Source organism: Agarivorans sp. QJM3NY_33 (assembly GCF_050870865.2).
Classification (GTDB): Bacteria; Pseudomonadota; Gammaproteobacteria; order Enterobacterales; family Celerinatantimonadaceae; genus Agarivorans.
The window spans coordinates 780515-837464 of sequence record NZ_CP194039.2; the positions used below are offsets into that span (position 1 = coordinate 780515).

Consider the following 56950-nt stretch of genomic DNA (forward strand, 5'->3'; position numbering starts at 1 on the left):
TGTTTTTACCGCCTTACAAAAAGGACTTGGGGAACTGCGTCAGCAAGGTTTAATCAGCCGGGCCTTAAAGGAATGTGGCATGATCTATCAGCGAGTTTCGAATTGGAAAGTGACTAACTAAGCAATTGGTTTTTTATACGCATTATCATGAGTGAGAGGAACCGTGAAAAAAACGACAAAGGCCCTGCTGTGGTCGGCTTTGATTTTTCCAGGTTTGGGCCATTACTACTTAAAAAAATATTTGAGTGGCAGTGTATTACTAGGGCTCGCGCTTGCTGCTTTTTATTATTTGAGCCGTCAGGCAATTCAGAGAGCAACGCAAGTGAGCGAGCAAATTCTTAATGGGAGTGTGCCTTTGGATGCAGCTACGATTGCCAAGTTGGTGACTCAAGCTCCTACGGGAAGCGATGCAGTGATGTTAAATATTGCAACGCTGCTCTTAGGGGCATGTTGGCTGGTCGCGTTACTTGATATTTATCGCCTGCGGCGAAGTTTGTAATTTAGCGATAATGCTCCAACATTTTGTAGTACAGCATACCGATGGCTAAAGCTTGATTGCCAAACCACTCGTTGAGTGGGATCCTAAATTGCTTCATGGCACTAAAGGCGTCAAATTCGCTTAAATGACCACTGATCGCGTTAGCCATGATTTCACCCATGATATGGGAGGTGGCAAGCCCATGTCCGGAGTAGCCTTGGCAATAAAATACATGAGGTGATACTTTGCCTAACTGTGGTATTCGATTGAGCACGATACCCGCAGTACCAGTCCACTCAAACTCGATATCAATGCCTTTTAAGCGGGGGAAAGTATGCTCCAAGGCTGGCCTTAGCTCAGCGGCAACACTTTTTGAGTCTCGTCCAGAATAGTTGGTTCCACCACCAAACATCAGCCGCTTATCTGCGGTTAAACGATAGTAATCAAGAACAAAACGACAATCGTATACGGCGACATCATGCGGATTTATCAACTTCGCTAACTGGTCACCGAGTGGCACGGTTGCCATATTGCCTAAGGAGGCTGGAAACAGCAATCCTCGCAGCTGTTTACGGGCTAGGTGATGATAAGCGTTACCGGCAATTAGCACCGAGTCGGCGTTGATCCGTCCCTGCTCACAGACCACCGTGCAGGGCTCTGCTTCAATAATCTCAAGTACTTTACTGTGTTCGAATATCTGTACGCCTAAGTTTGCAGCAGCATGTGCTTCGCCGATACACAGATTGAGTGAATGTAGGTGCATGTTCCGTTTGTTTAAGAGGCCGCCGTGATAAATCGACGAGCCCAAATAGTCGGGGATCTGTTCGGCATTCAATAATTGCATATCGTCGCCCATTCCGCGTTGTTCTGCCTGTTGAAACATAGCTTGCAATTCAGGGAGATGAGCGGGTTTATAAGCCGTTTGCAGGTGGCCATATTTTAGGTCGCAATCTATGCCGTATTTAGCGACCCGATCTTGAATGATTTGGTGGCCTCGCCAGCGTAAGTTCCAGACGTATTTTTCGGCTTCTTCGCCAATCTGATGACGCAATTGCTTGGTCATGGCTTGATCCCCAGACAGACTGCCGGTGACTTGACCGCCGTTACGTCCGCTGGCTCCCCAGCCAATTTTATTGGCTTCAACTAGCGCCACTTTATAGCCTTTTTCGGCAAGCTCTAGTGCTGTCGCTATCCCCGTAAAACCGCCGCCAATAATTGCAATATCTACTCTTAATTCCCCTGTCAATATGGGGTAGTTGGTTTCATGTTTGATGGTTGCCGAATAATAGGAATTACAGCGAGCTTGAGGCATGACGAAACATCCTTGTGAGTAGCTTTCTATAGTGTGTTGTGCTGTCTATCTAAGTAAAAATCTAACATTGCTTGGGGATGTAAGTAAAATGTAAATAAAAATATAGAGTTTATGCTTGCTTGTTGGTTTTTTTGACTGTGGTTTGGAGTCTTGTTGGTTTAGGCTCGGTGGAATATCTGGCTGACTTTAGCAGTCAGCAATACTGGAGATGGCGTATTCTATGTACTCTGACTAGCTTTGAGGATCCCCTCTCTCTAGGAACAGCACTGGCTTACATTTATTTATGTTTGTGATTGTTGAGGGATAAGCCGAACGGAAGCTGCTAGCATGCTTGGGAGCTCTGAATAGATTGGCGTCTTCCATTCTACTAACTTTAGCCATTAGTTCTCACCTTGCAAAGGCAGCGACTCGTGTTTGCTGCCAAATTGAAATTTATTTTTGCCACGACGTTTCGCTTGATACATGGCTTGATCGGCGATGTGTAATAATTCATCCATGTTGTTAGCATGGTCGGGGAATAGCGCAATACCTAAACTTGCGCCAATCTCGTGGGATGTGGCTGCAACTTCGATGGGCTTAGATAATTTGTTGAGAACTTTGATTGCCATTAGCTCCGCTTCTTGAGGGGGCTCGGTGCAGAGTTCTAATCCTTGTAAAATCATGACAAATTCGTCACCACCAATGCGAGCGATAAAGTCGGTTTTTCTTAAGGTATGCCGCAATCTGTTGGCGGTTGCGGTTAATACTTGGTCGCCGCGGTGATGACCATAGTTATCATTAATGTCTTTAAATTTATTTAAATCGATGAAAATCAGCGCAACGCGACTCTGTTCAGCTTTGGCTTGGTTGATGGCTTTGGCTAACTTTTCTTCTAACTCAAGTCGATTCGGTAAACCAGTTAAGGTATCGATATGCGCCAACTTCATTAACTCATTTTCGGCATTCTTCTCTTCGGTGATATCACGTACCACCCCCATCATTTTTGCTACTTTGCCATTTTTATCGTTCACCACATTGCCCGTTTCTCGGACCCAGTGAATACTGCTGTCGGGCCACACCACTCGATACTCTTCGTCGTGATTTTCGCCAGTTTCGATGCAGCGCTGTTCACCAGCTTTCACTCTTTCTCGGTCTTCGGGATGCACACTATTACAAAACAGTTGGTAACTAGGCTGTATTTCGCCGACTTTATACCCAAACATGGCATAAATTGCATCCGACCAATACAGTTGCTCGGTATTTACATCCCAGTCCCAAGTGCCGATACGGGCAAAGTATTGGCTACGTTTAAAACGTTCTACTTCTTCTGGTTGTGCTCGTCCCAATTGATCTGAGTGGAGTATATATAAGCGGTTACCGTCGGCTTGAATGATCAGTGTCAGTTCAAATTCTAAATGCTCATTTGTGGCTAACAAACCATAGCTTTGACGTGTTTGATTGGCTGCCAAGTGTTCAATGTTGGGAAGAATCGTGCTGATAGCCTGACCAATGGCCTTCGTCTTGATATTTAATAAATGAATGGATGGCTGATTCATATACAGGATCTGGCCCTGCTCACTGGTTAATATTAAACCTTCAGTTAGGCTGGCGAGAATACTTTCTTGACGCAGCTGTTGCTGTTTGAGTTTTCGGTAAGCACCGAAGCTAACAACAAGCAGCAAAGACATTAAACATAGAAATAAATAGGTCATAAACGCTTTATATTCCGTTAGTTAAGACTGCATTTATTGGAAGAGTTATGAACACATATTTTCAGTATGCTGCAGTATACCTGCTTTCTTCATTCTCGTTTTTACGGCTTGTGTGACACTTGCTAGTGAATTATTTGTCCCGTTATGCAAGCAATCTCTCCCTTGTTGAAATGATTGTGCTTATCGATGGACGTCATTTGTGAGCCTCGATTCAACAGCGTTCATGCTGTTGGAAATGACTGGTGAGTTTATCATGCATAAAGCTGCCTAATCGTTCGATGTTATTTACCGAAGGATAGTTGGGGCGCACCACAAAGGCGATTTCTCGATGGGGGCCTTTTTCATCGAGGCGCACCGAGGCCAGAGAAGGGCGATGTTGTACCAAGCTTTCTAAGGCCATTTGTGGCAACAAGGTGGTGCCCATTTTACTGACCACTAATTCGATCAGCGTATTTAGGCTAGTGCCACTGAGGCTATGGCCAGCATCTGATGAGATATTACAGGCCGACAGTACATGATCTTTTAAACAATGCCCTTCTTTGAGCAACATTAAATTAGATTGTTGCATTTCTTTGGCTCTGACCGTGGCTTGGGTGGTCATTTTATTGTCTTTATGAGCGATCCAATAAAAATCCTCTTGCCAGAATGGAAAGTGCAATAAGTTCTGACATGGATAGGGAAGCGCTAAAATCGCAGCATCGAGCTTACCGTTAGTGACTTCCGAGACCAATTGCTGAGACTGATCCTCTATTACGGTGAGTTCTAACTGTGGATAGGTTTCCAGCAACGAAGGCAATACTAAAGGGAGTAGATAAGGCGCAATGGTTGGGATCACGCCAATCGACATTGGCGTGCTTAGTGGGTTTTGAGTGGACTCGACTAGTTTGCCGATGTCGCCCATTTGCAATGAAATTGCTCGCGCTTTCTCTAGTAGTTGTTTTCCCAAGGGGGTGACCAGTACTTTTTTGTTGTCTCGCTCAAATACCTGAAAGCCAAGTTTACGTTCCATATCGGTGATGGCAGTGCTTAAGGCCGATTGAGAGACTGCGCAAGCATCGGCGGCATTCTTAAAATGCAAATGCTGTTCAATGGCTAGCGCGTAATGAATTTGCTTCAAGGAGATCATAGATATACCGCTCTCTATTTAAAATTTGAGTCACCAATACAGCGACCTTCAAGTGATTTGATGATTCACTATATTTTCAAATATTCAATATGCGTTCTAAAAAACAGAAGGTCAACTTCAATTTTTCCAACTGTAACCGAAGCTCGATCCGAGACATTATAGCTTCACTGCCAAGGCGGCAGACCAAATTAACTAATAACAACTCATTATGACTGGAGAAATTAAATGTCTGTAATTAACACTGAAATCAAACCTTTTAACGCAAGTGCTTTTAAACAAGGTGAATTCATCGAGGTAAGTGACGCGGATCTAAAAGGCAAATGGGCGGTCTTCTTCTTCTATCCAGCTGACTTTACCTTTGTTTGTCCAACTGAGCTAGGCGACGTGGCTGACTACTACGACGAATTTCAATCTCGTGGCGTAGAAATTTACTCGGTTTCAACTGATACCCACTTCACGCACAAAGCGTGGCACGATTCTTCAGAAACCATTGGTAAAATCCAATACACCATGATTGGTGACCCAAATGGCGCGATTACACGTAACTTTGAAGTCATGCGTGAAGCACAAGGCTTAGCTGACCGTGGTACCTTCATCGTTGACCCTGATGGCATCATCCAAGCGGTAGAAATCACTGCTGAAGGGATTGGCCGTAACGCTGAAGACTTACTGCGCAAAGTAAAAGCAGCCCAATATGTGGCTGCTCACCCAGGTGAAGTATGTCCAGCTAAATGGAAAGAAGGTGAAGCGACGCTTGCGCCATCTTTAGACCTAGTCGGCAAAATCTAATGAGTAATGATTCGCAGCCTTCGCGAATCAAGACGAGTCGGGGCCAGATGTTCGGCCCTGATAATTATTGAATTTGTTGCTTGAGCCAATAGGGCTTAACGACGCAAACATCAGGAGACTTATTGTGCTTACTCAACAAATCTTAGACGCTTTAAAACAATACACGGCATCCATGCAAAACAGCGTGAATCTTGTGATTCAAACTGGTCAGCATAGTAAACGACAAGAATTAGTGGACTATCTTACTGGGATCAGTGGCGTAAGCGAACAGCTTAGCATTGAACAGCGAGATACCCAGGGCGAGCTTCGCAGTCCACTTAGCTTTACCCTTGAAGCAGATGGAGAAGCCACTGGTATTCAATTTTCAGGTATTCCAGGCGGCCATGAATTTAATTCCTTGGTATTGGCTATTTTACATAGTTCTGGTACGGCGATTCGCTTAGATGAGCGTTTGAAGTCGACCATTGCCAACATCAAAGACAAATTACACTTTGAAGTTTTTGTTAGCCTAAGCTGTCATAACTGTCCTGAAGTGGTTCAGGCATTAAACCAATTTGCGCTGCTGAATCCGAACATTAGCAGTGAAATGATTGATGGTGGTTTATACCCCGATTTAATTAAGACTCGCGACATTCAAGGTGTGCCCTCGGTCTACCTAAATGGTGAATTATTTGCCAATGGTAAGGTGGATGCAGCCGAGCTAGTAGACAAGTTGTTAGCCTTATACCCAGAGGCAGCTAAAGGCAGCGCTGCTGAGGCGCTTCCTTTACAAGATGTCACGGTGATTGGCGGTGGCCCTGCGGGTGCTAGTGCCGCTATTTACAGTGCTCGCAAGGGCTTAAAAGTAACCTTAATTGCCGATCGTTTGGGCGGTCAGGTAAAAGATACTATGGGCATTGAAAACTTAATTTCGGTGTCTAAAACCACCGGCCCTGAGCTTGCAGGTGCCTTACAAGCACATATGAATGATTACGAGATCACCACCAAAGAACATATTCGAGTCACAGAGGTGATAGATCTAGGGGATCGTAAAAAGTTGCTATTGAGCACTGGTGAAGAAATTGAAACCAAAACGCTTATTTTAGCCACTGGTGCTCGCTGGCGTGAACTGGGCGTGCCGGGTGAGAAAGAAAACATTGGCAATGGCGTGGCCTACTGTCCTCACTGTGATGGCCCCTTCTTTAAGGGCAAAGATGTCGCAGTGGTTGGTGGCGGTAACTCCGGTATCGAAGCAGCACTCGATTTAGCCAATATCGTGAAATCGGTCACCGTGTTTGAATTTATGCCTGAACTGCGTGCAGACCAAGTGTTGGTAGATAAGGCAGAAGCTACCGCAAATATTCAAATTCGGCGTAATGTTGCCACCAAACAGGTGCTTGCAGAGAAGGGTAAAGTTACCGCGCTTGAGTATCAAGAACGCGACGGTGGTGAAGTACAGCAGCAGCAGTTACAGGGCATTTTTGTGCAGATTGGACTGGTACCCAACAGTCAGTTTGTCAGCTCGGTGGTCGATACCACGGCGCGCGGTGAGATTATAATTGATGAAAAATGTCAAACTTCGGTCCCCGGGATCTATGCCTGCGGTGATGTGTCTACAGTGCCTTACAAGCAAATTGTAGTGGCTATGGGCGAAGGTGCTAAAGCTTCTTTAGCGGCCTTTGAATACTTACTCACTGCACCTAGTAGTGATGAAGAACAACAAAAACAAGTTGCATAAACACTCATTTCCCTGAGTCTTGGGCTGGCTTTGCCAGTCCTTTTTTTGCGTGAGCAATGGGTAATAAGCAAATCTTTTGTTGAACATTGATTAGCAACTATTGGTGCTATGCAGCCGCGTAATTAAAAGAAACGCAATTGACCTTGGATGGAAAGCAAGCCAATGATAAGCAGATAGATAAATAGCACCACCCAGTTATATGAACGAAAGTAAGAGTGCGGATCAGTTTGATAAATTAAGGTCGAACGATAAACAGTATACCCAGCCGCAATAGAGCACCATGAAATGGCTAAATAATGCCCGGCTTCGATTGCTGTTGGCCATATTTCTAAAACTGAGTTTGCCAGGCAAATGACACCACCAAGCCATATCAGTCGCCCTAATATTTTCATTAAACTCTCCCTCCTTGCTTCGTCACACAACGAGCAACTAACTGATTATTAAACTTTTACTATGTATCAGTAGACTCGGACAATCAATAACAATGATTGACTACTGAATCATGCGAACACTTGTGTAAAGAAAGGATTCAACAAATGTGAAGAAACAATTGTTGATTAATCGGTGAAGCGTATAGAAAAAGGAGGGGAATAAGTGCTGGAGGAACAGCCAGCGAAGCGCCAAGGCCCTTCGCTGGTTTAAGTTTCGCGATGAATCGTCAAACTTAGCTGCCTAACAATAACTTGTCGTCGTCTAGCTCGGTATCATCGTTACGCGCCTTGGCAAACAGTTCTAGTAAGTCTTTTACTTCACTGTTAGCGCGGGTCTCGCCAGATAAATCAAACACAATTTTGCCTTCATGTAGCATGATGGTGCGCGAGCCATAATCCAATGCTTGACGCATCGAATGGGTCACCATCATCACCGTCAGTTGCTTTTCGGCAATAATTTGTGAAGATATATCCATGATCAAGGCCGCCGTTTTTGGATCGAGTGCCGCGGTATGTTCATCCAATAGCAGGATACTGCTGGGTTGCAAGGCCGACATCAGCAAACTTACCGATTGTCGTTGACCACCCGATAACAAACCCATTTCGGCATCTAAGCGATTTTCTAGACCTAGATTAAGACGACTCAACTGCTCGCGAAACAATTTGCGCAAGGATGAATTGAGCGCTGTACTCAGCTTGCCACGACTGCCTCGCCCGTAAGCCAAAGCCATGTTTTCTTCAACCGTGAGCGTACCACAGGTGCCGGCCAAGGGATCTTGAAATACTCGGGCAATATCTTTGGTGCGTCCAGTGGCTGGTAGGGAAGTCACATTGCGTTCATCGAAAAATATCTTGCCCTTGTGGGAAGATACGTCTCCAGCAATGGCATTGAGCAAGGTTGATTTACCTGCACCGTTAGAGCCAATCACGGTTACAAATTGACTTTGAGGAATGGTTAAATCGATGCCCCTCAATGCCAGTTTTTCGGTGGGTAAACCGCGATTAAAGGTAACGTGTAAATTTTCACAAAGGATCATTGGTTGGCCTCCTTAGCGCGTTTGGCTTTCCACTCGTTACGTAACTGCGGAAAGATTAAGGCAAGTCCAACTAACACCGCGGTAATCAGGTTTAAGTCGGAGGCGGTGAAGCCAAGGAAATCAGCGTTTAAGGCCATCGATACCGCCACCCGATAAAGTAACGAGCCAACAATACAGCTCAATATAATCACTAACATTGAGCGGCTGGCAAACAAGGATTGACCAATAATCACTGCCGCTAAACCCACCACAATGGTACCAATGCCCATGGTGGAATCAGCAAAGCCGTTGGTTTGGGCGAATAGGCCGCCCGCTAAGCCAACTAAGCCATTGGATAATGCCAAGCCCACATAGACTTTTTCTTTCACCACTATCCCATTGGCTTGTGCCATGCGGGGATTAGCTCCGACTGCACGCATGGCTAGGCCATATTGGGTATTTAAAAACCAAGCGACAGCGATGCCAGCAAGTACCGCGCATACTGCGACAAAAATCACCTTGAGATACATGTTATCCAGGCCCAAACCTTCAAAAGGTGTGAGCACCGTTGGTTCCATAATCAAGGCGACATTTGGTTTGCCCATCACCCTCAGATTAATGGTGTATAGGGCGGTCATGGTAAGAATACTGGCCAGCAAGTGTAAAATGTTAAAACGCAAGTTGAGCCATGCCGTAACTAAACCGGCACAAGCTGCCGCAAGGGTTCCAATGAGTGTGGCGAGGTAGGCATTTACCCCCATCACAATCAGTGAAGCGGTGACTGCCGCACCTAAGGTAAAACTACCGTCTACGGTGAGATCGGGAAAGTCTAAAATGCGGAAAGTCAAATAAACACCGATGGCGACCAACCCGAAGATAAAGCCGATTTCAAGGGTGCCTAAAAATGCAAACATTGACATTATATGGCCTTATTATTTGAAGATCTTATTGGCGCGCTTAAGCACACTCGCCGGAACCTCAATCCCCATGCGTTGGGCGATTTTAGGGTTCACATAAAGATCGGTGCCTTCGGCCATTTTTACATCGATGTTGCCAGGTTTTTCGCCTTGCAAGATGCGTAGTACAATTTCACCAGTTTGATGGCCTAAGTCGGCGTAGTTATAACCGACAGCTGCAACCGCACCTCGTTCTACCGAAGCTGTATCTGCGGCAAATACTGGGATTTTTGCATCGATCCCTACTTTTACTACCGATTCAAAGGCGCTAATAATGGTGTTGTCGGTGGAGCAGTAGATGGCATCAGCTTTACCCACAAGTTGTTTGCTGGCGATCATCACGTCTGAAGATTTAGGTGCAGCCGATTCGATCACTTCGATACCCATGGCAGCAGCGGCTTCGGTCATCGCTTTTACAATTGCCACAGAGTTCGCTTCGCCTGGATTGAAAGGAATGCCCAAGCGTTTGATATTAGGCATAAACTCTTTGATTAGTTCGAGCTGTTGTTGAACGTTAACCATGTCGCTTAGGCCAGTCACATTGCCACCGGGTTTGATTAGGCTAGGGACAACTTTTGCACCAATTGGGTCGGTGACTACCGAAAATACCACCGGAATGTTTTTACTGGCACTCACTGCTGCTTGCGCTGAGGGGGTGGCGATGGCCACGATGACATCGGGTTGGTCGCCTACCATTTTACGAGCAATTTGCGAAGCAATTGCTGGTTGACCTTGGGCGCTTTCATAGGTGAATTTAAGTGCATCACCGCTGTAGCCATTTTCTGCCAAGTATTCTTTCACGCCATCGCGTACGGCGTCTAAGGCTGGGTGTTCAACAATGGCGGTGGTGGCAACATATACCTGTTTCGCTTGAAGGGGGATACAGATCATTGCAGCGGAAAGCAGCATGGTTTTAAGCGCAGCATGTAGCTTCATCAATTCGTCCTTTTTAATTGTATTTGCGTTGTATTTGCATAGCTCGCTAGTGTACTCCACCGTTTAAGCGCTGCAAACCGCTAGTCTCTTTAAACTGCCAGCTAGACCGTGATTAAGCACATTTTGTGGTGATTATTCATGTTTAGTTGCGCAAATGGTGACTGTTCGAGCTTAATAAAGGGTCTCATTTTTTAGATTAAGTTGTGGTTATTTCTATTATTGTTGGTTTTATCAACTGGGTGGTGGTTTCATTGCCTTAGTTTTATGCGACATTTTGTGGAATAAACCGTATAAAATTTATATCATTTAATGATTAAATTTGGACTCATCATTGCCAATAGCTGTGGATTGTTAGCCCGCCAACTCGTGACCATAAGATAACCAAGCCTTGAATCGATATTTCTCCCTTTTTCGCCCTTTTGTATGGTGGCTGCTACTACTTGTTTCTAGCTCGGTGTTTGCCGATGGTAATCTCACCATTGAGTCATTTAGTAAGGCAAAGCGCTTATTACTTGAAAAGGTCTATGTTGAGCCTTCCGACAGGAAGACCCTGTATTGTGAAGCTCGGTTTGATAGTCAACGCAAATTGACGCTGGATCGAGGTTTCTCAAGTCCAAAATATAAAAATCGCTTGGCTAAATACGAAACTGAGCACGTGGTGCCAGCAGAAAATTTTGGCCGTAGTTTTGTGGCGTGGCGGGAAGGTCATCCTTTGTGTGTTAACTCAAAGGGCAAAGCCTATAAAGGGCGAAAATGTGCTGAAAAGGTTAATGCTGAGTACCGTTTGATGCAGGCTGATCTGTATAATTTGTTCCCAGCGATTGGTGCGGTGAATGCCAGTCGCTCTAATTATAACTTCACTCTACTTAGCAGTAATGCTTCCAGTTTTGGCTCTTGTGATATGCGGATCAAAAATCGCAAGGTTCAGCCTCCGGAGTCTGCGCGCGGACAAATTGCCAGAAGTTACTTATATATGGAAGCGAGTTACCCCAAATATAAGATGAGCGCGAGTCAACGACAGTTAATGCAAGCCTGGAATAAGCAATATCCAGTCAGTGGTTTTGAATGTAAACGCGCAGCAAGAATTCAACAAGTGCAGCACAATGTGAACCCGGTATTGCACAAGCTATGTGGTTGATTAACCAAGTGCATCACCATCAGAGTAATTCAGGCTAAAGGTTTTGCTCTGATTGCTTAAGAGTTGATGCTGACAGCAGCATGATAAGCGGATATTGATATAGCAAAGCAGTCGCATGGCTTAGTGGCAAAGCTCTGTTAATAAGCCGGGGTGTTGGTAGCTTAAGGCGTAGCCGAGCTTACCCAGATGTTTTTTCTTGCCTTTACAAAGTAATTGCTTAAAGCGTTTAGAGCTCTGTTTGTTCCAAGCTTTTTTTTGTCCCAGTTGTTGGGCGCTGTAGTGGCTTTGGGCGATGACTTTATCGGGTGCATAGGCCAGCATCTGTCTTGCAACTTGTTCTATTTTAGCGAGATAGTAGTCGCTATCGCTTAAACGAGCGGGGTCAATGGAGATGTCTTCTGCCAGCGTTTGCCCCCAATGAAATTCTAGAAAATTAATTGGAGTTGCCTGTGTTTTATCCCAGCCTATGCCATTGGCAAAATAGACTAGGGAGCGAAAAGCTTGGTTGGCTAAAAATTGCCGACCCACATGTTTTGGCATGTCTTGATAATCTATTGCTGCGCCCTTAACACTAAACTGCCAACTATTGTTACTATTAGCGAGATCTTGCCAAAATTGCGCCATTGGAGTTTCGGTTTGGATGCTTGGCTTTGACCAATTCTCTTGAATTTTTACCAGTACCGGCATGTTTGCACCTCCTCTGCGCATATCCATAAAAGTGCTAAAGGTATGGTGACCATCGGTCAGGTAAAGTTGGCCGTCGGGTGCGACGATGGCTGTTTTTACATCACTGGAGCGGCTGACTAATGCTTGTGAGCAGCTGAAGCTAGCTGGCTGCAAAGGGGAAGACTGTGCATTCCATTTTACTTTGTTGCTGCTTGCCCCATAAGACTCACAAATTTCTTGATACATCTTTTGTGGTTCGGCTTGGTAGCGCCCCAATTTGTAATTCACTTGGTCATGGCCAATTAGCGCCTGAGTGGGACGTAAATCCCCAAGCTTAATCCAGCGAAATTGGCCTTTTTCGAAGTCGAATGGTTTGGTTTGTAGATCGGTTTTAAGCGAAGCTAAATAGGGATCACTCTCGCTTATTTTTGCTTGGCAAGCGGTGCTTAATAAGGCCGCAAACAAAGCAATGGCAAGCCCCCATGGGGCGTGTGATTTTGGTGAAATCAATACCATGGTGTAATCTCCATTCCCTTTAAGCCAAGTAAGTTACCGATTTTTAGTGAGGTAAGTATTCTAAGCGCTGTTGATATTCTAATGATGTGTTATTAATCTGATTTTTTAATTGGGCGGGGCCTACCATTGCTGTCGATGGCGACATAATTGAAGGTTGCATGGCAAACTTGGAAGCGTTCACCAACATCATCTTCTTTCACTTGGCGGATCCAGACTTCAAGATCGATAGACATTGAGGTTCGGCCTATTTTACTGCACTCACCATAACAGCACACCACATCGCCCACTTTCACCGGTTTTTCAAAGGTGATACTGGAAACCGACACGGTGACTATCCGGCCATTGGAAATTTCTTTGGCTAAAATACCACCCGCTAAATCCAATTGAGACATGATCCAGCCGCCGAAAATATCGCCATTGGCATTGGTATCTGCTGGCATGGCCAAGGTTCGGAGTAATAATTGCCCTTTTGGAGCACTAACTTTCTGATTCATGTTCTAATCGCCACAATAACAAATAAGTAATTAAGCAAACTGCTGGTCTGCTGTTGAAAAATACTATTATATCAAAAATATAAGCAAACTCACGGAGTGCATAATTAGAAGATTTAGAGGCTGCAGCATGAACTAAATTGACTTAAATAAGGCTGTATACGGCTCTAAAAGTATATGTTTTCACAACTTACTCTGGTCTTTTTCAAACTTATTCTACAATCGCCTCCATGTCATGGCTATTTTAAGTATTACTTATAATGGTTGATGTTCTTGCTGTTGCTTGTTCTATGATTGGATTAATCAAAAGTAAAAGCTCTCTGATTGGCAATCCCTTCACAGCTGTCTAGACTATCAATAGGTGGCTTGGCTTGCTTGAACGCAAAATATAAGTCTACGGATCGTCGGGGGAAATATGTTTTTTAATAAGCGACTGTTGAAAGAAAACCGGAAGTTAACTGAAGAACTCCAGATGCTTAAACAAGCGCGTGCTGGTCTTGAAGAAGGAATGTTGAGAATATCACTGGATGAAAAGGGGCGTGTGACTTCGGTGAATAAAAGGTTTGAACAAGAACTTGGCTTGAGGCAAGGGGATCTTATTAATAAGCACATTACCGACCTGGTGCCAGATCAAGCGAAAAACACTGAACATTACAAGCGAATGAAGCAAGCAATTGAGCAAGCGGAGCATTGGGATGGCGCGCTGCAAGTGAACAAGGGCAATGCTGAAGAGGCTTGGCTGCGAGCTATTTTAGAACCGATTAAAAATAGCAGTAACAAGCTAACTCATTATAGCTTATTTGCTTCGGCCTTAACTCGAACTATTCAAATGTCGCGCGAACAAGAAGACATGCTGAATGCCTTAAATCGTTCCGCTGCGGTTATCGAATTTTCTATTGATGGTGTGATATTAAAGGCAAATGATAATTTTCTAAGCACTATGGGATATACCAACGCACAAATTGTGGGTAAACATCATCGTATTTTTTGTAGCTCTGAAGAATCAAATTCTCTAGAGTATCAATCGTTTTGGAGAGGCTTGGCGAGTGGCCAATTTGTATCGCAGCGCTTTAAGCGGCTTGATAGCCAAGGGCAAACCGTGTGGTTAGAGGCCTCGTATAATCCAATTCACAACGATAGAGGAGAACTTTATAAGGTTGTAAAGTTTGCCACTGTGATTACTGATCAAGTGATTCAAGAACAATCAGCAGCCGAAGCGGCTCAATTAGCCAATGAAGTGTCAGAGAAAACTGGACATCAAACATCTCAAGGACAACAGGTGATTAAGGCTACCAATCAGAGGATGCAGGAGCTTGCAGAGTACATGAGTGAAGCGAACACCGGTATTGCTGCCTTAAATGATCATTCTCAAAAAATTAGTGAATTGGTGAACAGTATCAGTGGTATCGCCGATCAAACAAACTTACTGGCACTGAATGCGGCGATTGAAGCCGCGCGCGCTGGAGAGCAGGGACGTGGGTTTGCTGTTGTTGCAGATGAAGTTCGCCAACTAGCATCGAGAACGAATACCACGACCGAAGAAATTGTGATGATGGTTTCAGAAAATCTCAAACGAACTGGCGACGCGGTTAATTTGATTTCTCAATGCGAATTGAAGGCTAGCGAAGCACTAGAGTTGTCGACTGAAGCTGGACAGATGATGGAAGATATTCAAAGTGGCGCGCAACAAGTGGTAGATGTAGTGAGTCAGTTTAACCAGAGACTCTAGGGCGTGGTTTTTGAATAGGGCCAGCGAGAATATTTACTCATTGACTAGGGACTTGTTTCAACAAACAACAAGCTAACATTGATTGTTTATAGAGCTCTGGCAGCGTGGTAACTGACCTTATCCTGCTCTAGAAATGTCAGCGACTTTTGCTGATGTATTGAGCAAATAATGCTTTTAAATTAAAACTTTACTGTTATTAAGGTTAATAACGTTTAATTTATGTTTTTGTCATTTACCCATTAAAGGGCTAAATAGTGAGTGAACAAGCGGAGATTTTTCTGAGTACGAAAAGTCGTCAGGTAAAATTGAATGACTTTGCATATGAAGCCGAATTCAATGCCTTTTTAAGTGATAACGCGCTGCAAGCTGGCAGTATTCTTCATGCAGGTTCACCTTACATTGTTCGCTCAAGCGGGAGTAGCGCACCTAGCGATTTAATGCAGCAATGCCGCCAGCTGCAAACTATCCCTTCTTGTCACCGTCGCTCGTTAGCCAATGTAAATGCTCAGTTAGGCAGCGACATAACACTTGGTTTGGCCGAGTTATTTGACCAGAAGATTACTCCTGCAGTCAGCAAGCTGAATCAATGGCTGGATGAAGAAAAGGTTAATTTTGCGAGTGCAGGTGTAGGGTTACTAGAGAATCGAGGCGCGGCTTTAGAGAACAGCTTGAAAGTTTACGAAACAAGTTAAATGGCGGTGAGAGCCGGGCACCAAGCTAAGTTACCTAAAATATAGATGATGAAATTAGAGTCTAGTGCTCGTACAGCATGGAAGTCTCTTAATGAAGTCTTTAGCACTGAACTAACTAAAGCTACAGTAGTTATGGTCTGCTGGTGCTACTTTGCTCTTATCTATAGCTACATGGTTGATATGGAGTTAGAGCGCTTATTCACTTGTTGGCAGAACGGATCTTAGTCACAATAAACTTGCTGATTCCCCTTTCATACTTTAGAGGTCGTTATGAAAATCAAACCCGAAGTCGATCTGCATTTACATACCATCGCCAGCACCCATGCTTATAGTACCCTGCACGACTATGTTCATTATGCCAAACAGAATGGCATTAAGATGTTTGCGGTAAGCGACCACGGGCCAGACATGACCGATGCCCCTCATGAGTGGCACTTTATCAATTGCGCCTTGTTTCCTCGGGTCGATCAGGGCATTGGCATTCTTCGCGGCATTGAAGCCAATATCAAATCGCCAGCGGGAGAAATTGATTGTAATGAGCGCATGCGGGCTCAATTGGACATCATTTTATGTGGTTTTCATCAGGAAGTGTTTCAACCGAAGTCCATTTATATCAACACCGAAGCCATGCTTAATACCATCAAAAATGGGCTGGTGAATGTCATCACCCACCCGGGCAACCCCAGCTTTCCTATCGATGCTGAAGCCATTGTCAAAGCGGCGGCGGAATATAACGTAGCCTTGGAAATTAATAACAGTTCGTTTATTCATTCTCGTAAGGGCAGCGAAGCCAATTGTGAACGGATCATTCAACTGGCTAAAAAACACGATGCGCCTTTAAGTATTGGTTCAGATGCGCACATCGCCTACGACATAGGCCGCTTCGATAAAGCCTTGGGGCTACTAGAGGCGAACGCCTTTCCTGCCGAGCGGATCATTAATCGCAGCATGTTGTCGCTACTGGATCATTTAGCCGATAAGGGAAAAGCGCTTCATCAAGAATTTGCCGACTTACTAAGCTAAGTGAGGATCCGCATTTGTATGAAAACACTTTGCAGTGCGATATACGCCGATGAAGCCTAACGGGCACCGTTTAGACCTGATTTATAAGCTAAACGGGGGCGTCCAATACAAAAAACCTTGCTTAAGCGAAGTAGTTTTTACCGTGGATGCCCATACTAGCTGCTCTAAGCAAGTCATTGCTAAAATAGTTTTCCCGATTGCTATTGACTTATTTGTTATTTAATTTTACCGTGTTCCTTCATTTCTGTTTTGACAGTAAAAGGAACAAACTGTGAGTGAACAAGCGGAGATTTATCTTAGTACTCGGAGCCGTCAGTTAAAGCCTGCTGATTTTGCGAGTGAAGCAGAGTTTAATACATTCTTAAATGATAATTCTTTGCAATCTGGTGGCTTTCTGCATGCAGGAACGCCTTATGTTGTTCGCTCAAGCGGAAGCAGCACTCCTACCAATTCAATGCAGCAATGCAGACAACTGCAAACTATCCCTTCTTGTCACCGTCGCTCGTTAGCCAATGTAAATGCTCAACTAGGTAGCGACATAACACTTGGATTAGCCGAGCTGTTTGACCAGCAGATTGCGCCTGCGGCCAGTAGACTCAATCAATGGGTGAATAAAGAAAAGGTTAATTTTGCGAGTGCAGGTGTAGGGTTACTAGAGAATCGAGGCGCGGCTTTAGAGAACAGCTTGAAAGTTTACGAAAGAAGTTTAATGGCGGTGAGAGCCGGGCACCAAGCTAAGTTACCTAAAATACAGATGATGAAATTAGAGTCTAGTGCTCGCACAGCATGGAAGTCTCTTAATGAAGTCTTTAGCACTGAACTAACTAAAGCTACATCGGTTGTTAAAGCGCGTAAAGGAACGGTGCTTAATAATGCTACTCGTGGAATTAATAAAGCTAAAAGTGCACGTACGGATGCGCCAATTAGAGTGACAAACGTTAAAGAGCTACAAAGCCTAAAACGGATGTCATTGGGGCTAAAAGGAGCTGGTCGTCTTCTTCTCGGTTACGATATATATAGACGAGGTAAAATCGTGCAGGCGGATTTTGAACAAGGTAAAGATTGGCAGAAAACTGCGGTAGTTCAAACTGCAGGCTTGTCTATAAGCTTTATTGCTGGAGCTTTAACAGCAAAGGCTGTGGCTGCTGCAGCTATCACTATCGGCTTAACTGCTACGCCTGTAGGGTGGGTAATTGCAATTGGTATTGGCATTGGAGCGACTTATTTGGCGGCTGTAGCCGGAGATGATTTTGGAAAAAATTTAGCCAAAGACGTTTATGAGCGAAATGGAACCTTTAACCGTATTCCAAGGTCATTGTAATGGAACATACCGCTTTAACTTTTGCAGATTGGGCTCAACTGTTCGGGGGGCTTTGCTGGGTATCAACAATGATAGCTTGGCTGGCTTTTTCTAGAAAGTGCATGGTGAGGCTTGAGCGGGAGTTTAAAACGCAAGGCATAAGTAGGGTAGATTGGGATGGACCTGGTTTTAGGGTGCTTAGCTACGCAACAGTTATTCTGTTCAAAACAGAAAGGATGAATGACTCTAATTATCAGTTTGTTCCTGTTAGAGAAACTAGAAGGTTAGCAACAAGGCTAGATTGGTACTTGGCTTTATGGTTATGGTCTTCTGGTATTGGTTTGCTTCTATCTATAGCTACATGGTCTATATGGAGTTAGAGTCACTAATTTTTATAGATATGCTTAAGTTTTTTTCATGATTGCTTTTGTGTCGTCAATGGTTGCTTGGTTGTCGAGTATTCTTTCCAGAACTTCTACAAAAATAGTCAGTGAGCAGTTGAATTAAGAATAACGATTGTTGCTGTGGCAGGCGATGATTTAGGCAAATTTAGCCAAAGACGCCCATGAGCATAATGGTATATATAGCCGTATTCCAAGGACTTTATGATGGAGCATGCCCCTTCAATCTACGCAGATTGGATACAGTTATTTTTTCTGATGCTTGGAGTATCAGCAATGATAGCTTGGCTATTAAGTGCAAAGCTCACCATGCGACGAATAGAACCTGAATTGATAAAGCAGGGCTTCAGTTGTGGAAGCTGGGATGGACCTGGTTTTCGGGTATTGAGTTATGCAACGATTATTTTGTTTCAAACAAAATTGCTTAATGACAGTAATTATCCTTTCGTTCCAGTGAGTGCTACCCGTAAGCTAGCGACGAAAAAAGACTGGTACATATCACTATGGCTGTGGTGCTCATTAGTAGGAATGGTATTCCTAGCATTCCTTTATTGAAACTTGTTGTTATGACAAAACTGCAAATAGGCAGCATTAGTGCAGGAGTTGGGTTACTAGAGAATCGAGGCGCGGCTTTAGAGAACAGCTTGAAAGTTTACGAAAGAAGTTTAATGGCGGTGAGAGCCGGGCACCAAGCTAAGTTACCTAAAATACAGATGATGAAATTAGAGTCTAGTGCTCGCACAGCATGGAAGTCTCTTAATGAAGTCTTTAGCACTGAACTAACTAAAGCTACATCGGTTGTTAAAGCGCGTAAAGGAACGGTGCTTAATAATGCTACTCGTGGAATTAATAAAGCTAAAAGTGCACGTACGGATGCGCCAATTAGAGTGACAAACGTTAAAGAGCTACAAAGCCTAAAACGGATGTCATTGGGGCTAAAAGGAGCTGGTCGTCTTCTTCTCGGTTACGATATATATAGACGAGGTAAAATCGTGCAGGCGGATTTTGAACAAGGTAAAGATTGGCAGAAAACTGCGGTAGTGCAAACAGCGGGTTTATCGATGGGATTTTTAGCAGGAGCTGCCGCTGCCAAAGCTGTGACTGCTGCAGCTATCACTATCGGCTTAACTGCTACGCCTGTGGGGTGGGTTATTGCCATCTGTATAGGTATTGGAGCGACATATTTAGCGGCACTTCAGGGTGACCAGTGGGCGCAATATGGAGTCTCAAAACTTTATGATAGGGAAGGCGTGTTTAATTATGTGCCGAGGTCGCTTTAATGATAGCTGTATCTGATTGGCTACTTTTAGCTTTTTTTATTTTTGCTATTTCGATGATGATAGCGTGGTTAGTTTTCTCAAATATGACTATGAAAAGGATAGAACGAGAATTTAATCAATTAGGTATTGAAAGGGTTGACTGGGATGGGCTTGGATTCCGCGTGCTGAGTTATGCCACGATTATTTTATTTAAAACAGAAAGAATGAATGATCAAAACTATCAATTTGTCCCAGTAAGCGCTACACGTAAATTAGCCACAAAAAGAGATTGGTACTTGGCTTTATGGCTTTGGGGATCTGCAATAGCAATGTTAGGTATATTACTAGTTTTATCCATCTTTTTCTCTGAGTTAGTGGCTGACATATAGCACTTTGTTATAGCTGATGATGTACTTATTGGGTGTTTCTTCATTTATTGGCTGTGGTGTATTTATGCTTTCAATTATGTTGGCATGGTTGTGCTTTGCGCGAATAAGTATGCCTAGAATAGAGAAGAGTTTAAAAGAGCAAGGTATTGAAAGGGTAGATTGGGATGGGCCTAGTTTTCGTGTTCTTAGCTACACCATAATTTTTTTGTTTAAAACAAAATTGCTTAATGACAGCAATTATCCCTTTGTTCCAGTGGATGCCACCCGTAAGCTAGCGACGAAAAAAGATTGGTACCTATCACTATGGCTGTGGTGCTCATTAGTAGGAATGGTATTCCTAGCATTTATCTATTGACCTTATGATTACTCTACCCCAAAAGCAGATGAAGCGGCTTAAACGCGAGGTTAAAAACTTGTATGAGCGAAATGGTATTTTCAACCGTATACCAAGGTCATTGTAATGGAGCATCCTCCTTTAAGTTATGAGGACTGGCGTTCACTTTTTTTCATGATTACTTTTGTGTCGTCAATGGTAGCTTGGCTATTAAGTGCAAAGTTCACCATGAGACGAATAGAGCCCGAGCTGATAAAGCAGGGCTTCAGTTGTGGAAGCTGGGATGGACCGGGTTTTCGGGTATTGAGTTATGCAACGATTATTTTGTTTCAAACCAAGTTGCTTAATGACAGTAACTATCCTTTCGTTCCAGTAGATGCTACCCGTAAGCTAGCGACGAAAAAAGATTGGTTCATATCACTATGGCTTTGGTGCTCATTAGTAGGAATGGTAATCTTGGCATTCCTTTATTGAAACTTGTTGTTATGACAAAACTACAAATTGTCTGCATTAGTGTGGGAGTAATACTTAGTACCTTTTGTTTTGCAAATGGTGAAGTTGTCGTTTCTTCAACGTCTAATAGCAAAAGCTATTATCACATGAAGCTTTCATTAAATGACCAAAGCATTAGTTCAATAAAAGAGTTTAGCGTAGCCAAAGAAGACACCCATTCCAACAGTCAAAGAGGACACCCATTCCAACTAACTAAATACTGATAGCAGTCTAAACAGGAGTCAGTATATGGGACATAAACGAACGACCAGTTTAAGTTGCGAACGCAAATAACCATGACACCCATCCGAACAAGCGAAACTTCATTAATAACTTCAATTATCAATAGTGATTTATTTGGGGGAACTATCGTTATACCTCAGTCAAGAAGCTCACAAGTGAGCTGATCGGATACACCTTACTATCATTGTGTTCGACGGCTTTTTTGTGTGGCAAAGGCCTGCAAATGGGCCAAAGCTATGAGCATCGTCGGCAGTGTTTTTATCATGGATGTCTACTTAAAGAAGTACATTAATAAACTTGCTGGATCTAACTTGACCCAGCGGGGGTGACCATATAAGTTCAAATACCTCGTGACTACTGATTAAAATAATTATATACATAATGCTCAATAGTAATTGATGGGTTAATAATGAATCCTTTTATAAAAAAATTGCAGCATAGAGCATCCCATAATGACAACGTGGTGCTAGTCGACATTGCTAGCGCTAAGCAAATTCTAGCATCAGAGCTACTACAATCAGCCTATGATGTAGCGGGAAAACTATTGTCTTTAGGCGCCAAAAGAGGCGATTTCATCGTTGTAACTATGTCTGCATCATATGAATATTACAGCCTTCTGTATGGCTGTTTTATTTCAGGAATTATCCCCAGTTTAATCGATCCCAAGCAAAGCAAAAAAAATTTAGTTACTTGTATCGATGAGTTAAAACCAGTGCTGTGGATTAGCAACCAAGACATCCCCGAATTTAAAACAACCACTATGAATGAGCTATATAAGGCACCAGCAAGCCCCGTTTTTAACGATAAACCAGCCTTAGATTCGGCTTGCATGTTGCTATACACAACAGGAACAACCGGTATACCTAAAGGAGTACCGTGGACACTAGAGCAACTAGAATCCCAAGCAATGGAACTCAAACACTTTCATAAGCAAGTCAACTGCGAGTTCGTGTTATTCCCGTATTTAGCGTTGGCTTGTATTTATAATGACAAGAAAGCCATCATTCCAAATACAAGGACCACTCAGCCAAACTTGATGTCTATAGAAAGCATATTCTTTCAAATGAAAACATATGGGAGTGACTATATATTTGCCTCACCTGCATTTTGGATTAGGCTTACACAATACTGTCAAAGAACACAGCATCAGCTTGACTTCATCAAGATAATTTCAACAGCAGGCGCATCTTTAAACTTAGTCATGCTACAGAGGCTTTCAGATACCATGACCTGCGGCGAGATCTACATCCCCTATGCGAGCACAGAAGCCTTACTTCCTGTCACTCAAATAGAATTCAAAGACTTTAAAGCCTTATCTTTAGAAAAAACCTTATATAACAAAGGAATACCTTTGGGTAAACCATGCCAAGGCATAAATGTTGCTGTAATCGAAAGTAACAACGATTCAGCATATCCCAAGCGCCTAAACAGCAATACAATAGGCGAGCTAATCGTTTCAGGCCAACGAATAACCAAAAAATATTTCAGAAGAAAAGATATAACGCAGTCATCAAAAGTAAACTTAGAAAATAGCACCGAAATTTGGCATAAAATGGGAGATTTAGGGTATATAGATGACACGGGTATGGTTTGGCTCATGAGCAGAAAAAAATATTCCTTTGAATCAATACACGGCCTATTTTGTCCAGACGCCATAGAACAATGCCTGAATATCCATGGCAATTGTCTATCTAGTGCGGTGGTTTATCATAAAGAGCGAGATATAGTCAGCCTCATCATTCCTCAACAAGAACATCAGCAAGTTAAACAAGAGTCTCTTAAGCTAAAGCTTAAAGAAATCGGATACCCCAATAGTCAGATACTATTTTACCCTTCACTATTACCTAGCGACTCTCGCCATAACAGTAAAGTTAACCGAGAGGCTTTAGAACAGTGGATCGAAGATAACGAGCTATACGAAAAATATAAGGATTTAGCATGAAGCCACTAAGCTTTCCTGCTCAACTGGACTATTACTTAAGCGCTGTTTCATGCCGAGACTCTTTAGTTAATTCACTTAAGGACATTATTAGGCCATACAAACATGGCAATATCTTAGATTGTTCTGTGGGTACAGGCTTTGGGATCATCGACTTAATAGATTCAGGATACAAAATAACATGCTCTGATGCTTGTGAAAACATGATATCCCGCTTCAATAAAAATGCTCAAACAACGAGTGTAAAGACATCTCCCTTAAAAATAAAATGGCAAGAATTAGGGGATAAGCTACCAGAGCTATTCGAACTGATTTTATGCAGAGGCAACTCCATCGTCTATTCAGATATGTGGGACAAAGATAACCAAAGCGCCAACGTAAAAGAAATGAAAGATTCTATCAAAGGCATTTTCAAGTCCATTAAAAGTGGGGGTGCTTGTATATTGACATACCTTCAGATAAAGACCTTAACTATGAACACCCAATAAGCATTAGTCATGATGAAACCGAAGTGAACTGCCTTCCGGTTAATGTAAGGGAGACCATCATCCATGATAAAAGCACCAAAAAAAGAAAATGGGAGGTAGAAATGACTATTGCAGGTGATATCTATAGCTTTACTCGATACTCGCATTTGATAGCAGAAGAGGAATTTAAGCAAATGCTAGTGGAAGCCGGTTTTAAAAGAATAGCTAGAATTGATGCCAGTAAATACAGAGAGCATTATTGTGAGTTTATTGCCTATAAATAAGGCTAATGGTTTTTAGCGATCCAAGAAGAAACCCGATTCAACGATTCAAGAACGATTTAAGAATACACCCATCCCAACTAACCAAATGTCGATAACAGTCTAAACTGTCAATAGTGATTTATTTGAGGAGTTATCATTATGCCTCGGTCAAGACGCTCGCAAGTGAGCTTATCGGATACACCCTACTATCATTGTGTTTCCCGTTGTGTTCGGCGGGCTTTTTTATGTGGCGAAGACCAACAAACCGGCAAGAGCTATGAGCATCGTCGCCAGTGGGTCGAGGATTATTTGCTCAAATTAGCGTCGGTGTTCGCGATTGATGTTTGTGCTTATGCTGTCATGAGTAATCATACCCACCTCGTGCTACATGTTAATCAGCCGCAAGCAGAAGCTTGGTCAATGGATGAAGTCTTAGAACGCTGGCATAGCTTGCATCAGGGGACCTTACTGACTCAGGTGTATCTCAATCTTGAGCTACGTCCGCAGTTAAGTGAGGTGCAACTGCAGGCCATTCGCGCCACCGCCGAAGTGTATCGGACTCGCCTGTATGACTTAAGCTGGTTTATGCGCCATTTAAACGAACACATTGCGCGAGCCGCCAATCAAGAAGACCAATGTACCGGTCGATTTTGGGAAGGACGCTTTAAATCCCAAGCGCTTTTGGATGAAGCCGCACTCATGGCGTGTATGGCTTACGTAGACTTAAACCCCATCAGAGCCAAGATGGCAAGTACACCAGAGGGCTCCGCTCATACCAGCGTACAGCGACGAGCAAAAGCAGCTCAGCTAAAACAAGCCCAGGCAACAAACCTGTTTCCCTTTGTGGGTAACCCAAGAGAGCCGATGCCCCAAGGCTTACCCTTTGAGCTGAAAGACTATCTTGAGTTGGTTGATATGACTGGACGCATGGTAAGAGAGGATAAACGGGGTGACATCGACAGTAGCGAAAGTTCCATCATCCAACGCTTAGGGATAAATGAAGCGCAGTGGCTGATTTTAAGTAGCGAGTTTGAACGGCACTTTTCTGGCGCAGTCGGTAAAGAGCGCTTGCTCAGACAATATCATCAGCATATGGGGCATAAACGAACGGCCGGTTTAAGTTGCTGTAAACGTTTGTTAAATCGCGCTTAAGCGCGAGCTTACTTTCGAACCACCCTCAATAATCAGCTTTGCTGAGGCGTGTATTGTTTCAAAAATCAACGAAATGAGCCATTTTGGCAAGTTTACCCGTTAATTGGCATGACAATAGCCTGAGGACTAAATGATTGCAGTGTTCAGTTAACTAACGTTGTTATTGTCTTTGTGTTTTTTATCATGGATGTCTACTTTAACTTTTCTTTAACTCTTGGTTAAGCTATTTTGAAGTTGTCATTAATAGGTTACTCGTTAGGCGAGTAGTAAGTCATTAGCGCTTTTTCGATATCGATACCAATAGTCACCCCGCCAATCGGATTATCATTTGCTGCGGAGCTTATGGTCAGACTAACTTGTACCAGAAAGTTGCGTGTGGAGGCATCATAGTTAATATCATCGATAAACATAGCACCGTTACCCTGTAAGTAGGTTTGGCTGTATTTGGCTTCATCTCCTTGCCAATAGTCGGACGTTGGTTGGCTTTGCCCTACATTCACTCCTCGCGCGTCAAACACGATTATCTCTAAGTAAAGCCCTGCCGAGTTAGCGGCGATCTCTTCGAGGTAGTCGGATAACTCACTATTGATTATTGAGTCAACTTTAGCTTGTAACCTTGTTGGTATCTTTTGCAGGCCGCTATTTTAGTCAGCGAGGTTGGCGTCTGTTAATGAAGATGTGCGCTGATTACTTTGCTCAACAGCACGGATCACCTGCGGGTTGTTGACCCATTCACTGATTTTCTCTGTGGCAATTCGCTCCATCAGGACTCGCTCAGTATTGGACAGGGTGGGCAGTGAGCTGACGCACCTCGGCAACGCCTGATTAAACGCGTCGAGAAAGTCTGGGTGATTGGCTAAGTAGGCTTTAGAAAAGTAGAAACCCAACGGACTATATTTTTCGAATTGCGAGTTAATTTCCTTTCCTAGTGTTTGCTTTTGCACGTTCTCAAAGGTTTGCTTATCCATCAAAATGCTATTAACCCGACCTTTGATCAGTAGTTTGACCAGCTGGTCTAGGGTATTCACTCGTTGCACTTTAATCGTCGGATAGGCAGCTTGCAGCCACAGATCGACAGTGGCGCCACGCACAATGCCAACCTTATCCTTCACAAGCTCTGGAGACGTATAGAACCAGTACCATTTCTCTAAGGCAGCCGGGGAGGACAATGCAGCAAAGTCATTGGCTTGAGGGAAAGGGAGGGAAGTGAAAAAACCATCTGCTTCACCCGCTCTAACCCGGGAGTAAACCCGTTTCCAGGGCGCTGTTTGAACCGCATAGGGCCAATCGAGTGTTTCCATCAAACACGCTAAAATTTCAACCGAACTGCCTGCCAGTTGGTTGTTTTGTATTTCTTGATAGGGAGGCGATATATTGGTGTACAGGCGCAATGTAGCAGGATTGCTGTTTGCATGCAGACTACCGAAAAGCAGCCACGCCATTAGCGTGAATTTCACCATGATGTTGAGGTGCCCTCGGTTGTAAGTGATTGCGCTTAATCGGAGGCGTTTCAGTATGTTCATCGTTTTGCTTAGTCAGTGTTGATTATACTAAAGCATAGTGCATGCGAGGACTCGGCAGGGGGGAAATAGCATTCCCATGACCACGACAGAACCACAGTATGGTTACAATCTAGTCTGCGTTCATCTTGGCCGCAGATTTCTATTGTCGAGGGGCACATAGTGTTCCAAATTGTTATCTAAGGATAGATCCGTTGGGTCATCAAAATCTCCGTAGTATGCTTTGTGGGCAATGCCATTTTCAAAACCGCTATGCCTAAAAATGTCACGCATATACGTGGTTGCCTGCGTTACATTTGTTCGAAGCAGGAGAGCAAATTTAGTGATCCAGAAGTTACAGCGCTTACCGCTAAGCTTGAGGAATTGAAGCTTAAAAGAGGTTTCCAAACGTCACTTAAGCACAAAGCTAATGTTCGTGAATTAGTTGCTGAAAAAGCCGTCAGAGGCAATCAGGCGAGACTTGTCCAAAATGTGGGGCACAGTTGGTCGAGTGATTGGCAAAGCGTGATAAGAATGCTGATAACAGTCTAAACTATCAATATTTGTGTTTTTTATCATGGATGTCCATTTTACCGTTGATGCCACTTTCAAAACCGCTATGCCTAAAAATGTTACGCATATACGTGGTTGCCTGCGTTACATTCGTTCGAAGTAGGAGAGCAAATTTAGTGAGCCAGAAGTTACAGCGCTCACCGCTAAGCTTGAGGTATTGAAGCTGAAAAGAGGTTTTCAAACATCACTTAAGCACAAAGCTAATGTTCGTGAATTAGTTGCTGAAAAAGCTGTCAGAGACAATCTGGTGAGCTTTGCCCTAAACGTGGGGCACAGTTGGTCGAGTGATTGGCAAAGCGTGATAAGAATGCTGATAACAGTCTAAACTAACAATGTTTGTGTTTTTTATCATGGATGTCCACTTTAACTCTCCCAATGAGTCTGAACGACTGTATTGGAAAAACTATAAACGGTGGCCAATTTTAGTTGACCACTAGATCAATCGACTCTCAATTTATCGGGCGACCTGAAATTGCTGATGTTGTAAGTATGAATGCACTTTCAAATTACTTGTGCTGCGAATTGAAAATTAATTATAAACGAGGTGCTTTGCTGGTTCCGCAAAGCACCTATCAATAAGATGTCTAGAACTTAGTTTGTTAAATGGTTAGCAAGAGCTTGTGCAGCTTGCGTCAATGAGTCTTGAACTTCGGGGGTAGTTGATAGCGCGTTTAACATACCAAAGTCGTGAATCATACCGTTGTAGCGAACGGAAGTGACATTAACACCAGCTTGCTGAAGCTTGATGCCATAAGCTTCACCTTCATCTCGTAGTACATCTTTTTCTGCGGTCTGAATCAATGTATCCGGCAAACCGGAAAGTTGCTCAAGAGATGCACGTAAAGGTGATGCGTAAATCTCATTTCGCTCAACCGGACTCGTTGTGTAGTTATCCCAAAACCACTTCATCATTCCACGCGTTAAGAAATGACCATTGCTGAATTGATCATAGGAAGAAGTTTGAAACGAGGCGTTCGTGACTGGCCATAGTAACAATTGGAATCGGAGTTTAGGCGTTCCGGCTTCTTTGGCTTTCAGAGCAACAACTGCCGCCATATTCCCGCCAACACTGTTGCCCGCTACAGCCAAACGACTACCATCAATGTTGATTTGATCACCATGTTCCGCCACCCACTTCGTTGCCTCGTAAGCTTGGTTGATTGCTACTGGGTACTTCGCTTCAGGCGACGGTGTGTAATCAACATATACTGCAGCTGTACCAGAGCGAACCACTAGATCTCGAATCAGTCTCTCGTGTGTAGGAAAGTCACCGAGCACCCATCCACCTCCATGGAAAAACATGAAAGCAGGAAGTTTGCCTTCCGCTTCTAAGGGTCTGACCACTTTAATAGCTATTTTTTGACCATCAACGTTAATGGTATAACTTTTAACTGACGCAGGTGCCAAAGCCGCTCCTTTTTGCGCACCGGTCAATACTGCTCTGGCTTCTGTTGGTGTCATCGTTTCAATTGGCTGGCCTCCTTCCAAAGCTTGTAAGAAGCTTTGAGTATGAGGTTCAACTCCGTATGAACCTGAATGAGCAAAAGCCCCGAAACTACTCGCACACAATGCCATTACCAAAATAGATTTTGTCAATTTCATTTTCCTTTACCTTTTAGTCTAAATGCCTTTTCAACAATGAATTCTAATTTGCAACAATTAGTTCAACTTGGATGTTTCCACGAGTCGCATTTGAATATGGGCATACTTGATGCGCTTTTTCGACCAGTGCCAATGCGGTTTCATACTCTAATCCAGGTAGAGAAATATGAAGTTCTACAGCAATTGCAAAACCGATACCTTGTGGATTTTCGCCTATACCGACTTTCGCAGTCACGGTAGGCTCATTCAGTAATCGGATCTTGTCTTGCATCGCAACAAACTTCATCGCGCCGATAAAGCAAGCCGAATAGCCGGCGGCGAAGAGTTGTTCTGGATTGGTACCGTCGCCTCCAAGTCCACCAAGTTCTTGGGGCGTACTAAGTTTTACGAGCAGTTTGCCATCTTCCGATTTGGATTGTCCGTCACGACCACCAGTCGAAGTTGCTTGTGTGGTATAAATTGATTTCATTTAAATTGCCCTCAATTGATTATTGCGATAACTATTTGCGTTAAAGAGAACCCACATATGGGTGCTCCGTTGGGACTAACGTTATCGCAATAACTATTATCGCACAACTATTATTTTATTTGATTTGATATATTTTTTCTAAGAAGGATAATTTTATCTTTTAAATCAATGAGTTCTTCCGATTCCAGACCACAAGCATCAGCAATACATGTGTTGATATTTCGAGCATCTTTCTCTAAAGAACGTCCCTTTAACGTTAATCGGACACTTAACGATCGTTCATCATGAGGCAATCTAACTCGCTGTACTAGGCCATCCGTTTCCATTCGCTTTATCACTGGTGTTAAAGCTCCTGACTTTTGGCCTAACTTTGAACCAATATCTTTAAGGCCAATACCGTCTTCTTCCCACAATGTAAGCAAAATCAGATACTGAGTATATGTCAGCCCCAAAGGTTCCAGCATTGGTTTGTAAAGTTGTGTCATTGCGAGTGAAGCGGAGTAAAGTGCGAAACACACTTGATTGTCCAGCGATAGCTGATTATCAGGCATATTGTTCTTCTTAATCTAAAGTCGTTGTGAGGGTATTCTCTCCTCAAGCCTTCGCAGTTTCAATACAGTCTTGGATGAATAACCATTACGACTATTCTTATCGGGCTTTTCAGCGTGTTTCTGATAACCGAGGTGGTCATCAAGCTCAGCATTTAACGCTGTCTCAACAGTCACCTTGGTTAACATTTTACGAAAGTCATCTAGATCTGAAGGGGTCTTGATTGACTTAGCGGCTTCACGAGCAAATGCTTCGAGAGCTTTCTTATCCATGTTGCTTATCCTTAGCCTGTTCAGGCCTAATTATAAGCAATTACACAATTTAATTTACAGGCTCGTGGGGCACAGTTGGTCGAGTGATTGGCAAAGCGTGATAAGAATGCTGATAACAGTCTAAATTATCAATATTTGTGTTTTTTATCATGGATGTCCATTTTACCGTTCCTGAGGAGATGATATCACCTCTAATCAGGTGGCCAAATCTAGTGTGCCACTACATACGTTGGTGGCTTCCTCTAGTTGCCTCGCTGATTGTTGTTGTTGGGGTTGTCGGTAATAGATTACTTTAGCCGATACTATCGTGATGGTTTAGTTTATTGAGCTATTCACTCTGATTTAGTGCTTAAACAGCTAGTATGTACGCTGGTGGTTATAGCAACCAAATGTGTAGAACGTTTAATGCTTTATTTGTTATTAGTGTTTTTTGTCATTAGTCTTTAAGTTACTATATAGCTTTAAACTATCAAGTAGTTACAAGAATGAGCAAAGCAAGAGTGTTTAGAACGCAGGTTATAAAGCCTGTTCTTTTAAAGATAAGTGGTCCTAATTTGGCGGCCGAAGAGCTCCTATTGGGTACTGCGGTACAAGAAAGTCTAAACTTTATGTATCGAAGTCAGGTTGGAGGCGGTCCAGCTAAAGGTTATTTTCAAATGGAGCCAGCTACACATGATGATATTTGGGATAATTTTTTGAAGTACCGTAAAGGACTCGCAAAAGACGTTATCTCATTTCTTAGTTCTCCGAATGCGAACAAAATCACTGAACTAGAAAACAACGATAAATACGCTGCTGCTATGGCGAGAGTTCTCTATATGCGTGTTCCTGCAGCACTGCCAAAAGCTGGTGATATTAAAGCCCAAGCTAGGTACTGGAAGCAATATTACAACACGCCTTTAGGCAAAGGGCTTCCGCATGAGTACATAGACAAGTGGAGCAAATACGTTGCTCCTGTAACTCCATAGAATGTAGAGCTGATAGATAATTATGAATATAAGAAAAACGTTAGCCATAGCATGCGTTGGTGCAGGTGTAATGCTCAGCAACGTTAGCTGCGCGAGTAGTGAAGATGTCGTTACTTCAACGTCTAATGGCAAAAGCTATTATCACCTGAAGCTTTCATTGAATGATCAAAGCATTAGTTCAATAAAAGAGTTTAGCGCAGATCAGTTTGCTATGAACGGCGGGCAATTCGAGGTGAGGGTTCAACAAAACTCTTTCCCGATAAAAGCGCCTAACTGTAAAGGTGATTTGATCCTCAGAATGCCTTGGACAAACTCAAACTTAGATACTGCTGAAGATTTCATTGATGAAAAATACAATGTTTACAAAGCGATTGTAGGCACGTCAAAAAGTGAAGTTGGTAATGTTGATGTATACATTGAGCTAAACCCTTATGTTCAACTGGTAGCTAATGATTTTGAACTAACAGAGTGCAATGTGTTTTTCAGACATGCTAATGGTCAGTATATTCCTAAAACTGGGGCGCTAAATTAAGTTAAAGGTCGGTTTACTGTTCTTAGGAGGAATCTTCTGGTTATCAGGTTGCTATGAAGATAAACCTAAAGAACGTAACTTTATTGAGTACTCTCGTAGTGTTGAGAAATTAGCGCAATTTGTAAATCTCGATGGATTAGATGTCGAATCGGTTTATTGGACTTCTGGGCCAATCATCCGTGAAAATGAACATGATAGCTTTTTGCCTTCTAGCAATGATTGGTGGCTTACTGCGGTAATAAATATCTCCGGTGAGCAAGAAGTCGAAAAGATAACGCAAGGCTGTAAGTTTTTATACTTCATTACTAACGGAGATATGGATTCTGATTTTGTAGATGATACTATTAGAAAGCTAACCAGTAACCCTAAATTTGTTAGTACTCCTATAGATGTTTTTGATGCGTGTAGGTTTAGATCTAGTGCTTTACCAGACGGAGTATTGGTTAAAGATGCCAAAAGCAATCAAGTTTTGGTAAGACTTTTTGTTAATTGATTTAGCCAAGCTAAAATGCGCTTCATGAGGAATAACATGAAACGAATCTTACCTATTGTTGTTGCTAGTATTCTCCTCAACTCCGGATGCAATCAGTCTTCGATAGAAGATAAGACTCTAGTATTACCCTACAAGGCTTTTGGGCCACCTTCTATGAGTGGTCATTTATTGGGTGTGGAGTGGTTTCAGTGGCAGTCGCATGGTGACTCAAGACCTCACGAATACCCTGTTAAGGTGGTTGTTTACAAGGATGCATTTTTAGAAGAGTTAGAAGCAGCTTATCCAATTGATGAAGCTTTAGAGCAAGATTTTAGGTATGTGGAATATACAGCAGCGATAAGCTACTTCGACAAGAATGTTCACGAAGTTGAGGAAATGGTTAAAGAAGGTTATCCAATGGGAAACCTCTCTAACGAATTAGAAGAAACCAAATCCCTAATTGTAAAGGTGCTAGGCGAATAAGATTAAAGTCTTTTGGGCCGACTAGTTGTTTAGGGATAATAAGCCTTAAGCTACAGCTGTAAATTTACTTCAAAAACGTATTGGGATAATCACCTGTTGTAATCCATATTCTATTTCGACAAGTTATTAATGTTTTCCCTATTAAGGATTGATTTTGTCACAAGATGTAAATGTTAACCTCAAAGAAGATAAAGGCAGAGACTGGGGGGGCTGGGTTAAGTTTGGCCTATCTGCTGTTTTTATTCCGCTCTTTATGCTTTGTCTCAATGATAAATATGCAACAGCCCAGAAAGATAGAGAACTTGCTGTAAACGCAGCACAAAAGGAAAAAGAGCTGTCATTGAAGTACTTTGAGTTAGCTGTTGACATACTTAATACGGATGCAGACAAAACTATTCCGGCAGTACGGAAGTGGGCCTATAATTACTTCTTAGAAAATAGCGGGTCTAACGAAGATTTAAAAAATGCAGAGGAAGAGTTACTAAATAAGCCAATTATTAAGTCTAGTCAACCAAGGATCGCCCCAAACTCTTTATATCTATCTCCTGCCGATGATGGAAAAGGCGGATTCATCATTACAGGGAGCAATGACACCTCTTTTGATTACACAGTCAATAGCTTAGTTTTTTCTTCTATTAAATTCCCTAGTTGTAGTGCTCAAACTAGTCTTGGTTTTTCGTTTAACGGTCAATCATCTTTGAGATCGTTACCTGTAGATTATGACAGGCTACTAGATTGTATTTCTAAGAATGACGCAGAATTTACAGAATTGAAATTGAGAGAGATTTCCAGGGAGCCTATTCAGCTTAGTGAAGGTTATAAGGTACAAGAAGTTAGATGTACAGCATTCACTTCCTTTTTCAACCGTGATAACCCGCTATTCATTGAGTATGACGCCGTTTATTGTGGTAGTCATTAGGTAATCCTCCCATTATTAACCGCATTTATTCGTAGAATTCATGCTGCCGTTTTTAGTGGTGGGAACCCTCCATTTGCAAGGTGTGGTCGTTGATGATTGTAGAACCATAACCATTGGGTCGCCCGATCTTGAACCTCTTCAAGTGTGTCAAACAAATACTTACTCACTAAGCCAAACCTCATAGTACGGTTGAACCTTTCTATATACGCGTTTTGTTGTGGGTTCCCTGGCTGAATATAATCGATTCGAATGTCGTGGTTGTTGGCCCATTTAATAAACGCATGGCTAATGAACTCAGGACCATTGTCGCAGCGGATCGCAACAGGTTTGGTTCGTTGTTCGATGAGCTGCTCTAAGATCCGAGTGACTCGTACTGTGGGCATTGAAAAATCAGGTTCTGACGCCAGACCTTCACGTTTGTAATCATCTATCACATTGAATAAACGGTACTTCCGGCCATCAGATAGCTGATCATGCATAAAGTCCACGGACCAAACTTGGTTTGTTTTAATCGGCTCTTTAAGAGGCTCTGGCGTATGGCGATTCAGGCGTCGTTTTGGCCTAATACGTAAGTTTAGAGCCAATTCGCAGTAGATCCGATAAACCCGCTTATGGTTCCATGTATACCCTTTAACGTTCCGCAAATGGTGAAAACACAGGCCAAAGCCCCAGTCAGAGCAGTCTTCACTGTTGCACAGCGTTACTAACTCTTGAGCTATCAACTCATTCTCAGGTTGAAGCTTCGATTTATAGTGATAGCAGGTCTCGCTGATCCCAAACCAATAGCATGCACTTTTAATGCTGATGTGATAGTTCGCCACCGAACGCTGAGCCATCAATCGACGCTCACAGGGCTTCACCACTTTTTTGCCATCGCCTCTGAGATCACCTCTGCTTTAAGGCGTTCTTCCGCATACATCTTTTTAAGCCGTCGATTTTCATCTTCGAGTTCTTTCATCCGCGCCATAAGGGATGCGTCCATACCACCGTATTTCGAACGCCACTTGTAAAAGGTTGCGTTGCTCATTCCATGCTCACGACAGAGCTCAGGAACAGGTGTACCAGCCTCAGCCTGCTTGAGAATAGATAAGATCTGACTGTCCGTGTAACGTGACTTTTTCATGTTGAATCTCCTGTATTTACTATACGAGAAAATTCTACTTTTGCATGCGATTAATTTTCGGGGGGATTACCATTACTTGATCTTTAATTGAGCGATTTGTAGATAAACTCTGGTCGCAATACATTTATGAGCCTACAAAACTTGTAGATTTCTCTATCCTTTCATTCTAGTTTAATGGTAAGGCCTGAAAACACCCGACACTTTTTATGGTAAAAATGTAACTTCACTATAAAAGGTAAAACCATGGCCAAAGGCACACGCTATTCAGCAGAGTTCAAACAAGTAAGTTTAGTGAGCAAGAAGTTGCAGCGCTTGTTGTTAAGATTGGTGAGTTGAAGCTTAAAAGAGGCCTTAGAACGTCACTTAACCACAAGGCACATGGTTCGTAAACTAGTTGCTGAAAAAAGCCGTCAGAGACAATCTGGTGAGCTTTGTCCTAAATGTGGGGCTGAGTTGGTCGAGCGATTGGCAAGGCGCGGTAAGAATGCTGGGAATGCGTTTATTGGCTGTTCAGCCTATCCCCGATGTAAATTTACTCAGTAATTTTAAGAAGTATGCGAGATAGCAGGTTTCTGCCTGAAAAGTGCTACATATTTGCTACACAGGAAGTAAAAATAGAAAAGGCGTAGTGGTTACTAACCTTCTACGCCTTTGTATATGGTGGCCCTTCACAGACTTGAACTGTGGACCTAACGATTATGAGTCGTGTGCTCTAACCAACTGAGCTAAAGGGCCGAATTTGTAGTGCTAAGCGCTTGGCTTTAGCAACGAGGCTGGATTATAAAAAATAGTCTCAGCCTTGTCTATGCGTTTGAATCTAAGCGCCTATTTATTCGCCGTTTAGCGGTCTATTCGTCTAAGAAACTGCGAAGTTGCTCAGAACGAGAAGGGTGACGAAGCTTACGTAAAGCTTTCGCTTCAATCTGACGAATACGTTCACGTGTAACGTCAAACTGTTTGCCCACTTCTTCAAGCGTATGGTCGGTGTTCATGCCAATACCAAAGCGCATCCGCAGTACTTTTGCTTCACGCGGGGTGAGGCCTGCCAGTACTTCTTGAGTGGCAAACTTGAGGTTTTCACCGGTCGCTGCATCAACAGGCATCGACAGAGTGGTGTCCTCAATAAAGTCACCTAAGTGCGAATCTTCATCATCACCAATCGGGGTTTCCATGGAGATCGGTTCTTTGGCAATTTTAAGCACCTTACGGATCTTATCTTCAGGCATTAACATCCGTTCTGCCAATTCTTCTGGCGTGGGTTCGCGGCCCATTTCCTGAAGCATTTGACGGCTAATACGGTTGAGTTTGTTAATGGTTTCGATCATATGAACCGGGATACGAATCGTACGCGCCTGGTCGGCAATAGAACGGGTAATTGCCTGACGGATCCACCAGGTGGCGTAAGTCGAGAATTTGTAACCCCGACGGTATTCAAATTTGTCCACCGCTTTCATCAAGCCGATGTTACCTTCTTGAATCAAGTCGAGGAATTGCAAACCACGGTTGGTGTATTTCTTCGCAATAGAGATTACCAAACGTAAGTTGGCTTCAACCATTTCTTTCTTGGCGCGGCGAGCTTTCGCTTCACCAATGCTCATACGACGGTTAATGTCTTTGATGTTGTTAATGGATAGGCCGGTTTCTTGTTCAACTGATTTTAGCTTGAAGATACAACGGCGAACTTCTTCGTCGACTTCCATTAACGCTGGGGCATAGTCTTTGGCAGAGGTTTTATGCTCGTTAAACCATACGTCACTGGTTTCATCTTTTGAGAAGGCTTTAACGAAGGCTTGCTTCGGCATTTTACCTTGTTCTACACAAAGCTTAAGCACCAAGCGTTCTTGGGTGCGAACACGCTCCATCATCCGGCGCATACTGGCAACCAGTTTGTCGAACAATTTTGGCACTAAACGGAAAGTGTGGAAGATTTCGCTCAGTTCAAAAATCTCGGCTTTCGCTTGTTTAGAAGTCCGGCCATGTTTGGCAATCATTGCGTGAGTTTTGTCGTATTGAGCACGCAAGGTTTCGAAACGTTCTTTGACGAGTTCAGGATCTAGGCCTGTGTCTTCTTCTTCTTCGTCTTCGTCGTCTTCATCTTCGTCTTCAAGATCTTTTTCTTCAAGCTCTGAGCCAATGTGAGTCGCGGTGGGCGCGGCTTCGGCGACTTCGTTTTCGTCGATGAAGCTATTAACGATGTCACTCACTTTAAGCTCTTCTGCCTGATACTTATCGTACATATCGAGCAAGATAGAGATGGTTTCTGGGTATTCAGAAACGCTACGCTGAACTTCGTTAATGCCTTCTTCGATACGTTTCGCAATATCGATTTCGCCTTCACGAGTTAGCAATTCAACAGTACCCATTTCACGCATATACATACGTACAGGGTCAGTCGTTCGGCCTAATTCTGATTCTACCGTGGCGAGCGCTTGAGCCGCAGCTTCTGCTGCGTCTTCGTCGGTCGTGTTTTCCGCCAACAATAAGTCATCGGCATCAGGTGCGTTTTCATGTACCTGAATACCCATGTCGTTGATCATTTGAATGATATCTTCAACTTGATCGGAATCTACGATATCAGCAGGTAAATGGTCATTTACTTCTGCATAAGTTAGGTAGCCTTGCTCTTTACCTTTTGCGAGAAGGAGTTTGAGTTGAGACTGTGGGGTTTGTTCCATAGATGTCATCCGAAGTAGATTAAGCTAGCAAAACCATAAACGTAAGCGCTGCAAGCGCAAACGAAGAATTATATCAAGTATGGGTGAAAATTTCTATATTAAAGGCATTTATATAGTATCTTTTTGTTTATTACTTAAACAGCCGAGTTAAGGCTTTAATTCAACAACTAATTGTAGCATTTCTCGCTTCTCCTCTACGCTAAGTGTGCCGTTCAGCGATTTGATATTGAGTTGGTCGTAACGTTGTAGCAACAGTTGTTCGATGAAGCTGGCGATTATATCTTGTAGCTCATCGGGGTAACCTGATTCGTCAATTTCCAAGTTATAGCTGGCCAAAGCGTTAAGGTGTTTTTGCTCTGGTAAATCTCGCCAGCGTTCTAAGAGCTGCGCGGTGGTAATATCTGGTTTTTGATGGATCTCGGTAATCAGCCGCTGTAGCAAGGCCATTCCTTTAATATTGACCTGGCTCAGTTGTGGGCTTGGCGGTAAGTCATTGGCAATAGTTGGCCGCTGCAAGAGCATTGCTATGGCTTTACGCATTGGTGTTAAGCTAAGTGCTTTTTGTGCATTGGGTCGGCTGCGTTCCGCTTGTTTTAACTGTGCCAGTTCTTTTTCTAGCTGGCTACGTAGCATTCGGTTTTGGGTGGCCAGCTCGGTGAGTAAAGTTTCTTTGTAAAAACTGGCGTTCACCTGAGAGATTAACTGATAAGCTTTCGACGCGAGGTGGCTTTTTCCGGCATCAGTGCTGATGTCGATGTCTTGGCCGAGGCGTTCAAATAAGAAACGCGACAGCGGCATCGCATCGTTCATCCGTTGTTCAAAGCCATCTTTACCTTCTTGGCGAACCAGCGTGTCGGGATCTTCACCATCGGGTAAGAACATAAACTTAAGTTCTACATTGTCGCGTAGGTGGGGTAAGGCGTTTTCTAAGGCTCGCCATGCAGCATCTCGTCCGGCCCGGTCACCATCATAACAACAAATAATTTTTTCGCTGGCTCTGAACAGCATCTGTAAATGCTCTGGGGTGGTAGAGGTTCCCAGTGACGCGACCGCATAATCGACCCCAAATTGGGCGAGCGATACCACGTCCATATAGCCTTCCACTACTAAAATTTGTGGCACTTGTTTGTAGGCCTGCCGAACTTCATACAGACCATATAATTCGCGACCTTTATGAAAAATGCTGGTTTCTGGTGAGTTAAGGTATTTGGGGGTCCCATCTCCCAAAACTCGACCACCAAAGCCAATATAACGGCCGCGTTTATCACGTATTGGAAACATGATCCGATCACGAAAACGGTCATAGCGACGACCTTTTTCATTCTCGATAGAAAGACCCGCATCCACCAATTGCTGACTGGCTTGTGCCGAGCCGCCGAGGGTTTTACCTAATGCATCCCATTCATCTGATGCGTAGCCAACGGCGAAACGTTGCACCACTTCACCACTTAAGCCGCGGCCTTTTAAGTAGTCGATGACTTGTTGTTTATTTGGATGCACTCGTAATTGTTGTTGGAAGAAGCGACAGGCTTGCGCGGTTAGTTCGTATAAATCTTTACTTTGCTGGCGTTGCTGTTGGCTTTTGGCTGGGTCAAATTTACTATCGTTGCTGTTTTCTCGCTGAACTTCTACGCCCATTTGGCTGGCGAGATCTTCCACTGCGTCAACAAACTCAAGTTTGTCGTATTCCATCAGGAAACTAATGGCGTTGCCATGGGCGCCACAACCAAAGCAGTGATAAAACTGTTTGTCTTGGCTGACCGTAAAAGAGGGTGATTTTTCGTTATGAAAGGGGCAGCAAGCGGAATAGTTTTTACCGGCTTTTTTTAAACGCACACGCTGATCGATTAGGCTAACAATATCGGTGCGAGCCAATAAGTCATCAATAAACTGTTGCGCTATTCTTCCAGCCATTTAGCCTCGTCTTCGGTTTTTAGAAAACAAACAAGCCGTGAACTCATGGAGTACACGGCTTGCTCGAGTAATTTAAGAGATGGGCTTAGGCGAGTTTACTGCGGACGGCGGCACTAATCGCGCCCATGTCTGCCTTACCTTGCACCTGAGGTTTTAAGATCCCCATCACTTTACCCATATCTTGCATTCCAGCCGCGCCCGACTTAGCGATTGCATCATCAATCAATGAGGCAATTTCTTCTGGACTAAGCGCTTGAGGAAGGAACGTTTCCAAGATAGCAATCTCAGCGAGTTCTTTGTCGGCCAAATCTTGACGAGCAGCGGCTGAAAACTGTTCAGCTGCATCTTTACGCTGTTTTACCTGTTTTACGAGGATGCTCAATACTTGATCGTCCTCTAGGGTAATGCGTTCGTCAATTTCTACCTGTTTAACTGCCGCAAGCAACATGCGAAGTGTGCCAAGACGTAATTTGTCTTTGGCTCGCATGGCTGCTTTTTGTTCTTCTTGTAGCGTCGCTTTTAATGACATAGGTTATTAACTGCGCTTAGTACAAGCGAACGCGACGTGCGTTTTCACGTGCTAATTTCTTAGCGTGACGTTTAACAGCAGACGCTTTAGCACGTTTGCGAGTTGTAGTTGGTTTTTCATAAAACTCGCGACGGCGAACTTCAGAAAGAATACCTGCTTTCTCGCAAGAGCGCTTGAAACGACGTAGAGCTACGTCAAATGGTTCGTTTTCACGTACTTTAACGATTGGCATATGCCTATCACCTTCCGGTTTATTAACGGCCGAACAAATATCAGCCTGAGTGTTTAAAAATGGTGCGGAATTTTAAGCCGAACTGAGGGGTAATGTAAAGCCTATTTGTAAGTCACTGGTGAAATTAGCGCTGAACAAGTAAGATAGCTGCGATTTTTGGCAGGCCTTTGGGCGAGATTATACGTTACTGACGCCAGTAACCAAGCAGGAAAAGCAACACTATGCGCGTATTAGGTATTGAAACTTCGTGTGATGAGACCGGCATTGCTATTTACGATGATCAGCAAGGCTTATTGGCCGATGTTTTATACAGTCAGGTAAAATTGCATGCCGATTACGGAGGGGTGGTGCCTGAGTTAGCTTCGCGCGATCATATTCGTAAGACTATTCCACTGATTAAAGAAGCGATGGCAGCAGCCCATTGTAGTGCCGATGATATTGACGCGGTAGCTTATACTGCTGGCCCCGGTTTGGTTGGCGCTTTGTTAGTGGGGTCACTCACCGCGCGTAGTATTGCGATGGCCTGGGATAAACCGGCGGTGGCAGTGCATCATATGGAAGGTCATTTACTTGCGCCAATGCTGGAAGAAAATCCGCCTGAATTCCCGTTCTTAGCGCTATTAGTGTCGGGGGGGCATACATTGTTGGTGGAAGTCGATGGGATTGGTGAGTATCAAATTTTAGGCGAGTCTATTGATGATGCGGCGGGTGAAGCCTTCGATAAAACCGCTAAGTTACTGGGTCTTGATTATCCTGGCGGCCCAGCGTTGAGCCGCTTAGCGGAACAAGGCACTGCCGGGCGTTTTGTCTTTCCAAGACCGATGACTGACCGTCCCGGTTTAGATATGAGCTTCTCGGGATTAAAAACGTTCGCCAAAAATACCATCGATAGCGAGGGCAAAGATCCACAAACTCAGGCCGACATTGCTTTGGCTTTTCAACAAGCCGTGGTTGAGACTCTTATTATTAAGTGTCGTCGCGCCCTGAAACAAACTGGCTTAAAACGTTTAGTGATTGCCGGCGGTGTGAGCGCAAACAAAGCTTTACGCGAACAGCTCGGTGAATTATTGGTATCACGTGGTGGTCAGGTGTTTTATCCTCGCGCTGAATTTTGTACCGATAACGGTGCGATGATCGCTTATGCGGGGATGCAGCGTTTTAAAGCGGGCCAAACGCAAGGTTTATCGGTGAAAGCCATGCCGCGTTGGCCTTTAGACGAGTTGCCTGCAGCAAACCCCTTATAGATTATTGTGTTCGATGGGGTGGCTTTGATCGCCTCATTCCAGAACGAGCGCGGAGGCCATTTTGTGGCTTATATGGGCTTGCCGTTGTCAGTTGTTTTATTCGTTTGTTGGCGAACAAGCCTTGCGTTGTTTTGTCGATATCTTCTCTAGTGATGCAAAGGTGAGCGGCTTAGTCTTTTTTGATGACTTTGGTTTCGGTGTGGTTGCGTAAACGATGAATGTTGCCTTGATGACGAATAATAATCAGACAAGAGAGCATCGCGACGGGCAGTGTGTATTCAGGCTTGATAAGCCAAGTATAGAATGGTGCTAAACTCACCGAGATAATTGCGGCTAACGAAGAGTAACCTCTTAATTTTAGGATTATTAGCCAAGTGAGGATCAACAAGGCAGCGAGATCGAGACCAATTGGTAAAACGCCACCAAGGGCGGTCGCAACCCCTTTTCCGCCTTCAAAATGAAAGAAAATGGGATACATGTGTCCTAAGCAAGCCGCGATGCCGACAAAACCGAGTACCAGCGGGGAGAGACCCGCATAATAGCCTAACCATACTGGGACGGTGCCTTTTAGCAGATCGCAGACCAGTACCAATCCAGCGGGGATTTTCCCGCCTAAGCGATACACATTGGTGGCCCCAGGGTTATTAGAACCGTGATGGCGAGGATCGGGCAGACTAAAAATTCGACAAATTAATACAGCGCTGGATATAGAACCCAGTAAATACGCTGCTGTGATAAAAAATAAACCGATTAAACCCATTAGCTTAGAAGCATTCCACCAATTGCCATATTGCGGTATTATCGCGCTCTTTGAAACCCAAATGATACGCTGTTTTTTTAGCTAAGGCTAATTAGCACGTTTACAGCACAGCAGCATAAAATAATGGATAAAGTATTTATTAAACAGCTCACGGTATTGGCAACCATTGGTGCCTATGAGTGGGAAAAACAAATTAAACAGAAGTTACTGATTGATTTGGAAATGGCTTGGGATAACCGTCCTGCGGCGGCTGGTGATGACTTAAGCTTAGCCTTAGATTATGCATCGGTGAGTCAAGCTGTGAGCAATTTAGTGGGAGGCGAAGCCCACGAATTGGTGGAAACCGTCGCCGAAAAAGTAGCCGATTTGCTGATCCAGCAATATGCAGTGCCTTGGCTTAAAGTCACCATTAATAAGCCAGGTGCAGTGCCTTTTGCTAGTAGTGTCGGGGTGCAAATTGAGCGTAGCCGAGAAGGTTATGCTCAATAATGGCCAATATTTTTGTGGGTATAGGCAGTAATATTGAGCGTGAATATTATATTCGTGCAGGTGTACTTGCTCTAAAAGAGCGATTTGGTGAGTTGCAGTTAAGCCCGGTGTATGAAAGTGCAGCCCTTGGTTTCAATGGTCCGGCTTTTTATAATTTAGTGGCAAAATTTTCTAGTCCCTTGTCTTTACAGGCCGTATTTGAGGCAATAAAACGGATTGAGTTTGAACATGGTCGCGCCATGGATGCACAAAAGTACTCGTCACGAACCCTCGATATCGATATTCTGTTATATAACCAACTAGTGGTAGACACGCCTTGTAAACTACCCAGAGCCGAAATAACCAAGAGTGCCTTTGTATTAAAGCCTCTTGCGGATATTGCTGGTTCAATGCTGCACCCTACGGTAAACCAAACTTTCATACAACTATGGCAAGATTTTGATCATAGTCGTCAAGTGCTGACTCGAGTTGACACTTTAGACCTTTAGTTTTTAGATAAGGAAGCGTAAATGAGTCCCTTTGAAACCATTATGTTGGCGTTGATCCAGGGTTTAACAGAATTTTTACCGATTTCTAGCTCCGCTCATTTGATTTTGCCCTCACAAATTTTGGGCTGGGCCGATCAAGGCATCGCCTTCGATGTTGCGGTACATGTCGGCAGCTTGTTTGCAGTATTGGGTTATTTTCGTAAAGAAGTTTGGGCGATATTAGGCGCCTGGCTGGCTTCTTTTACTGGTAAACGTAGCCCCGAAGCGATACTTGCTTGGTTAATTATTTTAGCGACTATTCCTGCGATTATTTTTGGCGGCCTGTTTAAGTCGCTGATTGAAGAGTATTCACGATCAGCTTACGTGATTGCCAGTACCACCCTGATTTTTGGCGCTTTGTTATGGTGGGCCGATTCGCAGGCGAAATTAATTAAAAATGAATACCATATCGGTTGGAAACAAGCCTTGTTTGTTGGTGTTGCTCAAGCCATTGCGATTATTCCTGGTACCTCACGTAGCGGCATTACCATCACTGCGGGTCTAATGTTAGGTCTAAGCCGTGAAGCCGCCGCTCGTTTTTCTTTTCTGATGTCGATCCCTGTCATTATTGGTGCTTGCACACTAATGGCAAAAGACATGGTCGAGACTCCTGTGGCGATTGATTGGTCGGCGATGTTGCTGGGGATTTTAGTGGCCTTTGTTAGCGCCTATTCATGTATTCACTTTTTCATTAAGTGGGTGAATCGGGTCGGCATGAAACCCTTCGTGATTTACCGGATGATACTTGGCGTGGGCTTGTTTGCTTTCTTGGCCTTGTCTTAGGTCGAAAAGCGCACGTTTCAGGGCAGTTGGACGCAGATTAATTCTCGTCTGATTGCGCTGCTCCGTCCAAGTACGCTTGTTTTTGTTGTTTAATCAGCGCAATTCGCTGTGTTTGTAATTGCTCGCGAATGGCAGCGCCCTGATAGCCAGCTTGAACGATGGCTTGTACGTCGACGCTGTTGGCGGTTTCGAGCTGGTGTAACAGATAGTCGTAGGCTGGGTAAGGGTAGTCTTCAAAACCCAAACGACCTTTAATATCGGCGACTCCCGCTTCCAATATTTGTCGAAAGCGTTCTGGTTTGCGCCAAGCATCGCAGCGGTCAAATAATTTTAGCACTGTTTCTGGGCGTAACTCTAAAGCGCTGTGAATGGTGATGTGATATTCGGCCACCAGAAAAGCAAGGTCTCGGTAGTGATTGGGCACCTTGAGGCGTTGGCAAAACTGCTTAATTAGTTTTAGTCCTTTCGGCCCATGTCCTGGGTGAGAGGGTAGAGTTTCTGCTGGCGTGAGTGCTTTACCATAGTCGTGACATAAACAGGCAAAGCGTACTTCGTTGTGATATCCGAGTCGTGCACTCTGTTCGATAACCATGAGCGTATGAATGCCAGAGTCAATTTCTGGATGCCACTCGGGGCGAGCTGGTACGCCGAATAAAGCTGCCAGTTCTGGAAATAATAGGCTTAAGGCATCGGCTTGTTTTAAAACTTCGAAGAACACCTGAGGCGCTTCGCAGGCGAGGGCTTTTTCGAGCTCTTTCCAGATCCGCTCTGAGGTTAAACTGGATAACTCTCCGGAATGGGCTATTTCGCGCATTAGGGTCATGGTAGATTCTGCCACGCTAAACCCTAAGGGGTGTAAACGTGCGGCGAAGCGAGCGACCCGGAGTACCCGAAGTGGATCTTCAACAAAAGCTGGAGAAACATGACGCAATTGCTTTGCTTGCAGATCGGCCTGACCCCCATAGGGGTCGATGAGCTTGCCGTCTTCACTCATGGCGATGGCGTTAATGGTTAAATCACGACGTAATAAATCGTTTTCTAAACTGACGGTAGGGCTTGCATCGCAGCTAAAACCAGTATAACCCTTTCCTTGTTTGCGTTCGGTGCGTGCTAAGGCATATTCTTCACGGGAGTGCGGATGAATAAATACGGGGAAATCCTTGCCAACTTGGGTATAGCCTAGTTGAAGCATTAGGTCTGGAGAGGCACCGACAACCACATGGTCGCGGTCTTTCACCTTCAAGCCGAGTAGTTTATCTCTGACTGCTCCTCCTACCAAATAGGTTTCCACTTATCACTCCTTGTTATTCTCTATGCACAAACGGCTTGCGCGAGGGTATTATACACCTATCAACGCTCAATTGGGCTTGGATTGCCACCGAGTGAAAACATCGGTAGGCCATGGTCGGTGAAAGGATAGCGATTTAATGTACTTGGATTATTTTGGTTTAAAGGAGACTCCTTTTTCGATAGCGCCAAATCCTGAATTTTTATTTATGAGTGAACGGCATAAAGAGGCCTTAGCTCATCTGAGTTTTGGTTTAGGCGAAACGGGGGGATTTGTGCTACTCACTGGTGAAGTTGGTACCGGTAAAACCACGGTGTCGCGTGCTTTACTAAAACAACTACCCGCAACAACCAAAGTTGCTTTTGTACTCAATCCCACACTCACAGAAATAGAGCTATTGGCGACGGTATGTGACGAGCTGAGCATCCCTTACGACAGCGATAAGATGAGTGTTAAACAGTTAGGAGACGCGATCCGTCAGCGTTTGTTAGAAAACCATGCTGCTGGTGGGAATACCATGCTGTTGATCGATGAAGCTCAGCATCTTTCGGTAGCGGTATTAGAACAGCTTCGTTTATTAACCAACTTTGAGACCGATACCCGTAAGTTATTGCGGGTGGTATTGATTGGTCAGCCGGAGTTACAGCAAAAATTAAAGCAGCCAATTTTACGCCAATTGGCGCAACGGATCACTGCTCGTTATCACTTGTTGCCATTAACGGTGAATGAAGTTAAAGCCTATATCATGCATCGTTTACAGGTGGCGGGTTGTGAGCGGCCTTTGTTTTCTGATGTTGTGGTGAAGCAGGTATTTAAGGCCGCAGAAGGGATCCCTCGGGTGATTAATTTGCTTTGTGATCGCGCGCTGTTGGCCGCCTATGCTGGCAATAAGCTACAGGTGGATAAAGCTGCTTTAAGGCAAGCGATTGAAGAAGTAGCCTTAAATGAACCGCCTCGACAGCTAAATCTTGCTTACATGTTCAGTGGTGCGATGTTAGGTGTTGTATTGTTAGGGGCGGGTTATGTGTATCAACATTGGCCAGTGCTTGGCTCTGTTATCGCGGACTCGCTTCCCCAACAACGGACTCTTGTTGAACCGCAGTTGAGTGTGCCTGTCGCTGCTGTTGTGGCGCCCAGCGTCACTGCCGCGGAGCAACAAGCAGACGAATGGCAACAGCTACGCAGTAGTAGCCGTTTACCGCCACGTGCATGGCAGCTGCTATTACGCGCGTGGGGTTATGATGCGCCAGCCTCTCAAGCCAGTTGTGACTTGATCACAAGCGTTGATTTATATTGTTTGTCTCTTAATGGCGGGGAGCAGATGTTACGTGAAGTTAATTTACCTGCGGTGTTAAAGCTAGAAGACCAAGGTGAACCTTTTTATGCTGTGCTGCGACATTGGGGGCCACAACTTGAATTATGGTTGGGAGAGCGTTCTATGATGGTGGATCAAGCTTGGTTGCAGCAACGCTGGAATGGTGAGTTTCAGGTCCTGTGGCAGCAACCGAAAGGCTTTGATGGCGTATTAAAGCTGGGCAGTCAGGGGGAAGCGGTGCATTGGTTAGAACAGAGCCTATCGCTAATTCAAGGTAAGCGGTCACGGCAGATCTTCAAATATGATCGCCAACTGAGTCAGCAAGTGAAACAATATCAGCGTCAGAATCATCTCACCGCGGATGGCATTGCCGGTGTATTTACACTGTTACATTTGAATCAACAGATATATGTTGATCAACCACGTTTGCAGGAGTTGAATTAGTGTCTAGTATCTTGGCGGCGCAACGCCGTAGTCAACAAGGCGCGATGGCGGCGTTAGTCCCAACGTCGCCCAACAATCGCTTATGGTTCGCACTATTTTGTGTCTTGTTGGCGCTTGTTTTGCTGTTTGCTGGCTTGTGGTGGTGGCAAAAGCTACAAGTTGTTCCTCGGTCTGGCAGCGCTCCGCCTATCGTGGCGGATGTGGCAGCGCTAGCACCAGCACCAGTATTTGCGGAGCCACAGAAGCCTCGGCTGGCGCCTTTTGAATTAAATCCCTTGCCCGATTTCAAAGATTTAGAGCGAGTCGACTTATTGGCGATGCGTCAGGCGCAGTATGCCGACTTAATCGCTAACACTAGCAAACGGTTAATTGCTCAAGAAGATAAGGATTTTAAGCCGGTTGTTGAATCGTCGCCAACGGCTTCGACCGAGTATAAGCCCGCTCAGCCGACAAATTTGAAGTCTGATCTCAGTTTGGAACAGCGCTTTGCGCAAGCGGTTCAAGCGACAGAGTCCTTGAACTGGCAAGAGCAGCAGTCAACCGCGGTTTATGATGATGCGCCGCTACTGGCGGAACTGTCACCCGAGTTACAAGCCTTGGTGCCGGCGATTACTTTTAAATCTCATGTCTTTTCATCCGATCCGGCTCGGCGTCATGTGACCTTGAATGAGCAACAGTTGTTTGAAGGCGATTTACTGACCAATCGTATTGAGCTGGTTGCTATCCGCCTCAACGATATTGTACTGCGGGTGGCCGGAAATCTTTGCCGTTTAAAAGCCTTGGTCGACTGGGGATAAGTTTTGGTCGATGGTTTGCGGATAAACCTAAGTTTTCGGCGCTCATCGATAAACCGACGAGTTTAATTAGTGAAATAACAATGCACTGAGTTGTTTAAATCAAAAAGGGCGCTTTAAGCGCCCTTTTTAATGGTTAAACCTACATCCATTGTTGGTCTCGTTTTTTGCGACGAGGGATCATCGGCAATAATAAACCTAAAATTAGACCGATACCGGCAACGCCCGCGCCACGCATAAACCATTGCATCTGCACCGCTTCGTCAATGGCGTCAAGTTCAGCTTGAAGATTAATGTTTTGTTTGCTGATTTGACTGAGTTGCTCATTCAGTTGGTCGTTGGTTAACTGTAATTGCTCGATTTGTTGTTGCTGAGATTCGAGCTTGATAAGTTGTCCAGCAGAATTGCTTTCACTGCTTTCTAGCTGCTGCTTGAACTTGCTTTCGCTAAGTTTGAGCTGCGCTTTAATTTGTTCTAATTGGTATGCAAGACCAGGTTTCGAGTTTAGGTATTTGGAGTCAACCCAACCTTCACGACCATTGTCGAGGACGACTTTGGCGTATTTATGTTCTGCATCGTAGCCAATTTGGTTAATTTTAGTGCCGGCGTTTACGCTACCTAAAATTCGAAATTGATTGCTGGGCCCGGAATGCATGAAAATGAACAAGTCATCCGATATATAACGAGTTTGAGCGATGGCTGGCGAAGTGAGGGCGAGCAATAAAAAAGCTGCGGATAAGTTTCTGAGGATCACGGCATATCTCTTCGGATTTGATTGTATTCGCCGTTAGTGTACGAAACAACGTTGTCAGTCTCAACCAACAACGTTGTTATTGTGAGTAAAAGTTAGCTTGATTAAGGTTAATTAACCAAAAATACCCAATAAAATATAGTAGAACACGATGGACAACAAAGCGCCCGCTGGCAGGGTGATCACCCACGAGACGACAATGTTACGCACCACGCCTAAATTAAGTGCGGCAATACCACGCGCCATACCGACACCCAACACCGCGCCAACTAGTGTTTGTGTTGTTGAAATGGGCAAACCTGTACCCGAAGCAATCACCACGGTAGTCGCTGCTGCGAGTTCGGCAGCAAAACCACGACTTGGTGTGAGCTCGGTAATGCCCTTACCAATTGTCGCGATTACGCGGTGACCAAATAAGGCTAAACCAGCAACAATACCCAAGCCACCAAGCGGTAGGATCCACCAAGCGAGTGCCGCCTTGCCTGTGATTTCCCCGTTGTTGTGAACGACGCTCACCACTGCGGCCAATGGTCCAATTGCATTTGCCACATCATTTGAGCCATGGGCAAACGCCATGCAGCAAGCCGTGATAACCATTAGTACCGCAAATACCCTCTCTACGTTGGTGTAGTGCATTTGACGGTCGGCCTTCGGGTCGATTTTCAGACGAGTAATGATGTATTTACCGACGATTGCAACCACTAAACCAACGGCGATTGCCCAGAGGTAGCCTTCGGTCGAACTCATTTCCAAGCCGACGTGCTTTAATCCTTTCTTGATGGTCACTAAGGCCATCATAAACCCAGCTAAGAACATGTAGCCGGGCACGTAGCGTTTGGCTGCTGCCAGTGGGTTTTCATTCTCAAAGATGAGCTTTTGTGCGCTCATAAAAATGAAATAGGCGACTATGCCGGATATTGCAGGGGTAATAATCCAGCTGCCGACAATGCTGGATACTTTGCCCCATTCTACGGCCTCGGTACCTACGCCCACCGCGGCAAAACCAACGATTGCGCCAATGATAGAGTGGGTGGTAGAAACAGGCCATCCGTTATAGGAGGCGATTAATAGCCAGGTTCCTGCCGCCAATAACGCGGCAATCATGCCAAATACCAGTAACTCTGGTGTTTGGGTGAAAGCTCCTGAATCAATGATCCCTTTACGAACCGTGTTGGTGACCGCGCCGCCAGCCAAATAAGCACCGGCGAATTCGAAAATCATCGCGATGATGATTGCTTGCTTAATCGTGATAGCGTTAGAGCCGACCGATGTGCCCATGGCGTTGGCGACATCATTCGCGCCAATACCCCAAGCCATCACAAAGCCGAAGACAGCCGCGATGATAACCAGCGTGGTGCCGTAAGTTGCAAGAATTTCCATTGGAGTTACCTAAGTGATTTCTTATTTTTTAGCGATAGATCATCAGTTCTAAACGTGCGCCAACACGTTGTGCCTGATCGGCGAGTTCGCCAATGGCTTCAATGATGAAGTAGAGGAACATTGCGTCGATGGGATCGAGTTTTTTCTCTAATTTTTGTAGTTTTCTACGGATTTTGCGCTGTTGTCCGTCGGTTTCGTCTTCGATGAGATCGAGTTTCTCAACCATGTCTTTCACGACATTGACTTCACGGCCTTTAAAACCGGTTTCGAGTAAGTCTTCTAATTCATTAATCACCGCTTTAGCCATCGCGGTGGCATCTAAACAGCGTTGCAGATACTCCATGAACATTTCCGCCAGCTTCGGTGGTAACTCCATTTTTCGCCCAAGCATACGGCCTGAAATATCTTTTGCTTTGTTGGCTATTCTGTCCTGATGAGTCAACAGTTCGAGAACGTCGGAACGTTCAATTGGCATGAAAAGTCCACCGGTAAGATTTAATCGAATATCTCGTTTCATTCGATCCGCTTCTTTCTCTAATTCAGAGATGATTACGCGACGCTTAGCGGCAGTTTTCCAATCTTTTTTTAGTACAGCGTCGAAAAAAGGTACTAAACCTTCACAACACTCATGTACTACATTGATATGTTCTTGTAATGGTTTAATTGGCGATTTAGCAAACAAACCAAGAATTGTATTTCCAGACATAATCTCTGTTCCAATTAGCTATGCAAAGGATATATTTTTTGCGAGGCGCATGGTAACGTAGACTAGCTTAGTTGCAAGCTTTTATCTGCAATTTTAGTACGTTTTAATTGAGATAAATCAAAAAAATTTGTTCAAAATCCCAACAGGAGAGCCGGGCGCTGCGTCAGCAAGCATGGATAAACCATGAACAATGAAATTGAAATCAAGCTGTTAGCGGCACCTCATTGTGCCTCAGAGTTGTTCGAACGACTGTGTCATTATAGTGTGCTGCAAACGGAAATAAAGCCGCTAACCAGTATCTATTTTGATACTCAAGATCGCCAACTAATGCGTTGGGGCATGGGGCTCCGAATTCGCAGCGGTGATGGTGCAGATGTGCAAACCTTAAAAACCGATGGGGTGGTGGTTGGCGGTTTACATCAACGACCAGAGTATAATTCGCTGGTGCCGACTAAACAGCCGCAATTGGCGTTGTTTAATCAAATTGAATGGCCTCAAGGTGCAGATTTAGCACAAATCGAACAGCAGTTAGTCCCCTTATTTAGTACCGTTTTTGACCGGCAAACGTGGTTACTCGACTTGGCCAACGATACCTTAGTTGAGGTGGCCTTTGATCAAGGTTGGTTAGTTGCTAATACCGAACGGGAAACGATTTGCGAAATTGAATTGGAATTAATCAAAGGTGATGTGACTCAGTTATTTGAATTGGCTAGTGATATCGCCGAGATTGACGGTTTACGTTTAGCTAATATAAGCAAAGCGAAGCGTGGTTATCGGTTAGCCGCTGGTCATCGCGAAACGCTTAAACATCTACTTCCGGTTAAGTTGAGTGATGCCCCCCACGGTGCCGAGTGTTTGACTCGTATCTTTTCTACGGCCTTAGGGCATTGGCAGTATCATGAACAGCTGTTTTTAGATAATCCCCAGCTTGAGGTCTTAGAACAGGTGTCGATGGGCGTCCAAATGTTGGTTCAGGCTTGTAAGATGTTTAGTGAGTTAGACTTGGTTGCTTGTCCTTGGTTGAGTGAGCTGCGTTGGTTACGCCAACAGTTTAGCTGGCTTAATCAGGCCCATAGTTTATCGAGACTGACCGCAGAACGCGGTGTTTTAATTAAAAAGCTGCCTCAGCAGCGCTCCCTGTTAAAGTCCTTACAACAGCAACAAAATGCCTTACCCCAAGTGGAACAAATCCACCAGTTAATGCACAGCCCGCGCTATTGTCGTTTGATGTTAAAAATCACTCGCTGGTTGTATTTGGCAGAATGGCAAAATAGTCCAACGGTGCAAGCCTTAGATATTCGCCAAGTCGCTCAACAATTGTTAGCGACCAGTTGGACTCATTTGCGCAACTCTGATCTCGCATTACCTGAAGTGGATGCCGATGTGTACATTAAGCAAGCCACCAAATTAAGACGGAATTTGCTGGTGGGGATCTGTGTTGGGGAATTATTTGATGAGAGCGCTCGACAAGAATTTCGATTGCCATGGATGGATATTTTGTCGGGGATTGAAGAGTTGAGTTTGTATAAACCCTTGCGGGCCCTGTTTGATGATTTGGAGCCGGAGTTACAGCAAACGATCGAAAAATGGGTCAGCCGAAAAGAGCAATCGTTATTAGATGCTTTAACGTTCTCTCGCCAACAAGCCTTGCAACAAACGGTTTATTGGTAGTTTTGGTGAGTAGCTTTTTGTTTAGTAAGTTATTGATCAGTCTGTTTATACCCAGCACTTTGCTATGGCTATTATTGTTGTTGGCGGCGATCTGTTGGTTACTTGGCCGAGCTTACCTGGCGAAAAGTTTAGTTTTTATTTCCTTGTTGTTGGCGCTGGTTTTCAGTCTTGGTCCGTTGAGCGGTAAAATGCTACGGTTTTTTGAAACACAATATCCGGCGATGCATGTATTACCCGCCGATACGGACCTGATTGTGGTCTTGGGTTGTTTGCATTACGTGGATAAAACACAACCACTCTCTAGCCAAGTTTTACCCTGCGCTACGGTAAAGCTGGTGGAGGCTATTCGCTTATGGAGACAGCATCCAGAGAGTCAAATATTGCTCTCGGGCGGGGATGTAGAAGCCAGTGGCGTGGAGCATGCCGATATGTTGGCCAAATTGGCGATATCCTTAGGTGTCCCGGACTCACATCTGTTACGTAGCTACCATAACTTAAATACGGCAGCAGAAGCGCAAACGGTGGCAGGTAGCTATCGTGGAAAAAACATCGTACTGGTGACACAAGCTGCGCATATGCCAAGAGCGATGTGGTTATTTCAGCAGCAAGGGTTAAAAGTGACTGCCGCACCAAGTTATTATCAGGTGCGTAATTGGCAAGCGCCACTCAGTTGGCGAGCCTTTATCCCGAAGTTCAGTAATATTGCCAAGGCGGATACTGCAATTTATGAAGCGTTGGCGAATCTATGGTTGCGTGCTCGGGTCAGTTTGAGTTCTTCCGAATAAATTAAGCTTTGGACAGGAGTTATTTGAACTCAGATCATTGCTCGATTAGTCTTTGGGATGTTGCTTTTGCTGTAGCTGGTGTAACTGTTGCTCGATTTGTTGTAGTTGTTGCTGCATGGTTTTTTGATTGGCATGATGCTGTTGCATAAAACGCACGAGCTCAGTTTCTTTGGCGGTTTCATCACGTAGTAGCATGGCCGACATTAAACCGGAGATGGCACCAAAAAAACCGACACCAGTTAAAATCATCACACTAGCGATGACTCGTCCGGCGTCAGTGACTGGCACAAAGTCACCATAACCGACCGTAGAAATGGTAACAATTGCCCACCAAAGAGCTTCTCCAGAGCTGTGAATTTGCCCGCCAGACTCACTTCCCTCGGCGATTAAGATGCCAATCGAACCAAGTAACACAATGATCAGGAGGACCAGTAATATGGCGGCTAAAGTTGCTTCAACTCTTCTATGTTTGAGTCTTTTAAGTAAGTGTTGCTGTACCGAGATGGCTTTAATTAGCTTCACCGCATGAATAAACCGCAGGAAACGCAGCGGTTCAATCAATGGAATACTGGCAAATAAGTCGATCCAATGGTGGCTTAGGTAGTGCATTGGTGTATGGCTACGTAACATGCGACTAAAAAAGTGGGTGATGAAAACACAGCAGATTAAGGTATCCAAAGTGACTAACAACGCGTGTAGTTGTGAATCACTAGGATAAAAATACAAACTACTGACAATGCCAATGGCGATAATGGACAGTAACATCATGACCAAGTCGAAGGCGTTTATATTGGTTTTCATCAGCGCATCCTGCAGCGAGTACTGAGCGATATACAAGCACTATACCTGAGTTTTAAAGATTTTCAGTATTGCGGGGTAAATACTGATATATCAAACAGTTTTGTGATAAATAAGGCATATTTGGAGTGTAGTGGTGGCGCCTGAATATCGGCTAGTGGATGCTTGAACTTCAATAGTTTTCATGTTCAGATTCATTTAATTTCTCAGCTGTGGTGCTGCTAACTATGTCAAATGCTCTCCCTCTGCAACAACAACTTTTATCTTTCGCTGCCCAGTCATGGGAGCGAGTGGTCGCCTTGGAACCCAGACTAAACACTGAACTCAGCGAGTACCAGCAGCAACAGTCGCAACAGGCCTTCGCGGTGAGTGACTTTATTGCCGATAGTTGTATTGCTCAGCCTTCTTTGCTGCTCGATATTTGGCAACAGCAGCTGCTAAGCCAGGTGTTAACAGAGACGCAGCTACGTGAGCAACTGACTGCTCAATTAGCCGAACAACAAAATGATGATGCTGCCAAGAAAGTATTACGGCGGTTTCGTCGCCAGCAAATGGTGTTGATCGCCTGGCGAGATTTAACCCAAGGCCAAGCGGTTACCGACAGCTTTGCGCAAGTATCGGCGCTGGCCGACAGCTGTGTTGACTGTGCGAATCAATGGCTATATTCGCGTTGTTGTGCTGAATCTGGGACGCCGATGGATAGCGCTGGCAATGCTCAAGCCTTGGTGGTGATAGGCATGGGCAAGTTAGGGGGACGCGAGCTTAACTTCTCCTCTGATATCGATTTGATTTTTTGTTTTCCAGAAAATGGCGAAACTCAAGGTGGGCGGCGAAGCATTGCTAATCAGCAATTTTTTATTCGTATGGGCCAGCGTCTAATTCAACTAATCGATCAACCGACCGTTGACGGTTTTGTATTTCGCGTGGATATGCGGCTGCGTCCTTTTGGTGAGTCGGGTCCCTTGGCGGTAAGCTATGCCGCCTTTGAAGATTACTATCAGCATCATGGTCGTGATTGGGAACGCTATGCGATGGTGAAAGCGCGGGTGATTAACCAGGATTTGCGTTATGACCAAGCCATTCAAGCCATGCTAAAACCTTATGTGTATCGTCGTTATATAGATTTTAGTGCGATCCAAGCATTGCGCTCGATGAAGGCGATGATTAACTCGGAAATTCGACGTAAGGGCTTACGTGATAACATCAAACTAGGCTCAGGAGGGATCCGTGAGATTGAGTTTATTGCGCAAACTTTTCAATTGATCCGTGGCGGAAGAGAACCAGTCCTGCAAACGCGCTCATTGCTCAAGGCTTTGAGCTTACTCAGTGAGTACGGCGAGTTGAGTCTTGAGCAGACGCAATTGCTTACCAAGCATTATCTGTATCTGCGTCAGGTAGAAAATATCTTACAGCAAATTGATGATAAACAAACCCAGACTCTGCCGGATAGCGAGCTTGATCAACAGCGGATCGCATGGGTGATGGGGGAAGCATCCTGGGTTGATTTTTATCAGCAACTACAAGCTTTATTAGCCGAGGTGAATGGCTGTTTCCAAAGCGCCATTGGCGATGAACAATGTGATGAGCATCAAGCTAGCCAAGATTACGAAGATCTGTGGCATTGTGGTGCTGATCGCGAAGCGCTTGCCTCGCTCATGGCTAAACATGTTTGCGCTGAAGCGGAGCAGCAGCAACGCGTGGAAACTATGTATCACTTTATGCATGCAGTGGAGCATCGGCAAATTGGTCAACGGGGTCGACAAACTTTAGAGCGGATGATGCCGAGCTTGTTACAACAGTTGTTTGAGCATCCGAAAACCAACTTAGTATTACCCCGAGTCATGGTGTTGTTAGAGCGGATCTTGTCCCGTACTGCTTATCTAGAATTATTAGCCGAAAATCCAGGCTCTTTGCATCAACTGTTGCGCTTGTGTGCTGGCAGCGCGATGTTGGCCGAGAAGTTGGCAAGCTTTCCGATCTTGCTGGATGAGTTGCTTGATCCCGCGTTGTTATATAATCCGGTCAGTGCCGATAGCTACGCCCAGCAGCTACGCGAGTTTATGTTGCGGATCCCAGCCGATGACATGGAACAGCAAATGGAGGCCTTACGTCAGTTCAAGCAAATACAACAGTTGCGGATCACCGCCGCGGATATCGCCGGTGCGCTACCTTTGATGAAAGTAAGTGATCACTTAACAGCGGTTGCAGAAGTAATTGTAAATGCGGTGGTTGAACATGCTTGGGCGCAAATTGTGGAGCGCCATGGCTACCCGGAACACCTTGAGCAACAGCAACGCGGTTTTGCGGTTGTGGGCTACGGCAAGATCGGTGGCATCGAAACTGGCTATAGCTCCGATCTAGATTTGGTTTTTTTACATAACAGTGACAGCTCTACCTACACCACTGGTCCGAAGCAAATCGATAGTAAGCAGTTTTATCTCAAATTAGCGCAACGCATTATGCACTTGTTTAATACCCGCACCGCCTCTGGCGTATTGTATGAGCTCGATATGCGTCTGCGTCCATCGGGGGCTTCGGGTTTGTTGGTATCGGCGATCGATGCTTTTGAGCAGTATCAACTGAAAGAAGCCTGGACTTGGGAGCACCAAGCCTTAGTGCGAGCCCGAGTGGTTTATGGTGATCGTGACTTAGGGCAACGTTTTGAACAGGTTCGCCATCAAATTTTGTCGATCAAACGTGAACCTACAGAACTCATCACCCAAGTGGTGGAGATGCGGCATAAAATGCGCCAGCATTTGAGTAGAGAAACTAGTGATTTATTCGATTTGAAGCAGTCGGCTGGGGGGATGGTTGATATTGAGTTTATTGCGCAGTATTTGGTATTACAGTATACCGATCGCTGTCCTGAGCTGAGTCGATGGAGTGATAATGTCCGGATTTTTGAAAGCTGCGCGCAGCTGGGGATCTTAGACAAACAGCAGGCACAGGGATTGACTCGTTGTTATTTAGAGATCCGTGACGAGGGGCATCGTCAATCCTTACAAGAATTACCGCGGCTGGTCGAAAAGGCTCAGTTCACCCTCGATCTGAGCGTTGTTTGTGATACCTGGCGACAGTTATTTGCCGCTCAAGCACCAAAGGTAGATTAGTAGACGCTGGGTTCGCCCTCAGGGCGCGATTTAAAGCGACGATGGATCCACATGTACTGCTCGGGAGCGCGTAAAATGGCTTTTTCTATGGCCTGATTAATCGTGCGCGCATCGGCTTTAGTGTCACCAGTGGGATAATTTTCGATAGCGGGTTCTATCACCAAGGTGATGGAGCCATCTGCGTTTCGAAGTGCGTAACTCATCAGTACCTGTACGTTTTTGACTCGAGCGAGGGTGGCTGTTCCGGTAATGGTAGCAGCGTTTGGCTGAGCAAAAAGAGGCACAAATACAGCCGCGTGGGTTCCGTAATCATGGTCGGGGGCGTACCAAACCGCATTCCCATTTTTT

The 56950-nt window shown here is 44.4% G+C and carries 58 protein-coding genes, 1 tRNA gene and 1 pseudogene (2 of these 60 cut by a window edge); 32 read left to right on the top strand and 28 right to left on the bottom strand.

All coding sequences use genetic code 11. From position 1 onward, the window contains the following. Together ACRRSY_RS03440 and ACRRSY_RS03445 are read left to right on the top strand one after the other, a co-directional pair. Nucleotides 1-121: the 3' end of a hypothetical protein gene (locus ACRRSY_RS03440; RefSeq protein WP_432454563.1), read on the top strand. 200 nt of this gene lie to the left of the window's left edge; 121 of the gene's 321 nt are visible here — the last part of the coding sequence; its start codon lies off the left edge, out of view; its stop codon occupies nt 119-121. A 42-nt stretch (nt 122-163) separates the two neighbouring features. Continuing rightward, nucleotides 164-499: a hypothetical protein gene (locus ACRRSY_RS03445; RefSeq protein WP_432454562.1), complete on the top strand. Its 336-nt coding sequence runs from the start codon at nt 164-166 to the stop codon at nt 497-499. A 1-nt stretch (nt 500) separates the two neighbouring features. Here the strand turns inward: ACRRSY_RS03445 and ACRRSY_RS03450 are convergent, their stop codons facing one another. The 3 genes from ACRRSY_RS03450 to ACRRSY_RS03460 form a co-directional block, all read right to left on the bottom strand. After that, entirely contained in the window at nt 501-1790 is a 1290-nt protein-coding gene (locus ACRRSY_RS03450; RefSeq protein WP_432464354.1) for an NAD(P)/FAD-dependent oxidoreductase, read from the bottom strand. A 380-nt stretch (nt 1791-2170) separates the two neighbouring features. Next, nucleotides 2171-3481: a diguanylate cyclase domain-containing protein gene (locus ACRRSY_RS03455; RefSeq protein ID WP_432464355.1), complete on the bottom strand. Its 1311-nt coding sequence runs from the start codon at nt 3479-3481 to the stop codon at nt 2171-2173. Nucleotides 3482-3692: 211 nt separating this feature from the next. Further along, nucleotides 3693-4607, bottom strand: a complete 915-nt coding sequence (locus ACRRSY_RS03460) for a hydrogen peroxide-inducible genes activator (protein ID WP_432454559.1) — start codon at nt 4605-4607, stop codon at nt 3693-3695. Nucleotides 4608-4832: 225 nt separating this feature from the next. Between ACRRSY_RS03460 and ahpC the strand changes: the two genes are divergently transcribed. Next, the gene (gene ahpC, locus ACRRSY_RS03465) at nt 4833-5396 is read left to right on the top strand and encodes an alkyl hydroperoxide reductase subunit C (protein ID WP_432454558.1); all 564 of its coding nucleotides are present in this window, start codon (nt 4833-4835) and stop codon (nt 5394-5396) included. Nucleotides 5397-5520: 124 nt separating this feature from the next. Continuing rightward, a complete protein-coding gene (ahpF, locus tag ACRRSY_RS03470) occupies nt 5521-7113 on the top strand; it encodes an alkyl hydroperoxide reductase subunit F (protein ID WP_432460896.1) in 1593 nt (530 codons plus the stop codon). Between the two features lie 122 nt (nt 7114-7235). Here ahpF and ACRRSY_RS03475 read toward each other — a convergent pair whose 3' ends face one another. The 4 genes from ACRRSY_RS03475 to ACRRSY_RS03490 all read right to left on the bottom strand — a co-directional run bounded on the left by ACRRSY_RS03475 (nt 7236) and on the right by ACRRSY_RS03490 (nt 10452). Beyond that, complete coding sequence (locus ACRRSY_RS03475; protein ID WP_432454556.1) at nt 7236-7505, bottom strand: hypothetical protein; 270 nt, start codon at nt 7503-7505, stop codon at nt 7236-7238. A gap of 272 nt (nt 7506-7777) precedes the next feature. Next, a complete protein-coding gene (locus ACRRSY_RS03480; RefSeq protein ID WP_432454555.1) occupies nt 7778-8581 on the bottom strand; it encodes an ABC transporter ATP-binding protein in 804 nt (267 codons plus the stop codon). Next, the gene (locus ACRRSY_RS03485; RefSeq protein ID WP_432460898.1) at nt 8578-9480 is read right to left on the bottom strand and encodes an ABC transporter permease; all 903 of its coding nucleotides are present in this window, start codon (nt 9478-9480) and stop codon (nt 8578-8580) included. Before ACRRSY_RS03485 ends, ACRRSY_RS03480 begins: the two co-directional genes overlap by 4 nt. Before the next feature lie 12 nt (nt 9481-9492). Beyond that, nucleotides 9493-10452 (bottom strand): ABC transporter substrate-binding protein, encoded by a 960-nt coding sequence (locus ACRRSY_RS03490; RefSeq protein ID WP_432460899.1) that lies wholly within the window; start codon nt 10450-10452, stop codon nt 9493-9495. A 388-nt stretch (nt 10453-10840) separates the two neighbouring features. Between ACRRSY_RS03490 and ACRRSY_RS03495 the strand changes: the two genes are divergently transcribed. Next, nucleotides 10841-11590, top strand: coding sequence for an endonuclease (locus ACRRSY_RS03495; protein ID WP_432464356.1), 750 nt, complete (start codon nt 10841-10843; stop codon nt 11588-11590). Nucleotides 11591-11710: 120 nt separating this feature from the next. Here the strand turns inward: ACRRSY_RS03495 and ACRRSY_RS03500 are convergent, their stop codons facing one another. After that, nucleotides 11711-12772: a ParB/Srx family N-terminal domain-containing protein gene (locus tag ACRRSY_RS03500; protein ID WP_432454551.1), complete on the bottom strand. Its 1062-nt coding sequence runs from the start codon at nt 12770-12772 to the stop codon at nt 11711-11713. Between the two features lie 92 nt (nt 12773-12864). Then, entirely contained in the window at nt 12865-13266 is a 402-nt protein-coding gene (gene yciA / locus ACRRSY_RS03505) for an acyl-CoA thioester hydrolase YciA (RefSeq protein ID WP_432454550.1), read from the bottom strand. Nucleotides 13267-13678: 412 nt separating this feature from the next. On the opposite strand from yciA, the gene ACRRSY_RS03510 reads away from it, so the two are divergent. The 11 genes from ACRRSY_RS03510 to ACRRSY_RS03560 all read left to right on the top strand — a co-directional run bounded on the left by ACRRSY_RS03510 (nt 13679) and on the right by ACRRSY_RS03560 (nt 24946). Continuing rightward, nucleotides 13679-14992 (top strand): methyl-accepting chemotaxis protein, encoded by a 1314-nt coding sequence (locus ACRRSY_RS03510; RefSeq protein WP_432464357.1) that lies wholly within the window; start codon nt 13679-13681, stop codon nt 14990-14992. 254 nt (nt 14993-15246) lie between these two features. Beyond that, nucleotides 15247-15684, top strand: a complete 438-nt coding sequence (locus tag ACRRSY_RS03515; RefSeq protein ID WP_432464358.1) for a hypothetical protein — start codon at nt 15247-15249, stop codon at nt 15682-15684. A gap of 276 nt (nt 15685-15960) precedes the next feature. Next, a complete protein-coding gene (locus tag ACRRSY_RS03520) occupies nt 15961-16707 on the top strand; it encodes a phosphatase (protein ID WP_432456102.1) in 747 nt (248 codons plus the stop codon). Between the two features lie 271 nt (nt 16708-16978). Then, entirely contained in the window at nt 16979-18028 is a 1050-nt protein-coding gene (locus ACRRSY_RS03525; protein ID WP_432454548.1) for a hypothetical protein, read from the top strand. Then, entirely contained in the window at nt 18028-18387 is a 360-nt protein-coding gene (locus ACRRSY_RS03530) for a hypothetical protein (RefSeq protein WP_432454547.1), read from the top strand. Before ACRRSY_RS03525 ends, ACRRSY_RS03530 begins: the two co-directional genes overlap by 1 nt. Nucleotides 18388-18911: 524 nt before the next feature. After that, nucleotides 18912-19688 (top strand): hypothetical protein, encoded by a 777-nt coding sequence (locus ACRRSY_RS03535; RefSeq protein WP_432464359.1) that lies wholly within the window; start codon nt 18912-18914, stop codon nt 19686-19688. Next, nucleotides 19688-20056: a hypothetical protein gene (locus ACRRSY_RS03540; protein ID WP_432464360.1), complete on the top strand. Its 369-nt coding sequence runs from the start codon at nt 19688-19690 to the stop codon at nt 20054-20056. The genes ACRRSY_RS03535 and ACRRSY_RS03540 overlap by 1 nt, the downstream gene beginning before the upstream one ends. Before the next feature lie 1478 nt (nt 20057-21534). Then, nucleotides 21535-23067, top strand: coding sequence for an AMP-binding protein (locus ACRRSY_RS03545; RefSeq protein ID WP_432454544.1), 1533 nt, complete (start codon nt 21535-21537; stop codon nt 23065-23067). Continuing rightward, nucleotides 23064-23552: a hypothetical protein gene (locus ACRRSY_RS03550; protein WP_432464361.1), complete on the top strand. Its 489-nt coding sequence runs from the start codon at nt 23064-23066 to the stop codon at nt 23550-23552. The genes ACRRSY_RS03545 and ACRRSY_RS03550 overlap by 4 nt, the downstream gene beginning before the upstream one ends. A 101-nt stretch (nt 23553-23653) precedes the next feature. Then, on the top strand, nt 23654-23815 hold the full coding sequence (locus tag ACRRSY_RS03555; RefSeq protein ID WP_432464362.1) for a hypothetical protein: 162 nt from the start codon (nt 23654-23656) through the stop codon (nt 23813-23815). A 138-nt stretch (nt 23816-23953) separates the two neighbouring features. Beyond that, nucleotides 23954-24946, top strand: a complete 993-nt coding sequence (locus ACRRSY_RS03560; RefSeq protein ID WP_432464363.1) for a transposase — start codon at nt 23954-23956, stop codon at nt 24944-24946. 248 nt (nt 24947-25194) lie between these two features. Here ACRRSY_RS03560 and ACRRSY_RS03565 read toward each other — a convergent pair whose 3' ends face one another. Beyond that, nucleotides 25195-25464 carry a hypothetical protein gene (locus tag ACRRSY_RS03565; RefSeq protein ID WP_432464364.1) on the bottom strand — a complete coding sequence of 90 codons (270 nt, stop codon included), beginning with the start codon at nt 25462-25464 and terminating at the stop codon, nt 25195-25197. Nucleotides 25465-25590: 126 nt separating this feature from the next. Further along, entirely contained in the window at nt 25591-26469 is an 879-nt protein-coding gene (locus ACRRSY_RS03570; protein WP_432464365.1) for a substrate-binding periplasmic protein, read from the bottom strand. Nucleotides 26470-26691: 222 nt separating this feature from the next. Between ACRRSY_RS03570 and ACRRSY_RS03575 the strand changes: the two genes are divergently transcribed. Beyond that, nucleotides 26692-26997, top strand: a complete 306-nt coding sequence (locus ACRRSY_RS03575) for a hypothetical protein (protein WP_432454540.1) — start codon at nt 26692-26694, stop codon at nt 26995-26997. A 612-nt stretch (nt 26998-27609) separates the two neighbouring features. Here the strand turns inward: ACRRSY_RS03575 and ACRRSY_RS03580 are convergent. The 4 genes and pseudogenes from ACRRSY_RS03580 to ACRRSY_RS03595 form a co-directional block, all read right to left on the bottom strand. Continuing rightward, nucleotides 27610-28620: an alpha/beta hydrolase gene (locus ACRRSY_RS03580; RefSeq protein WP_432454539.1), complete on the bottom strand. Its 1011-nt coding sequence runs from the start codon at nt 28618-28620 to the stop codon at nt 27610-27612. Between the two features lie 43 nt (nt 28621-28663). Next, a complete protein-coding gene (locus ACRRSY_RS03585) occupies nt 28664-29089 on the bottom strand; it encodes an organic hydroperoxide resistance protein (protein ID WP_432454538.1) in 426 nt (141 codons plus the stop codon). Between the two features lie 110 nt (nt 29090-29199). Beyond that, entirely contained in the window at nt 29200-29640 is a 441-nt protein-coding gene (locus tag ACRRSY_RS03590; protein WP_112404523.1) for a MarR family winged helix-turn-helix transcriptional regulator, read from the bottom strand. A gap of 60 nt (nt 29641-29700) precedes the next feature. Next, nucleotides 29701-29910, bottom strand: a pseudogene (locus ACRRSY_RS03595) (transposase); the annotation flags it as partial. Between the two features lie 485 nt (nt 29911-30395). Here ACRRSY_RS03595 and ACRRSY_RS03600 point away from each other — a divergent pair. The 5 genes from ACRRSY_RS03600 to ACRRSY_RS03620 all read left to right on the top strand — a co-directional run bounded on the left by ACRRSY_RS03600 (nt 30396) and on the right by ACRRSY_RS03620 (nt 33284). Further along, on the top strand, nt 30396-30878 hold the full coding sequence (locus ACRRSY_RS03600) for a hypothetical protein (protein ID WP_432460915.1): 483 nt from the start codon (nt 30396-30398) through the stop codon (nt 30876-30878). A 22-nt stretch (nt 30879-30900) separates the two neighbouring features. Continuing rightward, nucleotides 30901-31410, top strand: a complete 510-nt coding sequence (locus tag ACRRSY_RS03605) for a hypothetical protein (protein WP_432460916.1) — start codon at nt 30901-30903, stop codon at nt 31408-31410. Between the two features lie 202 nt (nt 31411-31612). Further along, on the top strand, nt 31613-31903 hold the full coding sequence (locus ACRRSY_RS03610) for a hypothetical protein (protein ID WP_432460917.1): 291 nt from the start codon (nt 31613-31615) through the stop codon (nt 31901-31903). Between the two features lie 36 nt (nt 31904-31939). After that, on the top strand, nt 31940-32365 hold the full coding sequence (locus ACRRSY_RS03615; protein ID WP_432460918.1) for a hypothetical protein: 426 nt from the start codon (nt 31940-31942) through the stop codon (nt 32363-32365). Between the two features lie 154 nt (nt 32366-32519). Further along, nucleotides 32520-33284, top strand: a complete 765-nt coding sequence (locus ACRRSY_RS03620; RefSeq protein ID WP_432464366.1) for a hypothetical protein — start codon at nt 32520-32522, stop codon at nt 33282-33284. Nucleotides 33285-33322: 38 nt separating this feature from the next. On the opposite strand, the gene ACRRSY_RS03625 is transcribed toward ACRRSY_RS03620, so the two are convergent. Continuing rightward, nucleotides 33323-34407 (bottom strand): IS3 family transposase gene (locus ACRRSY_RS03625; RefSeq protein WP_432463767.1). Its coding sequence is split into 2 segments (ribosomal slippage): nt 33323-34158 and nt 34158-34407, totalling 1086 coding nucleotides; the frame shifts between segments, so codons are not numbered across the junction. A gap of 378 nt (nt 34408-34785) precedes the next feature. Here ACRRSY_RS03625 and ACRRSY_RS03630 point away from each other — a divergent pair. Next, entirely contained in the window at nt 34786-34950 is a 165-nt protein-coding gene (locus ACRRSY_RS03630; RefSeq protein ID WP_432460920.1) for a topoisomerase DNA-binding C4 zinc finger domain-containing protein, read from the top strand. A 115-nt stretch (nt 34951-35065) separates the two neighbouring features. On the opposite strand, the gene ACRRSY_RS03635 is transcribed toward ACRRSY_RS03630, so the two are convergent. The 5 genes from ACRRSY_RS03635 to rpsU all read right to left on the bottom strand — a co-directional run bounded on the left by ACRRSY_RS03635 (nt 35066) and on the right by rpsU (nt 39757). Continuing rightward, a tRNA-Ile gene (locus tag ACRRSY_RS03635) sits at nt 35066-35142 on the bottom strand. 113 nt (nt 35143-35255) lie between these two features. Beyond that, nucleotides 35256-37082, bottom strand: a complete 1827-nt coding sequence (gene rpoD / locus ACRRSY_RS03640; RefSeq protein WP_432454535.1) for an RNA polymerase sigma factor RpoD — start codon at nt 37080-37082, stop codon at nt 35256-35258. 147 nt (nt 37083-37229) lie between these two features. After that, nucleotides 37230-38996 carry a DNA primase gene (gene dnaG, locus ACRRSY_RS03645; RefSeq protein WP_432460921.1) on the bottom strand — a complete coding sequence of 589 codons (1767 nt, stop codon included), beginning with the start codon at nt 38994-38996 and terminating at the stop codon, nt 37230-37232. Between the two features lie 85 nt (nt 38997-39081). Then, nucleotides 39082-39525, bottom strand: coding sequence for a GatB/YqeY domain-containing protein (locus ACRRSY_RS03650; RefSeq protein WP_432454533.1), 444 nt, complete (start codon nt 39523-39525; stop codon nt 39082-39084). A gap of 16 nt (nt 39526-39541) precedes the next feature. Then, complete coding sequence (gene rpsU, locus ACRRSY_RS03655; RefSeq protein ID WP_432454532.1) at nt 39542-39757, bottom strand: 30S ribosomal protein S21; 216 nt, start codon at nt 39755-39757, stop codon at nt 39542-39544. Between the two features lie 221 nt (nt 39758-39978). Between rpsU and tsaD the strand changes: the two genes are divergently transcribed. Beyond that, a complete protein-coding gene (gene tsaD, locus ACRRSY_RS03660) occupies nt 39979-41001 on the top strand; it encodes a tRNA (adenosine(37)-N6)-threonylcarbamoyltransferase complex transferase subunit TsaD (RefSeq protein ID WP_432460922.1) in 1023 nt (340 codons plus the stop codon). Nucleotides 41002-41170: 169 nt separating this feature from the next. Here the strand turns inward: tsaD and plsY are convergent, their stop codons facing one another. Then, nucleotides 41171-41761, bottom strand: a complete 591-nt coding sequence (plsY, locus tag ACRRSY_RS03665; protein ID WP_432454530.1) for a glycerol-3-phosphate 1-O-acyltransferase PlsY — start codon at nt 41759-41761, stop codon at nt 41171-41173. Between the two features lie 123 nt (nt 41762-41884). On the opposite strand from plsY, the gene folB reads away from it, so the two are divergent. Genes folB through ACRRSY_RS03680 form a run of 3 tightly spaced genes read left to right on the top strand, consistent with a single transcriptional unit; the run spans nt 41885 to nt 43560 of the window. Then, the gene (gene folB, locus ACRRSY_RS03670; RefSeq protein ID WP_432454529.1) at nt 41885-42250 is read left to right on the top strand and encodes a dihydroneopterin aldolase; all 366 of its coding nucleotides are present in this window, start codon (nt 41885-41887) and stop codon (nt 42248-42250) included. Then, the gene (folK, locus tag ACRRSY_RS03675) at nt 42250-42738 is read left to right on the top strand and encodes a 2-amino-4-hydroxy-6-hydroxymethyldihydropteridine diphosphokinase (protein WP_432454528.1); all 489 of its coding nucleotides are present in this window, start codon (nt 42250-42252) and stop codon (nt 42736-42738) included. Before folB ends, folK begins: the two co-directional genes overlap by 1 nt. 21 nt (nt 42739-42759) lie before the next feature. Continuing rightward, entirely contained in the window at nt 42760-43560 is an 801-nt protein-coding gene (locus tag ACRRSY_RS03680; RefSeq protein ID WP_432464367.1) for an undecaprenyl-diphosphate phosphatase, read from the top strand. Nucleotides 43561-43597: 37 nt separating this feature from the next. Here ACRRSY_RS03680 and ACRRSY_RS03685 read toward each other — a convergent pair whose 3' ends face one another. After that, a complete protein-coding gene (locus tag ACRRSY_RS03685) occupies nt 43598-44851 on the bottom strand; it encodes a multifunctional CCA addition/repair protein (protein ID WP_432464368.1) in 1254 nt (417 codons plus the stop codon). Nucleotides 44852-44987: 136 nt separating this feature from the next. Between ACRRSY_RS03685 and ACRRSY_RS03690 the strand changes: the two genes are divergently transcribed. Then, complete coding sequence (locus ACRRSY_RS03690) at nt 44988-46607, top strand: AAA family ATPase (protein ID WP_432464369.1); 1620 nt, start codon at nt 44988-44990, stop codon at nt 46605-46607. After that, a complete protein-coding gene (locus ACRRSY_RS03695; protein WP_432464370.1) occupies nt 46607-47404 on the top strand; it encodes a general secretion pathway protein GspB in 798 nt (265 codons plus the stop codon). Before ACRRSY_RS03690 ends, ACRRSY_RS03695 begins: the two co-directional genes overlap by 1 nt. Nucleotides 47405-47543: 139 nt before the next feature. Here the strand turns inward: ACRRSY_RS03695 and ACRRSY_RS03700 are convergent, their stop codons facing one another. From ACRRSY_RS03700 to ACRRSY_RS03710, 3 genes are all read right to left on the bottom strand, one after another. After that, nucleotides 47544-48155, bottom strand: coding sequence for a TIGR04211 family SH3 domain-containing protein (locus ACRRSY_RS03700; protein WP_432454523.1), 612 nt, complete (start codon nt 48153-48155; stop codon nt 47544-47546). Between the two features lie 111 nt (nt 48156-48266). Beyond that, on the bottom strand, nt 48267-49532 hold the full coding sequence (locus tag ACRRSY_RS03705; RefSeq protein ID WP_432454522.1) for an inorganic phosphate transporter: 1266 nt from the start codon (nt 49530-49532) through the stop codon (nt 48267-48269). A 28-nt stretch (nt 49533-49560) separates the two neighbouring features. Then, nucleotides 49561-50238, bottom strand: coding sequence for a TIGR00153 family protein (locus ACRRSY_RS03710; protein ID WP_432454521.1), 678 nt, complete (start codon nt 50236-50238; stop codon nt 49561-49563). A 183-nt stretch (nt 50239-50421) separates the two neighbouring features. On the opposite strand from ACRRSY_RS03710, the gene ACRRSY_RS03715 reads away from it, so the two are divergent. Together ACRRSY_RS03715 and ACRRSY_RS03720 are read left to right on the top strand one after the other, a co-directional pair. After that, nucleotides 50422-51909: a CYTH domain-containing protein gene (locus ACRRSY_RS03715; protein ID WP_432464371.1), complete on the top strand. Its 1488-nt coding sequence runs from the start codon at nt 50422-50424 to the stop codon at nt 51907-51909. 5 nt (nt 51910-51914) lie between these two features. Next, nucleotides 51915-52694: a YdcF family protein gene (locus ACRRSY_RS03720; protein WP_432464372.1), complete on the top strand. Its 780-nt coding sequence runs from the start codon at nt 51915-51917 to the stop codon at nt 52692-52694. A 45-nt stretch (nt 52695-52739) separates the two neighbouring features. Here the strand turns inward: ACRRSY_RS03720 and ACRRSY_RS03725 are convergent, their stop codons facing one another. Beyond that, entirely contained in the window at nt 52740-53495 is a 756-nt protein-coding gene (locus ACRRSY_RS03725; protein ID WP_432454518.1) for a potassium channel family protein, read from the bottom strand. Between the two features lie 224 nt (nt 53496-53719). On the opposite strand from ACRRSY_RS03725, the gene glnE reads away from it, so the two are divergent. After that, nucleotides 53720-56602: a bifunctional [glutamate--ammonia ligase]-adenylyl-L-tyrosine phosphorylase/[glutamate--ammonia-ligase] adenylyltransferase gene (gene glnE / locus ACRRSY_RS03730; protein WP_432454517.1), complete on the top strand. Its 2883-nt coding sequence runs from the start codon at nt 53720-53722 to the stop codon at nt 56600-56602. On the opposite strand, the gene lpxL is transcribed toward glnE, so the two are convergent. Continuing rightward, nucleotides 56599-56950, bottom strand: partial view of an LpxL/LpxP family Kdo(2)-lipid IV(A) lauroyl/palmitoleoyl acyltransferase gene (lpxL, locus tag ACRRSY_RS03735; protein WP_432454516.1) — the end only. The gene runs 572 nt beyond the window's last position; 352 of the gene's 924 nt are visible here — the last part of the coding sequence; its start codon lies beyond the right edge, outside the window; its stop codon occupies nt 56599-56601. The genes glnE and lpxL overlap by 4 nt on opposite strands.

Excerpts from the sequence above, each read along its gene's own strand:
- ACRRSY_RS03450 (WP_432464354.1), bottom strand. The coding sequence starts at position 1,790 with ATGCCTCAAGCTCGCTGTAATTCCTATTATTCGGCAACCATCAAACAT.
- ACRRSY_RS03455 (WP_432464355.1), bottom strand. The coding sequence starts at position 3,481 with ATGACCTATTTATTTCTATGTTTAATGTCTTTGCTGCTTGTTGTTAGC.
- ACRRSY_RS03460 (WP_432454559.1), bottom strand. The coding sequence starts at position 4,607 with ATGATCTCCTTGAAGCAAATTCATTACGCGCTAGCCATTGAACAGCAT.
- ahpC (WP_432454558.1), top strand. The coding sequence starts at position 4,833 with ATGTCTGTAATTAACACTGAAATCAAACCTTTTAACGCAAGTGCTTTT.
- ACRRSY_RS03475 (WP_432454556.1), bottom strand. The coding sequence starts at position 7,505 with ATGAAAATATTAGGGCGACTGATATGGCTTGGTGGTGTCATTTGCCTG.
- ACRRSY_RS03480 (WP_432454555.1), bottom strand. The coding sequence starts at position 8,581 with ATGATCCTTTGTGAAAATTTACACGTTACCTTTAATCGCGGTTTACCC.
- ACRRSY_RS03485 (WP_432460898.1), bottom strand. The coding sequence starts at position 9,480 with ATGTCAATGTTTGCATTTTTAGGCACCCTTGAAATCGGCTTTATCTTC.
- ACRRSY_RS03490 (WP_432460899.1), bottom strand. The coding sequence starts at position 10,452 with ATGAAGCTACATGCTGCGCTTAAAACCATGCTGCTTTCCGCTGCAATG.
- ACRRSY_RS03500 (WP_432454551.1), bottom strand. The coding sequence starts at position 12,772 with ATGGTATTGATTTCACCAAAATCACACGCCCCATGGGGGCTTGCCATT.
- yciA (WP_432454550.1), bottom strand. The coding sequence starts at position 13,266 with ATGAATCAGAAAGTTAGTGCTCCAAAAGGGCAATTATTACTCCGAACC.
- ACRRSY_RS03510 (WP_432464357.1), top strand. The coding sequence starts at position 13,679 with ATGTTTTTTAATAAGCGACTGTTGAAAGAAAACCGGAAGTTAACTGAA.
- ACRRSY_RS03530 (WP_432454547.1), top strand. The coding sequence starts at position 18,028 with ATGGAACATACCGCTTTAACTTTTGCAGATTGGGCTCAACTGTTCGGG.
- ACRRSY_RS03535 (WP_432464359.1), top strand. The coding sequence starts at position 18,912 with ATGGCTGTGGTGCTCATTAGTAGGAATGGTATTCCTAGCATTCCTTTA.
- ACRRSY_RS03540 (WP_432464360.1), top strand. The coding sequence starts at position 19,688 with ATGATAGCTGTATCTGATTGGCTACTTTTAGCTTTTTTTATTTTTGCT.
- ACRRSY_RS03545 (WP_432454544.1), top strand. The coding sequence starts at position 21,535 with ATGAATCCTTTTATAAAAAAATTGCAGCATAGAGCATCCCATAATGAC.
- ACRRSY_RS03550 (WP_432464361.1), top strand. The coding sequence starts at position 23,064 with ATGAAGCCACTAAGCTTTCCTGCTCAACTGGACTATTACTTAAGCGCT.
- ACRRSY_RS03555 (WP_432464362.1), top strand. The coding sequence starts at position 23,654 with ATGACTATTGCAGGTGATATCTATAGCTTTACTCGATACTCGCATTTG.
- ACRRSY_RS03560 (WP_432464363.1), top strand. The coding sequence starts at position 23,954 with ATGCCTCGGTCAAGACGCTCGCAAGTGAGCTTATCGGATACACCCTAC.
- ACRRSY_RS03570 (WP_432464365.1), bottom strand. The coding sequence starts at position 26,469 with ATGAACATACTGAAACGCCTCCGATTAAGCGCAATCACTTACAACCGA.
- ACRRSY_RS03580 (WP_432454539.1), bottom strand. The coding sequence starts at position 28,620 with ATGAAATTGACAAAATCTATTTTGGTAATGGCATTGTGTGCGAGTAGT.
- ACRRSY_RS03585 (WP_432454538.1), bottom strand. The coding sequence starts at position 29,089 with ATGAAATCAATTTATACCACACAAGCAACTTCGACTGGTGGTCGTGAC.
- ACRRSY_RS03590 (WP_112404523.1), bottom strand. The coding sequence starts at position 29,640 with ATGCCTGATAATCAGCTATCGCTGGACAATCAAGTGTGTTTCGCACTT.
- ACRRSY_RS03600 (WP_432460915.1), top strand. The coding sequence starts at position 30,396 with ATGAGCAAAGCAAGAGTGTTTAGAACGCAGGTTATAAAGCCTGTTCTT.
- ACRRSY_RS03605 (WP_432460916.1), top strand. The coding sequence starts at position 30,901 with ATGAATATAAGAAAAACGTTAGCCATAGCATGCGTTGGTGCAGGTGTA.
- ACRRSY_RS03615 (WP_432460918.1), top strand. The coding sequence starts at position 31,940 with ATGAAACGAATCTTACCTATTGTTGTTGCTAGTATTCTCCTCAACTCC.
- ACRRSY_RS03630 (WP_432460920.1), top strand. The coding sequence starts at position 34,786 with ATGGTTCGTAAACTAGTTGCTGAAAAAAGCCGTCAGAGACAATCTGGT.
- rpoD (WP_432454535.1), bottom strand. The coding sequence starts at position 37,082 with ATGGAACAAACCCCACAGTCTCAACTCAAACTCCTTCTCGCAAAAGGT.
- dnaG (WP_432460921.1), bottom strand. The coding sequence starts at position 38,996 with ATGGCTGGAAGAATAGCGCAACAGTTTATTGATGACTTATTGGCTCGC.
- ACRRSY_RS03650 (WP_432454533.1), bottom strand. The coding sequence starts at position 39,525 with ATGTCATTAAAAGCGACGCTACAAGAAGAACAAAAAGCAGCCATGCGA.
- rpsU (WP_432454532.1), bottom strand. The coding sequence starts at position 39,757 with ATGCCAATCGTTAAAGTACGTGAAAACGAACCATTTGACGTAGCTCTA.
- tsaD (WP_432460922.1), top strand. The coding sequence starts at position 39,979 with ATGCGCGTATTAGGTATTGAAACTTCGTGTGATGAGACCGGCATTGCT.
- plsY (WP_432454530.1), bottom strand. The coding sequence starts at position 41,761 with ATGGGTTTAATCGGTTTATTTTTTATCACAGCAGCGTATTTACTGGGT.
- folB (WP_432454529.1), top strand. The coding sequence starts at position 41,885 with ATGGATAAAGTATTTATTAAACAGCTCACGGTATTGGCAACCATTGGT.
- folK (WP_432454528.1), top strand. The coding sequence starts at position 42,250 with ATGGCCAATATTTTTGTGGGTATAGGCAGTAATATTGAGCGTGAATAT.
- ACRRSY_RS03680 (WP_432464367.1), top strand. The coding sequence starts at position 42,760 with ATGAGTCCCTTTGAAACCATTATGTTGGCGTTGATCCAGGGTTTAACA.
- ACRRSY_RS03690 (WP_432464369.1), top strand. The coding sequence starts at position 44,988 with ATGTACTTGGATTATTTTGGTTTAAAGGAGACTCCTTTTTCGATAGCG.
- ACRRSY_RS03705 (WP_432454522.1), bottom strand. The coding sequence starts at position 49,532 with ATGGAAATTCTTGCAACTTACGGCACCACGCTGGTTATCATCGCGGCT.
- ACRRSY_RS03710 (WP_432454521.1), bottom strand. The coding sequence starts at position 50,238 with ATGTCTGGAAATACAATTCTTGGTTTGTTTGCTAAATCGCCAATTAAA.
- ACRRSY_RS03715 (WP_432464371.1), top strand. The coding sequence starts at position 50,422 with ATGAACAATGAAATTGAAATCAAGCTGTTAGCGGCACCTCATTGTGCC.
- ACRRSY_RS03725 (WP_432454518.1), bottom strand. The coding sequence starts at position 53,495 with ATGAAAACCAATATAAACGCCTTCGACTTGGTCATGATGTTACTGTCC.
- glnE (WP_432454517.1), top strand. The coding sequence starts at position 53,720 with ATGTCAAATGCTCTCCCTCTGCAACAACAACTTTTATCTTTCGCTGCC.